Source organism: Clostridium pasteurianum DSM 525 = ATCC 6013, from assembly GCF_000807255.1.
In the GTDB taxonomy this organism is placed as follows: domain Bacteria; phylum Bacillota; class Clostridia; order Clostridiales; family Clostridiaceae; genus Clostridium_I; species Clostridium_I pasteurianum.
Genome location: NZ_CP009268.1, coordinates 4,152,180 through 4,209,850, shown reverse-complemented (window position 1 = coordinate 4,209,850; position 57,671 = coordinate 4,152,180). Strand labels below are relative to the sequence as shown.

Here is a 57,671-nt window from a genome sequence, read left to right as displayed (position 1 = left end):
TATTATAATAAATAGATTTCTTTTAATTATTATAAGTTAAAATAAATTATATTTATTTAAAGAAAGGAAGATGAATATGGATGAACAGGTAGCCAATTTTTTTACAAATATATTTTTAATTGTAACAATCTTTATAGGGGCAGTGTTAATAACTCAAGGAATACGTATAAATTATATTTATCTTGTAGGTTTATTACCGCTAATATTTATAGTTTTTATGGTATTCTATATAAGAAAAAAATTAATACTGGAAGGATTATATAAAACATTTATTAAAGAATGGGGAAAAGATGTAGAAAGAAAAAGAGATTTTAAAAGTATAAGAAGTATATTCGACTATATAAGATATGAAAATGATAATGAATTTTACCTGGATGATCAAACTTGGTCAGATTTAACTATGGATGAGGTTTATAAGCTAATTGATAGAACCTTGACATCACCAGGGGAAGAAGCTCTATATAAAATACTTAGAACTCCACTATTCAAGGAACAGGATTTAAAAGATAGAAATGAAATTATAAATCTAATGCAAAATGACAAAAAATTCAGAGAAGAATTGGGAATGTACCTTTTAAAACTTAATAGAAAAAAGATAAATGATATACCAGATTTATTATGGAATGATATAAATGCAGATATAAGATTAAGACCTATTTGTATAGTAATGGCTATTGTTCCAGTAGCATCTATAGTATTTTTCTTGATCACGAAGAATTTAAATGCAATTTTTATTACTTTTATTGCTCTTTGTGTAAATTATATTATACATAATAAGATTAAAAAAAGAATAACTAAGTATGTTTCATGCATAGGATATCTAAATAACATAATAGTTGCTGGCAATGATATTTCAAAGATTTCCTGTGAAAAATTTAAAAGTTATAAAGATCTACTGGGTGAATTGAGTAGAAGAGTTTTTAGTATAACTAAAAGATCTGCAGGAGTTGGAAGAATAGAGGGAATTGATCAAACAGGTATAGCAGAAATTTTGTACGTAATTTTATTATTTGAGGAAAATCAATTTTTTTCTTGTATAAATTTAATAAAAAAGTATCAGGAAGATTTAAAAAGATTATATGTCATTATTGGAGAAATAGATGCAATGCTTTCAATAGCAGCTTATAGAGATGGTCTTAAATTTTATTCTCATCCTAATTTTACTGATGATACTAAATATCTAGAAGCTGAGGAATTAATTCACCCTCTTATAGATAATGCTGTTTCTAATTCAATTAATATAAGTGATAAAGGTATTATACTAACGGGGTCTAATATGTCAGGAAAATCTACATTTTTAAGAACTATAGGTGTAAATGCAGTTTTAGCACAAACTATATATATAACTACCTCGTCCTATTATAAAGCAAGTTTTTTTAAGATAATGACGTCTATAAGTCCTGAAGACAATATAATGGGTGGCAAAAGTTATTATTTTAGAGAGGCAGAGGCTCTGCTTAGAATAATTGAGGAAAGTGGAAAGGATTATCCCCTTCTTTGCATAATAGATGAAATATTTAGAGGAACTAATCCTGTGGAGAGAGTTAACGCATCTATAGAAATATTAAAGTATCTTGAAAGACATAATGCACTTGCTGTTGTTGCTACACATGATATAGAACTTACAGATATGCTAATGGATAAGTACAACCTTTTCTATTTTACAGAGGATATAGACAAAGATGGTATGGTCTTTGATTATAAATTAAAGCCTGGGGTATGTAGGACTAGAAATGCAGTAAAACTGCTTAAGTTCCTCAATTATCCAGATGAAATTATTGAAAATACCAATAGACGTATTGAGGGAATTCTAAAATGTGACAAAGAATAGATGGGAAAGTGGCTGTGGCACTAAAAATTAGTGCCACAGCCATTTTAATTTATTTTGTACTTATTAAAAAAGAATTGCCTAGATAAATAAATATGTTATTAAATTTAATAAATATTTATTATTTTGATATATAGTATTTAATATTTGTTGATATTTTTTCTAGTATAATTGGCATAAATATCTATACAATATTAAATAATTAGTAAAAAAATATAATGATTTTTAATAAAATAAAAAAAATAAATGTAGGTTTATATAGTTTTACATAGTTGCAGATGTAAAATGATATTATACAAATTGATAAAAATAATAGCTTGATTTTTATACTATATCTATTATTGATAAATAGTTATGAGGTGATAAATTTGATTAAATTAGAAGGTGTTCATAAAAGATACGGTAAAGCACATGTATTAAAAGGTGTTGATTTAACAGTTTCAAATGGTGAAAAATTAGTCATAATTGGACCTAGTGGTTCTGGGAAAAGTACATTAATCAGAAGTATGAATCTATTAGAAAAACCATCTGAAGGCAAGGTAATAATAGATGACGTTGATATTACTGGGCCTAAGGCTCCTATTAATAAAATAAGACAATCAGTGGCTATGGTTTTTCAACAATTTAACTTATATCCACATAAAACAGTACTTGAAAATTTAACTTTGGCACCGGTATTACTTAAAGGGGTTTCTAAAAAAGAAGCAACTGAGTCAGCCATGATGTACTTAGAAAAAGTTGGTTTGAAAGATAAGGCTAATTCATATCCTTCCCAACTTTCAGGTGGTCAGCAACAGCGTGTGGCAATTGCGAGAGCTTTAAATATGAAACCAAAGACTATACTTTTTGATGAACCAACATCTGCCTTAGATCCGGAAATGATTCAGGAAGTTTTAGATGTTATTGCTAGTCTTGCAGAAGAAGGCATTACTATGGTAATTGTTACCCACGAGATGGGATTTGCTCGTAAAGTAGCAGACAGAGTGATATTTGTTGATGGTGGACAGATTTTAGAGGAGGGAGAACCGGAACATTTTTTCACTAATCCAACTCATGATAGAACTAAACAATTTTTAAGTCGTATAATGCATTAAAAATTATATATAAATAAAATTGGAGGAATATAATATGAAAAAACTAAAGGTTATTATAGGTTTATTATTGACAGTAACTATTATTGCTTTAACAGGTTGTAGTTCATCTTCACAAAAATCAGATTCAGGTGCAGCTGGTTCAGATATAAAAGCTATAAAAGATAGAGGAACTTTAAAGGTTGGAGTTAAAGTAGATGTACCTAAATTTGGATACAAAGATCCTAAAACTTCAAAAATTGAAGGATTTGAAATAGATTTATCTAAAGCAGTTGCTAAAAAGATTTTAGGCGATGAAAATAAAATTGAATTTGAAGCTGTAACTGCAAAGACAAGAGGTCCTCTTTTAGATAGTGGAGACGTAGATATGATTGCAGCTACTTTTACAATAACTGATGAACGTAAGAAAAGTTATAATTTTTCTGAACCATATTTTAAGGATAGTGTAGGACTAATGGTTAAAAAGAGTTCAGGAATTAAAGATTTAAAGGGATTAAATGGTAAGACTATAGGTGTAGCTCAAAGTGCTACAAGTAAGCAGGCAATACAAGAATCAGCTAAAAAGGTTGGAAGTGATGTTAAATTCCTAGAGTTTTCAAGTTATCCAGAAATTAAAGCAGCTTTGGATTCTGGACGTGTAGATTGTTTCTCAGTTGATGGATCTATTTTATATGGATACTTAGATAATTCTACTACAATTTTAAATGAACGTTTTACTCCACAAGAATATGGTATAGCATCTAAAAAAGGAAATGATGAATTAGCTAAAACTATAAATGAGACTATAGATGAAATGAAAAAATCAGGAGAGCTTGATAAACTTATCAAGAAATGGGGTATACAATAGTGTCTAATCCTTTTGCAATATTTAAATGGGAAGCTCTTTTTAGAGAGTGGTCTGTTTTTGGTCATGGATTTTTAAACACGATTATATTATCTATATTAGCATTAGTTTTAGCATTAGTACTTGGAGTAATCTTTGGTATATTTGGTGCACTGCACTACAGAATACCTAAAAGAATAAACAAAATTTACATTTCCGTAATACAAAATACACCGTTAGTAATACAAATATTTTTCTTGTATAATATGCTTCCTCATTTAGGCATAAAGTTATCAGTTTTTGTAGTTGGTATTTTAGGAATTGGGATATATCATGGAGCTTATATAGCAGAGGTAGTAAGGGCTGGTATACAGGCTGTAGCAAAGGGACAAACGGAAGCGGCTATTTCTCAGGGATTTAATTATATGCAGACTATGAGATACATAGTTCTGCCACAGGCAATAAAACTTATATTTCCACCACTTACTAATCAAGTTGTAAGTCTTGTAAAAAATACTTCTGTAATGGCTATGGTAGCTGGAGGAGATTTAATGTATACTGCTGATTCTTGGTCAAGTAATAATCTTTATTATGGGCCAGCTTATGTAGTAACAGCTTTATTATATTTATTATTATGCTTACCTATAGCTAGATTTGCAGCAAGATTAGAACGTAAAATGGGGGTGGCAATATGATAACAGAACTTTTTAAACCAGAAATATTTACATTTTTACTTAAAGGTTTAGGTACTACTTTATATATAGCAATAATGACTATAATATTTAGTAGTATTGTTGGGATAATCTTGGGAATTGCAAGATTTGTAAACCATAAAGTTGTAAGTCCTATAGCCACTTTTTATATTGAGATTGTTCGTAACACACCACTATTGCTGTTTATACTTTCTATACGGTTTATGACAAAATTACAGCCAATAAATTCAGGAATTTTAGCTATGACTATATTCACCAGTGCAATTGTTGCGGAAATTATTCGTGCTGGCTTAAACTCAATTGCTAAAGGACAATGGGAAGCAGCACAATCTCAAGGCTTTGGATATGTTAGAATATTAATTCATATTGTTTTACCACAAGCGCTTCGTAACATGGTTCCACCATTAGTTTCTACCTTTGTGACTGTAATTAAAGATACATCTTTTGTATGGGTAGTAGGAATTGAAGAGTTAACAGGTAAAGGAATGATAATAATGGGTCAATATAGTACTACGGCGCAAGTATTTGGTATATTTGGTATGCTAGCATTAATATACTTTGTGATAAATTATACATTATCCTTTATAGCACACAGACAACAATTAAAGACAGCTTATTAAAATGTATTTTTAAATCCTATTAAGTAAAAAATCATATTAACCATAAATTAATTTGTGGCTAATATGATTTTTTATTTGATTAGTTGAAATTATAAATACCCATATAATAATTAAAGTTTTATAATTATTATTGTACTCACCATAAACTACACTTCACTTATAGAAGTGAGTACCGCCCTTAATTCTGCTCAACCATTAGAAAACTGGAGAATCCTGCATATTTATATTTGGAGTTTGATGTCTATAATAATAGATAAATTTTATGCATCACCTCACCATTCACATGGAACAGTTCGTGTGATTAAAGCAGATGCAGAAGTTGCTGAATAAACTATCATTAATAAATAGTATCTGACTGAAAGATTTATAAATGGTTAGGTACTATTTTATTATTAAAAAAAAATAAGATTTAATTAAGATTTAATTAAGGTTTTAAAATTATAATTAGATTATATACATGATTATAGTAATAAATATAGAATTTTTTATTTATAGTTTTTATAAATTCTGAATTTTATAAAGATGACAAAACTTAGAATAACTCATTAAAATTACGTTATGTAAAAATAATAGTTATAAAAGAAACAGGCATATATTTATATATTATATACATTGACAGACGATGTATATTCATTTATTATATAAATGTAAAGATTAGAATATTGTAGACGATAATAAAATATATGGATTTAGGGGGGAGTGTATGAATATAATATTAAAATTTGTTCTTAGAAATATAAAAGAAAAAAAGCTTAGAACATTTCTTGTAGTAATTTCCATTATGGCTTCAACAGCTTTATTCTTTGCAGCCAATGGAATAGCATCTACACTAAAGGAAGCACAAATTAACATTGCAAAAAGTGCTTTTGGAAGTGCCGAAATAATGATTACAGCAGGTCAAGAATCACCTTCACCTTATTTTTTATCAAATAAGGCACAGATATATAAAGATAAATTAGATTATATAGTTGAAGAAATGAATGTGAATGGTCAATATAGTTATAATATAGATGAAGTTATACCGGTTCAGCTTACTGGTATAGATTATAATGATTTGGAAAGTATGAATCCTCTTAAATTTATAGATAGTTTATCTATAAATCTATTTCAAGGTAATAAAATCATTATAAGTAAAAAGTCATCAGATAAATATAATATTAAGCTTGGTGATAAATTAAAGTTAAATTTCAGTAATAATAATCAAATCTTTACTGTAGCAGGTATTGTAGAATCAGATGGAATATTTAAAACAGAAGATAAAACTATTTTAGCAATCATTCCAAAGTCCACTGCACAGCAATTAAATGATGCTAGAGGAATGGCATCCACAATTTATTTAAAAACTAAAAACCCATCGGATACAGATAATCTTATAAAACAACTTACAGATTCATACAAAAACTATAATGTGAAACCAACTATAGATATGGATGAAATAAATGAAAATACCAAATCTACAAGTACCGCTTTTATGGCTATGCTCATAATTGTTTTAACCATGAGTGTGTTTATAATATACACAGTTTTTAAAGTTATTATAATAGAAAGGCTCCCCATAATAGGAACTTTTAGGAGCATTGGAGCTACTAAATTTATGACAGATTCAGTGCTCATATGTGAAAGCATAATTTATGGAATAATAGGGGGTATAATAGGAATAGTAGTGGGAATAGGAATAGTAAAACTGGCAGCTATAGGACTAAGCAGTCAGGCAGGTGGAATTGATATAAATATAAATTATAGTACGAATCAAATAGCTATAGCATTTATTTTTGCAGTATCAGTTTCCACTTTTAGTGCCATAATACCCATAATAAAGGTATCAAAACTTTCAGTGAAAGATGTGGTTTTAAATACTATTGATACTGTTCAAAGAAAAAAGATATGGAAATTTATCTTAGCTTTAGTATTAATTTTAATTGCTTTAATTTTACCTAGATTATCGATTAAAGGAGGTATAGCTATTCTCTTAGATTTGATAGGTATGGTAATAGGGACTATTGGGGTTGTAATTATTGTTCCATATTTTACTAGACTATTTGTCATAATACTTGAAAAATTATATGCACTGATATTCAGAAATGAAGGAATACTGGCCGCAAAAAATCTTAGGAATAATAAAAATATATTGAATAATATATCACTTTTAACTATAGGTATATCTGCATTATTTATGCTAAATATAGTAAGTTTCAGTTTAGGAAAAGAACTGGTAAAGGCTTATGAAATATCCAAGTGTGATGTATTTATTAGCAGTAATGGAGGTGTTTTAAATAATGATATTTTAAGTAGGGTAAGAAATACTGATGGTATTTCTGAGGCTGCTGGTATGTATTCTGCTAATTCTACAAAGATTGAAGATACCAATAGTAATATTATGGGCATATATGGTTATAATCCTAAGTATTTTAATGATTTTATGAATGTAAATTTTCTTCAAAATAGAGATAATGTTTTAAAAAATTTATATGATAATAGAGAAATTGTGATAACAGAAAGTGTAAGACAAAGTCTAAATCTAAATATTGGGGATGTAATAACTTTGAAAACGGCTAATGGTGATAGAGATTATAAAATTTCAGGAACTTTTAGTACTCTTATGTATAATGGAAGTATGGCTATAGTTTCAGAGAAATATTTAAAGCAGGATTTTAAATTAAATCAATATGGTAGTATATTTGCTGCTACCAATAAAGATCCAGATGAAGTAGCAGATAATTTAAGTAAGCAATTTAAGGGAAACCAAATAAATGCAATTTCATGGAGAAGTATGGAGGAACAAAATGCTAAACAAATTAATCAGATGCTTATGATAATTAAAATATTTCCTGTAGTATCTCTTGTTATTGGAGCATTTGGTGTACTTAATAATTTTATAATAAGCTTTATGGAAAGAAAAAGGCAATTGGCGGTATTGGCTTCTGTAGGTATGAGTAAAATTCAGACTATAAAAATGTTGTTTATAGAGGCATTTTCAGTAGGAATTATAGGTGCTGTTATGGGTATATTTGGAGGTCTTATATCTACGTATATTATGCCTTTCGTATTAAAGTCTGCAAACTTTCCAATGCCTGTACATTATGAAGCACAGATATTTATAACTTGTTTAATACTAGGTATGATTATAACTTTAATTTCTTCAATAATACCTGCTTTGAAGTCTTCAAAGCTAAATATCATTGAAGCTATAAAATATGAATAAATATTTGTATGAAATAAAATGTTATAAAAAGGAGTTGATTTAATATGGAAGCTTTACAGAGACAGCCTGATTTAAATGAAGTGATAATTGAAGCTAAAGAGCTTAATAAAACTTATAAACTAGGAACAGAAAGTGTAGATATATTAAAAAATATTAATCTTAAAATAAAAAGAGGAGAATTTGTTTCTATAATGGGACCTTCTGGCTCAGGAAAGAGTACTCTTTTATATTTACTAGGTGGATTAGATAAACCTACAAGCGGCAGTGTTAAAATATCGGGAAAAGAACTTTCTGTAATGAATGATAAAGCACAAAGTATTATGAGAAGAAGAGATGTAGGATTTGTATTTCAATTTTATAATCTTATACCAAACTTAAATGTAGAAGAAAATATAATGCTGCCGATACTATTAGATGGTAAAAAACTTAAAGATTATAAAGAAAAATTAGAAAATATATTGGAAATAGTAAGTCTTAAGGATAGGAGAAAGCATACACCAAGAGAATTATCAGGAGGACAACAGCAAAGGGTTGCAATCGCAAGGGCACTTATTAATGAACCTGATGTAATACTTGCAGATGAACCTATAGGAAATTTAGATAGTAAGACAGGAAGAGAAGTTATGGAATTACTTAGAAAAATAAATTTGGAAAATGGAAAAACTATTGTGCAAGTTACTCATTCTCCTGATTCAGCAAAATATGGTCAAAAAATTATATATGTAAGAGATGGAAGGGTGGTAGAAGAATAATGAGAAGACAAAAAATATGCTTATTAATTATTTCTATAGGATTAACATTAGTATTGACTGCTTGTGGAGGTTCAAGTACAGCAAATACAGACAAAAAAACTGCAGCGTCAGCAAAGCAAAATAAGAATACTATAGAAGCTTCAGGAACAGTTCAAGCAGCTAATGTTGAAAATATTGTCATAGATTTTCCTGCAACGGCTATTCCAAAGGTAACAAAAGTAAATGTGCAGGAAGGACAGTTAGTAAAAAAAGGTGATAAACTTATAGATCTGGATATGAGTGATTATAATGCAACAATTAAAGGAAAGCAAAAAGCTTTAGATGCAGATATAAGTGCTAAGAATGCAGATGTGGAAAGTAAGAAAGATATAACAGGGGATAATGCTAAAAAGGCATATCAAGCCAAAATAGATGCGGGACAGGCTAAGATAGATGCTGATAAGATAGAAATAGATGCACTAAAGGCTAAACTAAATAGACCGTACTTAAATGACAGTGGTATAATATCCAATATGGATAATGCTGTAGCTACTGATATTACATATAAAGCAGGAGATTTAGTTAGCCCAGAAAAAGCAGCATTAACTTTAAAGGATCTAAATAGCCTCTACGTGGAAGCAAATGTAAGTGAAGAATTCATAAAAGATGTATCAGTAGGAAAATCCGTTGAAATAATACCAACTTCTGATCCCAATACAAAAATGACAGGTAAAGTTACTAATATAGCTAATGCTGCTTCACTTAGCAAAAATGGAGATACCTACATTCCTGTGAATATATCCATAGAAGGAAATAATGGAAAACTTCTTCCAAATTATAATGTAGATGTAGAAATAGATAAGAGTAAATAGATAAAAATTTTATAGATGAAATTATAAAGTCAACATTTATAATAGATGATTTTAAAATAAAATATAAATCTTATGCAAATAATAAAAGAAATTATAGAATTCTGTAAACCAGATTTTATAATTTCTTTTTGTATAAAATTTAAAGTATTGTTATAATTAATTATAAATTTATTTAATAACTTTAAAATACATTATTTTTAAAATGTTTAAATTTTGAAATGGAGTTGTAAATTATGTCATCAAATGAAATTAAATTAATTATATTAGAAACCAGTGATGTGCATGGGAATATGATTCCTATAGACTATTCTAATAATGAAAAAACTGAAAATGGAATGTCAAAAATTGCTGCTATAATTGAAGAAGAAAGAAATTCAAATGAGAATATAATTTTAATAGATAATGGTGATATGCTTCAAGGTACTCCACTTACTTATTATTATGCAAAAATAGATAAAAGAGATAAAAATTCCATTATAGATGTATTAAATTTTTTAAAATATGATGCAGCTGTTATAGGAAATCATGAATTCAATTATGGCATGGAGATACTTAATAATTCAATAAAGCAATCAAATTTTCCATGGCTTTCAGCAAATATACTAAATAAAAATTCTTTAAAACCGGCCTTTGGTAATCCATACATAATAAAAAGTTTTCAAAATGGATTAAAAGTAGGCATCCTTGGACTTACTACAAAATATATTCCCAATTGGGAGAATCCTGATATAATTGATGAATTAAAATTTGAAGATGTAATTAAAACTGCTGAAAAATGGATTAAAGTTTTAAAAGAAAAAGAGAAGGTAGATTTAGTAGTAGTTTCTTATCATGGTGGTTTCGAAAGAGATTTAGATACTGGTAAGCCTACAGAAAGCATCACTGGAGAAAATCAAGCTTATGACCTTTGTATGAAAGTAAAGGATATAGATGTGTTATTGACTGGTCATCAGCATAGAAGTATTTACAATAAATATATAAATGGTGTGATTGTAGTTCAACCGGGAAATGCTGCCAAAGCCATAGGAAAAGTAGAAATTAATCTTAAAAGAAATTTTAATGGATGGAAAGTAATAGATAAGAATTCTAAGTTGATTTATTGTAAAAATAGAGTATCGCAGTCAAGTGTTGAAGATATAGTAGAGAATATTGAAAAAGATACTCAAATTTGGCTTGATAAAGTCATAGGCAACATAAATGGAGATATGACAGTTAAAAACTATATGGATATAAGAACTAAAGATAATGCTTTAATAGAATTTATTAATAGAGTCCAAATGGACAGTGCAGGAGTAGATATTTCTAATACAGCTTTATTTGATAATAAGTCTAGAGGATTTTCAAGTAAAGTTACCATGAGGGATATAGTTTCAAATTATGTCTATCCTAATACACTTAAAGTTATTAGGATTAAAGGAATAGATATCAAGGAAGCATTGGAGAAGTCAGCATCCTATTTTGCACCTTATGACGGAGAAAGTATTAAAGTAAATTCAAAGTTTTCTAATCCTAAGCCTCAGCACTATAATTACGATATGTGGGAAGGTATAGAATATGAAATAAATATATCAAGGCCAATGGGTAATAGAATAGTAAAATTAAATTATCAAGGAAATCCTTTAGAAATGGAGAAAGAATATGATGTAGTGATGAATAATTATAGAGCTGGTGGCGGCGGAAACTATAATATGTTTAAAGGTAAACCTGTAATAAGAGATATTCCTATCGACATGTCTGAATTGATAGCTAATTACATACTATCAAGGGGTACAATAGAGGCCTCTGTTGATGGAAATTGGAAAGTTATTCATGATTAATTATTATATTTTAGCTGTATGCAGAATTCTCTATTATTAAATTGGTTTATCCTGTACTAGAAGCTGTTACATTCAACTTTGAAGTTGGAAATAACAGCCTCTAGTTATTGGATAGTTACATAAAATTCATTTAAACATAAACTGTTAATATAATTTATTTATTAAGCAGTAGTTGTTGGAGGTGTAAATACCCTTTGACTTAATTCAGCATCTAACATGTATAATGCTGCTTTATCATCACCAATTCTTTCTAATCTTTTTAATATGGTAGAAACAGTTTTTTCCTCTTCAGTTTGTTCATCTATAAACCATTTTAAGAAACTTATAGTTGCATGTTCCTTTTCATCTGTAGCTATATCCATAAGATTGTAGATTCTCTCTGTTACAAATTTTTCATGAGATAAAGTTGCTTTAAATACATCAAGCACTGAGCCAAATTCATTGTTAGGGTTATCCATACCTTTAATAGTTACATCGCCATCCATATCAACTATGTAATTAAAGAATTTACTTGCATGGAATCTTTCTTCCTCAATTTGTACTTTGAAAAAATTCTCAAATCCAGGTAAATCTTGAGAAGCACAGTATGCCTGCATTGCTAAATAAATATGTGCTGAATAATACTCGTAGTTTACTTGATCATTTAATGCAGAAAATAATTTTTCGCTTATCATTAAAATCATCCTTTCAAAATAAATATATTAAAATTATTATAAATGGTAATAATATTTGCTGATTAGTAGTATACATATATTTTAAAACAATATTTAATAAAATACAAATTACTTTTTATAAAGCTTAAAGATTGAATGTATAATTTTATAACTGTTAGTATTTATTGATAATAATTATAATTTTACTTATAATATTAAATAATTTATTATTTAGAAAAGTTGAAATTTTACAAGTATTTTTGAATACAAAGAAGGGATAAATTTGATTGATATATATCTATTAGGCTGTGGAGGAAGTATGCCAGTTCCAAATAGATCACTTACTTCTCTTTTAGTAAGTGTTAATGGAAGTAAATTATTAATTGATTGTGGTGAAGGAACACAAGTATCCATGAAAATACTGGGTAGTGGATTTAAGGCTATAGACGCCATTTGTTTTACTCATTATCACGCAGATCATGTAGCAGGTTTACCAGGACTTCTGTTGACTATTGCTAATTCCGGAAGAGTGGATCCACTTACTTTAATAGGACCCACAGGATTGAAAAATGTGGTAAATGGGATGACAGTTATAGCACCAATGCTTCCCTATGAACTAAATTTAGTAGAAGTGCAGCAGGAATTTTATGAATTTAGATTAAATCACATGATAATTCACACTATAAATTGTGATCATACACTTCCTTGTTTAGGTTATAGTATAGAAATAAAAAGAATGAATAAATTCAATAAAGAAAAAGCAGAGTCCAATAAAATACCTACTAAATTTTGGAGCATTCTTCAAAGGGGGAACAGAGTTCAATTTAATAGTGAAATATTTACTCCTGAAATGGTATTAGGTGATGAGAGAAAAGGAATAAAAATTTGTTATATTACAGATACAAGGCCTATAGATTCAATTGTAAATTTTATAAAAGAATCAGATCTTTTTATATGTGAAGGTATGTATGGAGATGAAAAGAATATTGAAAAAGCCATTAAAAATAAACATATGACTTTTAAAGAAGCGGCGATTTTAGCTAAACTTAGTAGGGTACAAGAACTTTGGCTGACACATTTTAGCCCGGCACTTAATGATCCAGAAATGTATTTGGAACAAACAAGGAGTATATTCTATAATACAGTAATAGGAAAAGATAGAATTTATAAGAATATAAATTATAAAAACCTCTGAGAATTTAAACTCAGAGGCTAATATTTTGACAAACATCTAAAGTATAGAAAACTAAAGATGTTTGAGAGCAAAGTTAGATTTTAGCATTATTTAATATCTTATGATTATAGTTATGTGTAAAAAATTATAAATTATTCATTGCTAAATAAATTATTTAGATTTATTATGCCTTCACCTTGTTGCCATTTGGGAAAATCCAATAGTTCACAGGAAGCTTTTAAAAGGGAAATTATATCCTTATAATTTAAATTTTTATTATTTTCCAACATCAATGCACAAATTCCACTTACATAAGCAGCGGCACAAGAAGTACCAGTAAAACTGGTATAATATTCCTGAAGTTTATGTGGATAAAGTTTTACACCATTTCTCTCTGAAATAAAGTTTTTATCGGATTTTAGTGACCAGATATCGACACAGGCAGCAGAAAGATCAGGTTTCATAAGTTTACCACAGGGACCACTGGCAGAATAACTATAGGATTTCATGGTAGAAGTAGTGTCTAATCCGCCAACAGTTAAACAGTTGTCTAATCCAGCTATACCTCTTATAGAGCTTTTTATGTTTTCATTATTACCACTTGGAACTATTACTACAATATTGTTTTCTTTTGCTTTTTCAAAGGATTTATAAAAAAGTGATAATATAAAGTTATCCTCTGTGCATATTTCAAAAGGTAAGCATAGTATTCTTATGTTAAATTTTTTACAATCAAGAATAACTTTATCTATTGCTAAAAGTATATTGGATATATAGGCTTTTCCTAAAGCATTAAAAGCTTTTATACAATATATACTACTATTGGGAGCTATGCCTTTGTATACACCTTTGGAATTAATACCACTGCTTGATATTAGTCCACTTATAAAAGTACCATGACCATTATCATCATAAGGATAATTAAGGCCATTGATAATGTCTATAAAATTTTTGATCTTTTTAAAAGGACTTAATAAATCCGGATGAGGATATACTCCGCTATCTATTATTGCTATACAGGTATTTTTACCTGTCAGCTTTAGATTTTTAGATAAATTTACTTTATTAGACGAAGATACGCTATTTGCACAGAGATAAGCAAAATTATCAAAGGTGATAAAATCCACCTCAGGATATTCTATTAAACGATTAATAGCTCTGGAGGATATATTTGCACATACACAATTAACGGAAGGAATTATGCAGACTAATTCACCTTTAAAAGATTTTATTTTTGATTGAAGTTTATCTAATAATGCATTACAGTGTATAATAACTCTGTAAATTTTTAGTCTATCATTTTTTATAGCTAGTCTAAGATTATTATCAAGTTTTTTCTTTATTGAAAACATCAGGTTTCCTCCATAAGATGACTTCCATTATCATTATATTTGAAAACCTGATATTTGTTATTAAGTTTTATGGGAAAATTCAACATTTCCATTTAAAAATTACTAGTCCTGCTATCATAGCAATTATTCCAATTATTTCTTTTATTCCAAAAGCTACTTTTTGAGTATCAAAAAGTCCAAAGGCATCAATAATTCCAGCAGATAAAAGTTGAGCAATTAATATTGTTGAAATTGCGCAAGTAGTACCAACAGAAGATATTCCCTTCATAACTGTGTATATAATTATAACTCCCAATACTCCACCAAGGAGATATAATTTATTTGCGTCTTTTATATTTCTAAAATTTCCTTTACCTGCAAATATCAATATTATTAAAGTAAAGATTAATGCACTTCCCTGAACAATTACATTTGTCTCCCAAAGACCTATTTTTTCACTTAATCTTGTATTGAAAACTCCTTGAACACTCATACAAATTCCTGATAAAATTGATAAAAGTATACCAAGCATAAAATCACCACCTTAACAATAGTATGACCAAAGTTAGGTAGATATATGAAATAAAAAAACACTATCAAAGAGACTAAATAGTTCTTTGATAGTGTTTTTTTATAAATAGGTAATTTTTTAATAACCATTATCCTGTCTTTCATGATTTATAAGGTTTTTCTTTAAATAAGCTTCTTCTATTTTTGATTCTGTAAATCCCAAACTTAAACCTAGGCTTAGAAAATCTTCAAGGAGAGTTATGTAGTGATCTATTGAAGAGCAGATTAGAAAATCATTAATATCAATGAAAATGTCTAGAAATTGATCTGTTATTTCATCACCATAATTTCCAACAGTAATTTCAATATGTTGAAATTTCTTATCTATACCTATGCTTAGTATAAAGTGTAAGCAATCTACAAATTCTTCTAGAATATTTTCTTCTGGAGAAGGACTCTTTTTACTCCAATACTTAAAACATCTAGTTTCATTAGCTAGTTCACCCAACTCTACTTGGAGTGCAAGAGCTTTTTGAGAGAATAAGATTTCACCATTTAAGTTATGTTCTTTTAATATCCTATTGTCTAACTCTTTCTGTAAAGTGAATAATTTCTCCAAATTCATTATAAAGCCGCCTTTCCATAACTTTCGTATAATATATATTTTATATGAAAGTCATAAATAATGAAAGATTGCATAAACGATTACATAAAATTTTTAAATAAATTCTATAATTTAATTGAAAGTTTATAGAAATAATAATATTTATACATCCAAAAGGTTATAACATATATTGTAAACTTACATTGATTATCAATATAAGTTTACAATATAATTTATTAGATTTTTATTGTTGTTAAGTACCTTTTTAGTATTAACTAATTTTAATCTTGTAAAATGGGAAGTGTGTTAGCACCCTTTGGCATTAATATAGTTTTTAAATTTTCCCCTCTTTTTTTGTAAACTATATTTAGAGCTTCATCAATAGTACTAACCACTTTTATATTGGCATTTTTAACTAATGACTGATCTATATCAGATACCATTATAAAATCATATTTTTCTGCCATTTCACAGACATAATAACCTATAAATTTTGATATGCTATATCTTTCTCTAAGGGATTTTTCTCTATCTAATATATTATCGTAATTTAATATTATATCTTTAATATCTGAGTCTCCGCCAAGACCTTCTCTACATTGAGAGATAAGGATTAAAGTAGCACCTTCCTTAGCAGCTTCATTCATATTGATCATTGTTTTACTGGATTGATATAAATTTATATCTTTAGGGTATCCACCAGCACTGGCAATAACTAAATCAGCCTTTTCGTGGATTTTAACACCATCAATTTTATTTACTAGTTCTCTGCCTTCTTTGTGAGCTTCTATGTAATTACCTGAAACTGCAGCTGCAATATTTCCATCAGATCCCATAATCACATTGAACATAAAACTAGGTTTAACAAAAGACGCAGCTTCTAACATATCTTTATGAACAGGATTATTTTCTATATACCCGGATCTTACTAGTGGATTGCTGCCGTCACCTATATTTTCACCAAGAGAAAGAGCGTGATTGGCCATAATACTTTCATAGCCGGATATACCAGGTAAAATAGATTTTTTACCACCTGCCCATCCAGCAAGCAAGTGATATACTATTGCACCTGTTATTATTATATGATCACATTCCATAGCTATTTTATTTATCCATACAGGGGTTCCATAACTTGTATCTCCTAAATAAACGAGGTTATTTTTATCAAGACAATCATGATCTATGACCTTGAATCTTTTAGATAATTCAGGACCTAATAAAAGTCCATGTTCTTTTTCTGTTTGATTTCTATGGGTACCTGCAGCACATAAAAATGTGATATCTTTATCAGATATTCCAGATTTATTTAGCTCTTCTACAATTAAAGGTAAAAATTTATAAGGTCTTTGCCAAGCTCTAGTTATATCTGATATTACAATACATATCTTTTCACCTTTAGCAACTATATCTTTAAGCCTTGGAGTTCCTATAGGGTTAGCTAGGGAATCTAAGATTACTTCATTTTCATTTTTACCTAGATTAAAGGGATTGCTTTCAATTATTTGTATAAGATTATCCTCATCAACAGAGACTTCAATCTTTTCATTTCCATATTTCATATGAATACTTTTCATATAGAATATTCCTCCCGATTCTATATTTATTGTATTAGACTAGTATACAGGAGTACAGTATTTAGAGTATTTAGGATTTTTGCCTGAAGTTATTTCAAAAAACAGCTCTTTTATTTTTTTAGAAATGTCCCCAGCTTTTCCATCACCTATTACTCTTCTGTCAATTTCAATTACAGGAGTAACTTCCATAGCTGTTCCACTAAAGAAAACTTCTTCAGAAGCATATAATTCAGTTCTTGTTATACTTCTTTCTACTACTTCAAGATTCAGTTCATTTTTTGCAAGTTCCATAACAGTGTCTCTTGTTATACCTTCAAGAATATTATCACTTGGAGGAGGAGTTATAAGTTTTCCTTTTTTGAAAATGAATAAATTTTCTCCAGGACCTTCACAGATATTGCCATTGCTAGTTAAAAAAATAGCTTCATCAAATCCATTTTGTTTTACTTCAAGAGATGCTAGTGCAGAGTTAAGATATGCCGCTGTAGCCTTAGTTCTTGGAGGAAGCATATTATCTTCAAGTCTTTGCCAAGAAGTTATAGCAACTTTAAGTTCTTCTTTACCTGTGTAACTGCCTAAAGGTTGACAGTATATTACAAATCTGTCGTCTTCATCCATTAAAGTTGGTCCTATATCTTCTCCACCTTTGTATGCTATAGGTCTTATGTAAGTTGTAGATTTAAAATTATTTTTTTTCAAAAGATCTACAGTTAGAGAACATAATTCATCTACGGAATAAGGTAATTTGATATTAAGAGTTTTACAGGATTGTAAAAATCTTTGATAATGTTCTTTTAATCTAAAGGCATAAAGTTGTCTATCCTCTTCGATCCAATAGGCTCTAATACCTTCAAAGCAGCCTAATCCGTAATTGAAGGCTTTACACCTAATGCTTATATTTACCTCATTTTCAGGAACTATTTTACCGTTGTAAACTACATAAGAATTATTCACAAAAAAACCCCCTTATAAAATTTGTTTTTTTAAATATAACTTTACTTTTAAAATGTTATTTATTTAGATGCTGTATCAAAAAAAGAACAGACTATGTCCCTTATGGGGCGAAGTCTGTTCGCGGTACCACCCAAATACTAAGGCAGATTTAAATAAATAACCAGTCAGTATGCTAGCCTATTTTGAATCCTACTACGTCAACAGAACCCTCAGATAGCCTTACTATCATCTGAACTTGTTTCCTTGTAAGATTCAAAATATCCGTCGCATCTTTGATTTTCTATTTATTTTCATATGCCTAACTTGAAAATTATAACGGCATGCCGGCTCAGCTTACTAAAATTCAGCTTGCAACTCAAGGGCGATTTTCAGCAATACTTAGTTTGTGGGCTTTCACCTAACCCCACTCTCTTTAAAACATCTATATTACTTACTTTTCCCAATCACAGTATTTATTATGTAATAAAATTATTTGTTAATTAAATTTATATTCACTTTACGCTTAAATATACTATCTATAAAAAGCTATGTCAATACTTAAAAACAAACTATATTTAATTGTTAATTTATCAAACAAAAATTGATATGATTCATAATTTTAATATTGTTTTAATGAAAAACTTTTAATAGTCATAGTCTTTTTATTGTTTACTGGCTTCCAAAGTTCAATTCTATCTATTCTTGCTACTTTCTGCGGATCAGAATTTTTAGTATTCTCACAGGCCATCATATATTCATCTGTAGACCAATTCCTAATAGCATAGTTTGTGTTAGCTAAAGAGACATGTAGATCCCAATCATCTATATTTTCTCTTACTTTAAAGTGATAAAATTTTAGTTTTTCATTAATTTGACGTATTAGTCTTGTTATGTATCCTTTATTTTCCACTTTTAAATTTACTGATTTATATGGAGGATCGAAGCAAATAACCCCATTTAGTTTTACTCGAAATTTTTTATAGGGATTTATTATTTCTGTTACTATTTTATCAAGTTTTTCGATATCAGGATCATCTATTACTTCAAGAGTTATATGAAGAACAGGAAGTTTTTTGTATAATTTATATTTTTTACATATCCTTTTTTGTATCTTTTCGATGAATAGATAAGAGTCCTTATCAAATAATGCGACTAAATAATATTTCATATTTATTCCTCCATATGTGATGTATACAAAATAATTAAGCTAGGTAAAAGCAAAAATTAAAGATGTTTTAATAATTATATCATATAAGGAATTGGAATAAAAATAACAAGTATAATTTGTTTGTGTCAAGTTTACGTTGGCACTTTTCTTATCTAAATTTTACCATTATAATTTAATCAAATTTTTTATATTAAAAGGGTTTTGTTTTTTAGCCCGAAAGGGCGTATTTTCCCCTTGTATTTTATTACCATTTCTTTCTTACCTATAAACTAATTCACTAAAACATCTATCTTCAAAAATTCTTCTTATTGCTTTTCTTCCGTTAGTTATGGCGGAGCCTGTAAATGGGACCTTACCCTTGTGTACAGCATATGTTTTAGATTTAGAAATATTTTTATTTACTTCAGCAGCTGATAAAACTATTATTTCTTCAATTTTATCAAATTTTTCTTTGGTCAAAACACTATTGCATAGTTCATCTAAGCTCTTATAAAGTCTATTACTAAATCTCTCTGCTTGTATTTTAGCCATATTTTCTGCACCACTAATTGACCAGCTCATTTTTCTGCCTTTCATTCGTTGAGCCAATACATCACATATATTATGTTCCATAGTACCCAAATGTCTATATTCAAGCCCTTCGGGCGGTTCTGGCAGCTTTATGTCTTCCCTAAGATGATATGGTATTAATCCTTCTTTATTATTTACAAAGTAATTGTACAAATTAGATAATTTCTTCATTTCTTTTTCATCAGCATTATTTTTTATCATTAATTGTTCTATACTATTCAAGCTTTCAGATACTTTCCCTTTGTGTAATAAATCTATAAGTTTTTTTGCTTCTTGTTTATCATTTACTGCTCTCAAAACGGCTTGACTCTTGTGAAAAGGATCAAGTTGATAATATATACCTTCGTCTTCAATACTTGCCTTTATCCAGGCTGCGCCATCACCATTTATTATACGAGTATCTATTTCATCCACGTTATACACTTCTTCAACTGTAGCTTTTGATAACTCTTTAAAAGTCTTAGCATCTCCAAAACTTGCACAGACTAATTTATTTTCTACAACATATTCATTTTTACTAGAATGACGCTTTTTCCAGCCTTCATAACTTATACCTAACTTCAATTCTTTTTTCTTGTTTTTACCCTTTACAGGCTTATTTTTACCTTGAATATTCAGCCATATTCCATCCTGTTCTTGAAAAAGCACCTTGACTTCTTTTGCTCCAGAAAGTTTTCCTTGTTTGCTAAGCTCAACCTTTCTTGCATCTCTTTCTTTAAGCTTTTCTCCAAAACCTTGCACAACATTCCACACTGCCGTGTGACTGACATCTTGATTACACATGAGCTTTATATTATTAGCTGTCTTTCTATATGAAATTTCAGTAACATTACTCAAAATATTTTCAACAAGGTTCATAGACATATGTCCTATAGTATCCATTTCTAAATACTCATCTAAGAGGTATTTATACGCTTTTTTACCGCCATCAACTCTATATTCATAAATTCGTCTGTCAATTTCTACATTGCCCATAATAGTCTTTATGCAAGTATGCCTTTTTCCTTTATCCCGTAGGGAACTGGTATCTCTTTCATCCATCAATCTTTTATCAATCTGATCTAAAGTTTCTCTCATGATACTACAAGCTAAATTACACACATATTCATATATTTTCTTCTCTAGTCCCTTGAAAGTTATGTTCTCATCATTTAAACTTATATTATACATAATTTATCCCACCTAATGTTTTTCTTGTCAATTAACATTATAATGGATAATTTATGTATTGGGGATGCTTTCGCATCTCCTTTTATATTTTTCGTAGTATTTAATAACTCTTTTGCCTACAAAAATTATACACTAAGGTATAATTTGTTTGAAATACAATGATAAAAACATCTGGTAAAATCCGGTGTAATTATAGATATTTACAATACTTTTAGACCATATGTAATAATAGAGTTATTATTTTAAAATTAATTACAAAAAAAGCTGCAATTATGCTATAATATAATTTGTGTTATGTTAAATAAAGAATTTATGTAAAATTTATATATATATTTAGTATAGTGAGGATGGATAAGGGAATGGACAAATTGATTATAAAAGGCGGTAAAGAGCTTTTTGGAAGTGTGGAAATAGGTGGGGCCAAAAATGCGGCAGTAGCAGTTCTTCCAGCGGCTATTATGGCTAGTAAAAGTATATGTGTTATAGATAATATTCCTGAAATAGAAGATATTCAATGTGAAGAGAGAATCATTGAAAGTCTTGGTTGTAAAATTACTAGAGTTAAAAACTCAGTTACTATAGATAGTACTATGTTAAAGAGTGTAAAAGCAGATACTGATGATGTTAGAAAAATGAGAGCCTCTTATTACTTAATAGGAGCATTACTTGGAAGATTTAAAAAGGCATCAGTAGAATTACCAGGAGGATGTCCTATAGGTGTTAGGCCTATTGATCAGCATATAAAGGGATTCGAAGCCTTGGGTGCAAGAGTTAATATTGAACACGGAACAATAATTGTAGAAGCAGATAGGCTTATAGGAACAAATATATACTTTGACGTTGTGAGTGTAGGAGCTACCATAAATGTTATGTTAGCAGCAACTTTGGCTGAGGGTACTACAGTACTTGAAAATGCAGCTAAAGAGCCTCACGTAGTAGACGTTGCCAATTTTTTAAACACTATGGGAGCTAACATAAAAGGAGCAGGTACAGATGTTATAAGAATAGTGGGTGTTAAGGAATTAATTGGTTGTAATTATAGTGTTATTCCAGATCAAATCGAAGCAGGTACATATATGGTAGCAGCAGCAGCTTGTGGTGGATCTGTGACTATAAATAATGTTATACCTAAACATCTTGAGTCAATATCAGCAAAATTAGTGGAGATGGGTGCTGAAGTCATTGAACTTGATGATTCTGTTACTGTTAAATCAAAGAAAAATTTAAAAGGTGTAAATATAAAAACTCTTCCTTATCCTGGATTTCCAACGGATGTTCAGCAACCAATGAGTACACTTTTGTGTGTTTCACAGGGAAGAAGTATAATAAATGAAAGTATATTTGAATGCAGATTTAAACATATAGACGAACTTAAAAAGATGGGTGCACACATAAAGGTGGAAGGCAGAATTGCTATAATTGATGGCGTTAAAAAATTAACGGGAGCAGTTGTTAAAGCAAGTGATCTGAGGGCTGGTGCAGCTATGGTTATTGCTGGACTTATTGCTGAAGGATCTACAGAAGTTACTTCCATAGAGCATATTGATAGAGGTTATCCTCATATTGAAAACAAATTCAAGGCTTTAGGAGCGGATATAGTAAGAGCATCACAAGATTAAGTCTGTTAAAACTAAAGTATAGGAGAAAATTATGAGATTTTGTTCGCTTTACAGTGGAAGTAGTGGAAATAGTATGTTTGTTGCGTCGCAAAAGGCAAAAATATTAATAGATGCGGGACTTTCTGGGAAATATATAGAGAAGGCTTTAGATCAAATAAGGGAAAATCCTAAAGATATAAATGCTATATTTGTTACTCACGAGCATACAGACCATATAAAGGGAGTAGGAGTACTTTCCAGAAAGTATGACATACCTATATATGCTAATGAATCTACCTGGAAGGCAATGCTTAAAAATGTGGGTAAAATAAAAGAGAATAATATTAAAATTATGGATAAAAATAGTGTATGTATTAAAGATTTAGAGGTAGTAGGGTATGATATACCTCATGATGCGGCAAAACCTACAGGATATTCTGTAATTTGTAAAGATAAAAAAGCATGTGTTGCTACGGATATAGGATATTTTTCTGATCAGATTAAAGAACAGCTTGCAGATGCTGATGTGATACTTCTAGAGAGCAATCATGATGTGGAGATGTTGAAATTTGGACCCTATCCATATAGTTTAAAAAGAAGAATACTTAGTAATGTTGGGCATTTATCTAATGAAGATTGCGGTAAAGCTATTATGGATATAATAGGTGGCTATAAGAAGAAGAAAATTATTCTAGGACATTTAAGTAAAACAAATAACTATCCAGAATTGGCATTTAAGACAGTAGTAAATGTTTTAAGTGATGAAGGAATAAGAATAGAAAAGGATATAGCGATAACCATGGCAAAAAGAGATATGCCAAGTGGGTATACTGAATTTTAATACTTTTGTTTTATAATTAATTGTTGTTATAATGTTACATAAAAACTCACAACAGCATATTGAAAGTAATTTAAATAAGGTATATAGGCTTATTTAAGTACAGGTTATTGATGAGAGGAGATTTTTATGAAAAAAAAAGTATTAGCTTCCAGTATGGGTATTATATTTATATGTTCTAATTTAATATTTAGTGCATGTTCATTTAGAGATAACAATCAAAATTTAAACAATAAAGTAGAAAATGTGAAGTTATATAAAGAGAAAGGTCAGGCACTTGACTTGAATTTATATTTTGATGCATCAAAAAATGAAAACAAGGCAGAAGTAGGTATGGAAGAGAGATTAATAAAAAAAGAAGAATTCATAGGAGAGCTTATTATTAATGAACTCATAAAAGGACCGGGAATAGAAAGCAAACTAAAACCTATCTTGCCTAAGACTACTAAACTTTTAAGTTTTTCTATAAATAATGATATTGCCTTTATAAACTTTAGTGAGGATGCAAAAGTTCCTATGACTCCAGTTAAAGAAGAAGCTATACTAAAGAGTTTAACTATGTCTTTGGAACAACTATCTTCTGTAAAAAAAATAAAAATACAAATCAATAATAAAGATACAGATGTACTTGGTGGTAACTATGATATATCAAAACCTTTTGGGAAGGATGATATAAGTGCAAGAAGAAAATAAGTACTTTTGTAAAGAGCATTTAGACAAGGCCTTTGATGATTATCTTTTGGAAAATGAAAGGTTCCCGAATGTAGTAGAAGATACGGAGCACAAATGTAATTATTGTCAAAAACAATCGGAATATAAATTGTGTAGAGATGAATAAAAGGAGAAATACGTATGAGTTTATATAAAAGTTGGACAGATATGGTAGTGGAGTATGTAAAAACAAGAGGAGAAGCGGCTTTTTGGAAAGAATATGGGACAATAGAAACAAAAATATATACTAAGCTATTAGCAGATCGTAAAAAAGATTTAGAAGGTAAATTTGAAGATTTGGCAAAAGAGTTTGAAGTGGATGATATCTTTTTTATGGGATTTTTAGATGGAATAAACGATAGTTTAAATGAACAATTAGATCTAGAAAATATAAATAAAGAAGATACTATAAATGCAAATGTAGACTTTGAAAAATTATACTTTAATATGCTTGAAGCAAAAGCAGATTATCTTTATGGCCTTTCTCAATGGGATGGGATCTTTTCAAAAGAAAAAAGAAAGGAAATACATAATAACTGGAAGAATTCCAAGACTGTAGTTAATAAAAACAAAATTGGGAGAAATGAACCTTGCCCTTGTGGTAGTGGTAAAAAATATAAGCAGTGCTGTGGTAAAAACTAGAGGTTATATAAATCTGTTAAGTTAAATTGTTACAAATAGATGGCAGTCAGATTAGAATATATTGAAAAGAGATAAATAAAAGATTAAGTTTTATAGTTATTTTATACCATTTGCCTGATTGAATGTGTAAATAGTTAATTATTAATGATGCTTTAAATAATAATTACACATAACAATTGTATTAGTATAATGAGAGGATGGATTAAATATGCCTAAAATGAGTGAAAGACTAAATGGATTTACGGAATCTATTATAAGAAAAATGACAAGAATAGCAAATAAATATGGAGCTGTAAATTTGTCACAGGGATTTCCTGATTTTGATCCTCCAAAAGAAATTAAAGAAGAACTTATAAAAGTAGCAGACGAAGGACCTCATCAATATGAAATTACTTGGGGATCCCAAAAGTTAAGAGAAGCACTATCAAAAAAACAAAGGAAGTTTATGGGTATTGCCATAGATCCTAATAAAGAAATTGTTATCACCTGTGGAAGTACTGAGGCAATGATGGTTTCCATGATGACTGTGTGCAATCCAGGGGATAAAGTTGTTGTATTCTCACCCTTTTATGAGAATTATGGAGCAGATGCAATACTTTGTGGAGCAGAACCTATATACGTACCACTTAATCCACCAGAATTCAATTTTGATAAAGAAGAATTAATAAAAGCATTTGAGCAAAGACCTAAAGCAATTATACTATGTAATCCATCTAATCCCACAGGTAAAGTATTTACAATGGAAGAACTTCAGTTTATAGCAGATTTAGCAAAGAAATACGATACTTTTGTAATCACAGATGAAGTCTATGAACATATAGTTATGAAGCCTAACAAACATCATTACATGGCTTCGCTGCCAGGAATGTTTGAACGTACTATTTCCTGTAGTTCTCTATCTAAAACTTATGCAATAACTGGTTGGAGAATAGGATATGTCATTGCCCCCGAGAATATAATTGAAAATGCTAAAAAGGTTCATGACTTTTTAACTGTTGGAGCAGCAGCACCGCTTCAAGCAGCTATATTAGCTGGAATTAATCTTCCCGATAAGTACTATGAGGATTTAACAGAACTGTATACAAAGAAAAGAGAATTATTTTTAAAAGGATTAGACGAAGCAGGACTTAAATACACAAAACCAGAAGGGGCTTATTATGTCATGATAGATATATCAGAGTTCACTGATGGTAGTGATGTAGAATTCTGTGAGTGGTTAGCTAAGGAAGTAGGAGTTGCTGCAGTACCGGGATCAAGTTTTTTTAAAGAAGATGTAAACAACTATATAAGATTTCATTTTGCTAAAAATGAAGATACGTTGCTTGAGGCAATTAAGAGGTTGAAGACTTTAAGGGAAAAGGCAAAACTTACGAGAATTTAATTTTTTTGTTAGGAGAAACAACTTTGAATATAACTCTAATCACTGTAGGCAAAATAAAGGAAAAATATCTTAGAGAGGCTATAGCGGAATATAAAAAGAGACTTTCTAGATACTGCAAATTGGATATAATAGAGCTTCAAGATGAGAAGACCCCAGATAATGCTTCAGCTAAAGATGAGGAAATTATAAAGAATAAAGAAGGTCAGCTTATATTAAAATATATTAAAGATAATATGCACGTGGTGGCTTTAGATTTAAAGGGCAAAATGTTATCTTCTGAAGAATTGTCAGGTTTTATTAAGGACTTAGGAGTAAAAGGAGAAAGCAATATAGCTTTTCTCATTGGAGGTTCTTTGGGATTATCGGAATCAGTTTTAAATAGAGCTAATTATAGACTTTGTTTTTCAAAGATGACTTTTCCTCATCAGTTATTTAGAGTTATGCTGCTGGAGCAAATTTATAGAGGTTTTAGGATAATGAAGGGTGAACCGTATCATAAATGACTTAGGTTATTCTCAAAATTATTTATATTTGATGTCTTTAAGAGCCGTATTACTACTCTAAATTTGACTATAAGCGAATGGATTTGATTAAGAAAAAAGCACACTAATTAAGAAAATGAGTGCTTTTTTCTTTTTTTCCAATTTGTGTATGAATTTTGATGAATTATAATAATATTTACATATAGTGATTTAACCAATAAAAGGGTATACTTATTATATATGACATATAAAATTTTCTACATGACAAATTATAAGTCTTTCTATATAATAATAAAGTGCTAAAAATTTTGAAGAGAGGTAAAGAATTCTATGAAAAGAATAAATGAAATTTTTAGTGATTATACAGTAAAGGGTAATATAAATACTGCCCTTGTAGAATCGGTAGTATTAAGCAAGAAAAGTAAACGTCTGGAGATGAAAATTAGTTCAGATAAATATATTGAAATAAGGGAATTTCAAGATCTTAACAGATTTATAAGAAAAAGATTTTCATTAAGAGATTCTATAATTTCTGTAAAGTATGCTGATGGAACGGATAAAAAGCCTATAGAAGAGGAACTTAAAAATATTGTATTTTTACTGGCGGATAAACATCCTGTTTTAAAGACAATTTTAAATAATAGTGAATTTCAGGTAGATGAAAATACTATAAATTTTAATTTTAAAATTGCTGTATCAAATTTTTTAAAATCTATGAATTATGACAAGCAACTTTATAAGGCTATAAAAACATTTTATGGTACTACATATAAAATAAATTTTGTTGATAAGGTAAATAGTGGAGAATTAAACTTACAAGAGGAAATAAATAATAAGAAAATGTTTGAGGTTATAAATAAGATTAAGAAGGATTTAAACAGTAATAGTCCTAAATTGTCTAAGGAAGTTGGAAATAAAAAACAGGAAGTAAAAGCAGAAATAGAGACCAATGGTAAAAAGATTGATTCATCCTTGATAGTAGGAAGAAATGCTAAAATTAAGGAAACTGTAATAAAGATTACTGACATTACACCCGATGAGGGTAGGATAGCCTTAGAGGGTGAAATATCCAATATGGAAGCAAAGGAATTGAAGAGCGGAAAGACATTAGTTTCCTTTGATCTGTACGATGGTTCAAGTTCTATGACTTGTAAGACTTTCTTGAAGCCAGGTGAAGATGATAAAGTATTACCTAAGCTTAAAAAAGCTAAGGGCGTTAAGCTTGTAGGAAATGCAGGTTATAGTAAATTTTCTGGGGAAGTTGAGATGATTGCTAATACCATAATAGAAACTCAAGGTGTAAAGAGAGCTAAGAGACAGGATAATACAGAGGTGAAGAGAGTTGAGCTGCATATGCATACACAGATGAGTCAAATGGATGCCATGACCAGTGCTACTGACTTGATTAAAAGAGCTATGAGCTGGGGCATGAGGTCAATTGCCATAACAGATCATGGAGTAGTTCAGGCCTTTCCAGAGGCACATAAGCTTTTAGGTAGAGATAATCCTGATATGAAGGTGCTGTATGGAGTAGAGGCCTATTTGGCTCCGGATAAAAAGCCATCAGTAACAAATACTAAGGGCCAAAGTATTGACACCACGTATTGTGTGCTGGATTTAGAAACCACCGGATTTTCACCAGTAACTGAAAAAATTACTGAAATAGGAATCATGAAATATAAAGAGGGTAAGGTAATAGACCAGTTCAGCTGTTTTGTAAATCCTGAAAAGCCTATTCCTGCAAGGGTTGTAGAGGTTACTAATATAACTGATGATATGGTGAGAAATGCTGAAACTATAGAACAGGTTTTTCCTAAAATGTTGGAGTTTATTAAGGGGAGTGTTTTAGTTGCTCACAATGCTGGATTTGATGTGGGATTTTTAAAGCATAATGCTAGAGTTTTAGGCTATGACTTTGACTTTACATATTTAGATACTTTGTCTCTGGCACAGGAGGTTTTCCCTGATTTTAAAACCTATAAATTAGGAAGAATTGCAAAACACCTTGGTATAAAGGTGGAAGTTGCTCACAGAGCTTTAGATGATGTTGATACTACTGTTAAGGTTTTTGAAGTAATGCTTGGAAAACTAAGGGAAAGAGGATGCCAAACCATTGAGGATATAGATTTATATGCTTCAGATGAAGAGTCTAAAAAGCAGGAATATAAAAAGCTTAGGACTTATCATGCAATAATATTTGCAAAAAATTATGTGGGCTTAAAGAATTTATACAGACTTGTATCTTATTCCAATTTAGATTATTTCTATAAAAAGCCTCGTATATTAAAGAGTATGTATAAAAAATATTCAGAGGGTTTAATTCTTGGTAGTGCTTGTAGTGAAGGAGAATTATATCAGGCAATACTTCTTGGAAAATCAGATGAGGAAATTGAAGCTATTGCAGAAGAATATGATTATCTGGAAATTCAGCCTCTAGGCAATAATGATTATTTAGTAAGGCAGGAACAGGTACCTAACAGAGAATATCTAAAGGAAATTAATAAAAAAATTATACATCTTGGAGAAAAACTGAATAAACTTGTAGTAGCTACAGGTGATGTTCATTTCATGGATCCTGAGGATGAGATATATAGGCGTATACTTGAAGCCGGTCAGGGCTTTAAAGATGCAGATAATCAGGCTCCATTATATTTAAGGACTACCGAGGAAATGCTTCAGGAGTTTTCCTATTTAGGTAAAGAAAAGGCTTATGAGGTTGTAGTTACAAATACTAATAAAATATCGGATATGTGCGAGAGAATAAGTCCAATATCACCAGTAAAAGCTACACCACATATAGATGGCTGTGAACAGACCATTAAGGATATTACCTATGAAAAAGCTCATGAACTGTATGGAGATCCACTTCCTGAACTAGTTAAGCAAAGACTGGATAAGGAGCTGGAATCCATTATAAAAAATGGTTTCTCCGTAATGTATATAATTGCTCAAAAACTAGTATGGAAATCAAATGAAGATGGATATCTAGTCGGTTCCAGAGGTTCCGTTGGTTCCTCTGTAGTAGCATATATGACTGGTATAACAGAGGTAAATGCACTGCCGCCTCATTACAGGTGTCCAAAATGCAAGCATTCTGATTTTAAAGATTATGGTTTTAAAAATGGTTTCGACTTGCCGGATAAATGTTGTCCTGTATGTGGAGAGCAAATGGCTAAGGATGGAATAGATATTCCCTTTGAAACTTTCTTAGGGTTCAATGGAGACAAAGAACCAGATATAGACTTAAACTTTTCAGGAGAATACCAGGCAAAGGCACATAAATATACAGAGGTTATCTTTGGAAAGGGCACAACTTTTAAGGCCGGAACTATAGGTACTGTAGCGGAAAAAACAGCCTTTGGATATGTAAAAAAGTATTTGGATGAAAAGAATCTTACAGTAAATAAGGCAGAGATTACTAGAATCTCAAAAGGCTGTACAGGAATAAAAAGAACTTCAGGTCAGCATCCTGGTGGAATAATTGTTGTGCCTAAGGGAAGAGAAATTTTCGAATTTTGTCCCGTTCAGCATCCTGCTGATGATCCAAATTCGGATATTATAACAACCCATTTTGATTATCACTCTATTGATCAGAATCTATTGAAGCTGGATATATTGGGGCATGACGATCCAACAGTTATAAGAATGCTGCAGGATATAACTGGAGTAGATCCAAAAACTATACCTATGGATGAAAAGAAAACTATGTCTATATTTTCATCTACAGAAGCTCTAGGAGTAACACCTGAGCAGGTAAATTCAAAGGTGGGAACTTTCGGTATACCTGAGTTTGGTACCAAGTTTGTAAGAGGAATGCTTTTAGATATTATGCCAAAGACCTTTACAGATTTAATATGTATATCAGGACTTTCCCATGGTACTGATGTGTGGCTTGGAAATGCCAAGGACTTAATTGATGAGGGAATAGTCACCAGTATAAGTGAAGCAGTATGTACAAGAGATGATATCATGGTTTATCTTATCAAAAAAGGTCTGCCTCCAAACTCTGCCTTTAAGATAATGGAGACAGTACGTAAGGGAAAGGCATTAAAGGAGCCTAAATTTGTGGAATATGAGGCCTTAATGAGGGAGCATGAAGTACCGGAATGGTATATAGAATCCTGTAAAAAGATAAAGTATATGTTTCCTAAGGCTCATGCTGCAGCTTATGTAATGATGGCCTTTAGAATAGCCTGGTTTAAGGTTCACATACCTAAGGCTTATTATGCAGCATACTTCACCATCAGAGCAAAAGCTTTCGATGCAGAATTTATGATTTTTGGAAAAGAAAAGGTTAAAGCAAAGATGAAGGAAATTGAAAGTATGGGTATGCAGGCTCCTCCTAAGGATAAGGATATGTATGATGATTTGGAATTGGTTTTGGAAATGTATGAAAGAGGCATTAAAATTCTTCCTATTGATTTGTATAAATCTCATGCCACACAATTTTTGGTGGAGGAAGAGGGATTGAGGCCTCCTATAAATAGTATATCAGGTATGGGAAATGTGGCAGCAGAGGGGATATATAATGCAGCCCAAGAGGAAATACCTATAAACTCTGTAGAAGATTTGAAAAAACGTGCTAAAATAGGTAATTCAGCTATAGATTCACTAAGAAAGTTTGGATGTTTAAAAGGTCTTCCTGAAAAAGATCAATTAAGTTTTTTTGATGCAATTTAGTTATTTTTATGATAATGGCAAATATTATTAAACTATAAAGTATGAATTAATAACCAAAGTAGCCTTGGGAAACTTCCCAGGGCTTTTTCAGCTGCAAAAGAGGGAATTAATCATTTTAGTGAAAGCTTGTTTAAAGAAACTAGAAAGGCTGAAGTTAAAGTTGTTACTATACATTTAAACATGTATAAGCTAACTTTTATTAAGATGCCTTAAAGAAGGAAATTTTCCTAAGTCATATATTATTGGGGATGAATAGCAAATATTATAGAAATTGTATTAAATATTTATTAGTATTCATATAATAATTTTAAGTATGTAAAAGGTGGTAAGTTAGTTGATTATACATGTTGTGAATAATGGTGAATCTGTTTATTCTATATCGCGGTTATATAAAGTTTCTGCTGATAAAATAATATCAGATAATGAACTTACAAATCCTGATAGGCTAGTAGTAGGTCAAACTTTGGTGATTCTTGAAGGCATAAGAAAACATATTGTAACTCCTAATGAGAGTTTATATTCAATTGCCGCAGCTTATGGAATGACTGTTAATGAATTAATTGCTGCAAATCCTCAAATAACTAATCCAGATTTAATATATCCAGGGCAGGTTTTAAGAATACCTTCTAGGACAAGAAAATTTGGAACCATTGAAGTAAATGGATATGCCTTCCCCAATATAAATATGGAAGTGTTGAGAAAGACTTTACCTAATTTGACATATTTGAGTATATTTAGCCATGAAGTAAAGGAAGATGGTTCGCTAAGAGAGATTAATGATACGCCGTTAATAGAAGCAGCAAGAGCAGCAGGAGTTGCTCCCCTTTTAGTCATCAGTAATCTCCTGCCAGGAGGAGGTTTTAGCAGTGACTTAGCCAGAACAATTTTGTCCAGTGAACAGCTGCAGAATAAACTTTTAAATAATGTGATTGAAACTTTAAAAGCAAAAAACTATTATGGATTAGATGTTGATTTTGAGTATATCTATGCTGAGGATAGAGAATTATACAATAATTTTCTTAGAAAAGCTGTGGAAAAATTAAAACCATTAGGTTATCCTGTTACAACTGCATTGGCACCTAAAATATCAGGTAATCAGACAGGAATTTTATATGAAGGGCATGATTATCCTGTTCACGGTGAAGTCGTATCTCATGTTATATTGATGACCTATGAATGGGGATATACCTATGGACCACCAATGGCAGTAGCACCCATCAATTCTGTAAGGAGAGTTTTAGATTATGCTGTTACTGTTATACCTAGGAATAAAATATTTATGGGTATACCAAACTATGGATATGATTGGCCTCTGCCTTTTAAAAGAGGTAATAGAGCAAATACTGTTTCAAATGTAGGAGCAGTTAATCTTGCAGCTAGAGTAGGGGCAGAAATACAATATGATAGATTGTCTCAAGCTCCCTATTTTAATTATTATGAAAGTAATGGAAGAGAGCATGAAGTTTGGTTTGAGGATGCTAGAAGTATCAGAGCAAAGCTGGAATTGGCTAATGAATTTAAACTTGCAGGTATAAGTTATTGGACTATAGGGAGATATTTTCCACAGAATTGGTTAGTTTTAAATTCTCTGTATGATGTTAAAAAGGTTATTTAATATGAATACAATAATATATTGATGTAAAAGTGAAAATAAATTAATTATGAAGTTTTATAAAGATGCTAATATAAATTTAGTGTCTTTATTTATATCACATTATATAGAGAAATCTACATAATGATAGATTGATTGGATTATTGAAAATAATATGATATTATGAGTTTGTTAATAAAAGACAAAAAAACATAAATAAAATTTCACTATTATTGTGAGAATATTTTGTGGTAAATAGTTACTGCTAAAAACATTGAAAATGTAACTGTAAAGTATAAAAAGGATTTATATATAGAAGAAATTGCAGGGTAAAAGAGGAAGGTTATTATGTACAAAGTAGATTTAAATTGCGATTTAGGAGAGAGCTTTGGAGTTTATAAATTAGGTAATGACGAATTGGTATTGCCATATATTACATCTGCTAATATTGCCTGTGGATTTCATGCTGGTGATCCAAGCGTAATGAGAAAAACTGTAAAATTAGCTCTTTTAAATAATGTAGCCATTGGAGCACATCCTGGAATTCAGGATTTAGTTGGCTTTGGAAGACGTAATATAAACATATCTCCAGAGGATGCCTATAATATAGTTGTGTATCAAATAGGGGCACTCTATGGATTTGTAAAATCGGAAGGAAGTAAATTGCAGCATGTAAAACCTCATGGAGCACTTTATAATATAGCGGCAAGGGACAGCAAAATTGCAAGAGCTGTTGCAGAAGCAGTATATAAGGTGGATCCTGAACTGATTTTATTTGGATTAGCTGGCAGTGAACTTATTATTCAGGGAGAAAAAGTTGGGGTTAAAATTGCCAGTGAAGTATTTGCAGATAGAACTTATCAACGGGATGGATCTCTTACTTCTAGAAGCAATCCAGAGGCGATGATTACTAATACCAATGAGGCAGTAACCAGAGTAGTGCGCATGATAAAAGAAGGACTGGTTAAATGTCAGCAAGGTAAAGATATAGAAATAAAAGCAGATACAGTTTGCGTTCACGGGGATGGTAAACATGCACTGGAATTTACAAGTCAAATTAAAGAATCTCTTGAAAAATGTAATATAGAAATAAATAATTTTAGTATATAATTTATTTGAAAAGTATAGAATTAATATTAATTTTTTGGAGTACTGATATGGATATTATTGAAGTAAATGAAACATCAATTCTAATTGAATTTGGGGAAACTATTAATGAAGATATACAGGAAATAGTAAAAGCATTTTGTGAGTATTTGGATAAACATCCTTTTAAGGGAATGGTTGAATACATACCAGCTTTTTCAAGTGTAGCTGTAATCTATAATCCAATGGAATCAAATTATGAAGAAGTGTACTTAATTCTTAAAAATATACTTTGCAATTTAAAATTACCTTATGAAAAGAATAGAAGAATTGTTAAAATTCCAGTATGCTATGGAGATAAATTTGGACCAGATATTCAATATGTAGCAGATTATAATAAGATCTCAATAGATGAAGTAGTAAAAATTCACTCTAAGGGCAAATATATTGTCTACATGATTGGGTTTGCACCAGGATTTCCTTACTTGGGAGGAATGAGTAAAAGTATAGCTACTCCAAGGCGTAAATCACCTCGTACTGCTATTCCGAAAGGAGCTGTAGGTATTGCAGGAGAGCAAACTGGAGTATATCCTATAAGTACTCCTGGCGGCTGGCAGATTATTGGCAGTACGCCATTAAAATTGTTTAGACCTGAAGAAGAGCCGCCAACTTTGCTTAGGGCAGGAGATATAGTGAAATTTTATCCAATTTCCTTTGAGGAATATGAAGAGATGGGGAATAAAAAGTGAATATAAAAGTTTTAAATCCAGGACTATTTACAACTATTCAGGATTTAGGAAGGCCGGGATTTCAAAAATATGGTGTTGTAGTTGGTGGGGCAATGGATTTGGAAGCACTGCGAATTGCAAATATTTTAGTTGGAAATAAGGAAGGAGAGGCAGCTTTTGAGATTACATTGATTGGCCCAGAATTAATGCTTGAAAAAGGAACTCTTCTTGCCATAACGGGAGCTGATATTTCACCTACAATAGATGGACGGGATGCGCCCATGTGGAGACCCATCTATTTAAAGGAAGATAGTTTATTAAAATTTGGCCCTTGTAAATCTGGATGCAGATCTTATTTAGCTTTTGCTGGAGGATTTAAATTGAAAAATATTATGGAAAGTAAGAGTACCTACATTAAAGCTGGAATTGGAGGGTATAAAGGAAGAACTTTGAAAAAAGATGATATAATAGAACTTGAAAATTCTAAAGAAGCATCAATTGATATTATAAAAAGAATTTCTTCAATATCTTCTATGAACAAGTACATATTTCCTAAATGGTATGTAAATCATATAAAACGTACTAAAGGTAAAGTTAATAGTATAAGAGTTTTTAGAGAAAGACAATTTGAAAACTTTACCCAGGAGAGTATAAATGAATTTTTTAAGTCACAATTTAATATATCAGTAAAGTCTGATAGAATGGGTTATCGATTGAATGGAGTTAAATTAAATTTAAGAGAACCACTGGAGATGATTTCTGAACCAGTATATCTTGGAACTATTCAAGTACCTCCAGATGGAAATCCCATTATACTTTTGGCAGATAGGCAGACTATAGGGGGATATCCTAAAATTGCTCAAATAGCTTCTGTAGATATTTCTAAAATTGTACAATTAAAACCTAATGAAAAAGTTATATTTAAGAAAATTTCTTTGGAGGAAGCTAAAATTTTATATTTTAAAAGAGAAAAGTCCATTAATGATATAAGAAATGCCCTGAAATTTAAAGTTTACAGGTAAATTTATGAATTGTAAATTGTCATATATCTAATATAATATAGCTGGCAATTACGAGTATAAGTATGGTATATTTAATATGTGCTAAACTGTTATTGTCCATTTTGGACATACCTTCAATATATTTTAGTTGTAGTGAGTAAATTACTAACACTGCTTCTATTCTATATTGGAGGTTTTTTATATTATAGAGCTTTAAAATTATTGTTTAAGGGATGATTTTCGTAATGCAATAAAATAGATAGATAATTTATAAGATTATATTTATATATTGTTAATATTTGTATACTAACAACCTATATATGCAAATTTTTACATAAGAATAACTATATATATCCCATAAAAATCATTTATAATCATATATGAAAATAATTTTTATATAAAGTATATTGACAAAATTAATCTATCATAATATATTAGATATATAAACAAAAGAAAAAAATATTATAGGAGGTAAGAAAAAAGATTCATATATTTACTAATAAAAAAACATAAATGAATATAGGAATGCAATATAAATATAATTTTTATGTAAAAGTAAGTCTGACTCTAAAGTTAATATTATTTTATATAGTTAGTTGTATTGAATTATTTTATATGAGAATTTATGAAGTTTTATTTATTTAAAATAGTTTAGTCATCATATTTTTTAGTTTTAAATTTAAGAATTAGAAATTTAGATAAAAATTATTATACTATTAAGGAGGATTTTTATATGCGTATTAAGGATCTATTAAAAGAACAATGTATTGAACTCAATGCTGACAAAAATATTAACACAAAAGAAAACGTTATCGGTAGATTGTTAGAGTTAATGAATAATTCAGGCAATATTGAAGATATTGAAGAATATAAAAAAGGTGTGTTGCAAAGAGAAGAACATTGTTCAACGGGTATTGGAGGAGGAATAGCTATTCCTCATGCTAAAAATAAAGCTGTAAAAACAGCAACACTTTCAGCTATGGTAATTCCAGAAGGAGTAGATTATGATGCACTTGATGGTGAGCCTTCTAAATTATTTTTTATGATTGCTGCACCAGAAGGTGGCGGAGATATACATCTTCAAGTTTTAGCTAGATTATCTACCATACTTATGGATGAAGATTTTAAAGACAAGTTAATTTCAGCAAAAAGTAAAAAAGAATTTTTGAGTATTATTGATGAAAAGGAAACTGAGAAATTTCCAGAGGAGGCTAAAGAAGAAAAGAATTCTTCAAAGGGTGGATATAGAGTTTTAGCTGTTACAGCGTGTCCTACTGGTATAGCACATACTTTTATGGCAGCAGAAAACTTAGAACAGAAGGGTAAAAAACTTGGAATTTCGATAAAAGTAGAAACTAATGGTGCAGATGGAGCAAAAAATGTTTTAACGAAAGAAGAAATTGAAGCAGCAGAAGGTATTATAGTTGCAGCAGATAAAAATGTTGAAATGGATCGTTTTGATGGTAAAAAAGTCATTATTACTAAAGTATCTGATGGTATTCATAAGGGAGAAGAATTAATAAATCGTGCCATAAGTGGAGATGTTCCTATTTATCATAGTTCTAATAAATCAAAAGAATCTGAAAATGCCGAAGAAAAAGAGGGAATTGGTCGTTCTATTTATAAGCATCTTATGAATGGTGTATCACATATGCTTCCTTTTGTTATAGGTGGAGGAATACTCATTGCATTGGCTTTTCTACTTGATGATTATTCTATAAATCCTGCAAATTTTGGTAAAAATACACCTGTTGCGGCTTATCTTCTTACAATTGGTCAGCAGGCATTTGGACTTATGTTACCTGTGTTAGCAGGATATATAGGAATGAGTATTGCTGATAGACCAGGACTTGCCGTTGGATTTATTGGTGGAATGGTTGCAAAGATGGGAATTACCTTTGCCAATCCAGCAGGAGGAGATATTAATGCAGGTTTTCTAGGAGCGCTATTAGCAGGATTTATTGGTGGATATGTTGTACTGGGATTAAAAAAATTATTTAGCAAGCTGCCTAATGCCATAGCAGGAATTAAACCAATTTTAATTTATCCGGTTCTTGGAATATTGATAGTTGCTATAGTTACAACTTTTATCAATCCATTTATGGGAATGATTAATACAGGATTAACTGGCTTTTTAAATAATATGAATGGTTCAAGTAAAATACTTCTAGGAATAATTGTTGCTGGTATGCAGTCAACAGATATGGGTGGCCCTATTAATAAAACATCCTATGTGTTTGCTACATCACAACTAGCATCAGGTAATTATGAAATTATGGCGGCTGTTATGGCAGGTGGAATGATTCCACCACTGGCAATTGCTTTATGTACCACATTTTTTAAAAATAGATTTACTGAGAAGGAAAGAAAATCTGGAGTTGTAAACTATGTTTTAGGATTATCTTTTATATCAGAGGGGGCTATACCTTTTGCAGCACAGGATCCTTTAAGAGTTATTCCTGCCTGTGTAGCGGGTTCAGCTGTAGCTGGTGGACTATCTATGTTCTTTGGATGTACACTCAGAGCTCCTCATGGTGGAATATTTGTTCTTCCTCTAATAGGGAATCCCTTTGGATATCTTATATCATTAGTAATTGGAGCTATAGTTGGCTGTATTGTGCTGGCATTTTTAAAGAAGCCTCTAGCAGTTACTGAATAATTAATGTTAGTAACTTCTGTATAATAATAAGTTAAGATTTATATATTTGTATTTCATTATTTTAGATAAAATTAATTTTATAGTTTAGAAAGAAGGAGAATTTATATGAAAAAGTACAATTGGGCTATTTTAGGAACAGGTAATATTGGTGGGGAAATGGCAACTGCATTGAATGAAGTAAATGGTGAAATCTATGCAGTATGTGATATTAATTTAGAAAAAGCACAGGATTTTGCAAATAAATTTCATGTGTCAAATGTCTATAATGATGCTGATAAGATGATTGCAAATCCAGAGATTGATATTGTATATATATCAACTCCACATAATCTTCACTATGAATTTTTATTAAAGGCAGTTAAAAATGGTAAACATGTTTTCTGTGAAAAGGCAATTACAGTAAATGCAAAGCAATTAGATAAGGTAGTTGCAATTGCAAAAGAGAAAAACTTGGTTGTAACAGAGGGAATGACATTATATCATATGCCTTTATACAAAAAATTAAAGGAAATTGTTGATTCAGGCGCTATAGGTAAAGTAAAAATGGTCCAGGTTAATTTTGGAAGCTGTAAAGAGTATGATGTTAAAAATCGTTTCTTTAGCAAAGAACTAGCTGGTGGAGCATTACTTGATATAGGAGTCTATGCAACTTCTTTTGCAAGATATTTCTTGGAGAGTAAGCCAAATGTAATTCTCACTACTGCAAAGTATTTTGAAACTGGAGTAGATGAACAATCTGGTATTATTATGAAAAATGACCGTGATCAAATGGCAGTAATGGCTTTAACTATGAGGGCAAAGCAGCCAAAACGTGGTGTTGTAGCAGGAGAACTTGGATATATTGAAGTAAACAATTATCCAAGAGCTGATAAGGCAACTATAACTTATACAGAAGATGGAAGAACAGAGGAAATTAAACTAGGAGAAACAGCAAAAGCCCTTAATTATGAAGTAGAAGATATGCAGGAATATATTACTAATAAAACAGGTCATGAACAGCTTCAATTATCGATTGATGTTACTCACTTATTAAGTGAAGTAAGAAATCAATGGGGATTTGTATATCCTTTTGAATAAACCTTTAAATATATAAATAGTAATAGATAGGCTGCTTCGCAATGAATATATATTTATTGTGAAACAAGCCTATCTATTATTATATTGAAGCAGTTTTAAATTAAGTTTTAATATATGGTTTTATCAGCAGTACATACATATTTAGATTATGAAGCATTACAGAAAGTAATTGACAAATAGAAAATAAATTAGTAATATGTTGTTAAAAATGCAGAAAAAATAAAAAAATTATTACAAAAAGACTGAATTTTATGATATTATTATAATAATACAAAATTTATTTAACAGGAGGAATTTTAATGGAACCAGAACCCGAACCTGAGCCTAATCATATGACATCTCAATTTATATTAATTGCTATTTTGACTTTAATAAATGCATTTTTTGCATCTGCAGAAATGGCAATAGTATCCTTAAATAAAAATAAAATTAAGTTTCTTTCAGAAGATGGAAACAAAAAAGCAAAATTGTTAGAAAAACTCATGGAAGATCCAACTAAATTTTTATCAACCATTCAAGTGGGAATTACTTTCGCAGGATTTTTTTCCAGTGCTTCTGCTGCTACAGGTATATCTAATAAATTTTCAGCAGTTTTGATTAATTTGAATATACCCTACAGCAAAGAAATAGCTTTAGTACTTATAACAATTGCTCTATCTTATATAACACTTGTGTTTGGAGAATTATTTCCTAAACGTATAGCCTTGCAGAAACCAGAAACAATTGCATTATTTTCTGTAGTCCCTATTTTCTATATATCTAAAGTAATGATACCTTTTGTAAAATTGCTTTCTGTATCTACCAATAGTTTAGTAAGTATCACTGGATTAGATAAGGAAGATTCAGATGAAAAACTATCAAAAGAAGATATAAAATATCTTATAGAAACAGGAAAGGAACAGGGTGTTATAGATGAAGCAGAAAAGGATATGATAAATGGAATATTTGAATTTGAAGATAAATTAGCTAAAGAAGTTATGACACCAAGGCCTGAAGTGTTTTTAATTGATGTAAATCGACCTATCACACTTTTGTTAGATAGCTTATTGGAAGAAAAATATTCAAGAATACCAGTATATGAAGATGATATTGATAATATTATAGGTATACTTAATATTAAAGATGTTGTAATTGAGGCCCATAAAAAAGGTTTTGAAAGTATAGACATTAGAAGTATACTGCATACACCTTATTTTGTTTATGAAAATAAAAATATAAATAAGTTATTTAAGGAACTAAAAAATTTTAGGAATCATATGGCTGTATTAATAGATGAATATGGCGGTTTTTCAGGAATAGTTACCATTGAAGATCTTATAGAGGAAGTTATGGGAGATATTGAAGACGAATATGATGACTATGAACCTAATATAAGGAAAGTCGATAATAATACTTATATAGTAAATGGATTACTTTCATTAAATGATTTAAATGATCGTCTTAACTTGAATTTGGTATCAAAAAGTTATGACACCATAGGGGGTTTTTTAGTTAGTATGCTGGGAAGAATCCCTAAAAAGGATGAAGAAAAAGTTATAGAATATGAAAATATAATATTTCAAATAGAGGAAGTCAATAAAAAGAGAATAGAAAAAGTTAAAATATGTATATAGGTTGCTATATACATATTTTTCCTAAATTTATTTACAGCTTATTTTAATTAAAACATTTTATATGGTGAATTGAGTAAGAAACTCTTTTAGATGTATATCAATATAGTCATTGAATAAATCATGCAGCCACATTTCTTTAATTATTATATATCTGCAGTTGTTAGATTTATTTTTTAAGTAGCTATAGATTATTTGAGCTTCATCTATTTCCTCATGAGTAATTTCTAAACTTTTTCTAAGATTTGTATCTTTAAAATAAAATAAAATTTTAGATTTTAATAAAATCTCCAAGTTTTTATATTTGATATTTTTTAAATTGTATTTACTGCTAAAAAGTAATTTGTTATCACTAATAAGAAAAAATTTGAAACTATCTTCATTTAGAATTTCCAGTAAGGCAATATTTTTGTTTTCTTTTGCAAAATTTATTACTTTTATATTGTTAAGCATATAGCTAATCGCATTTATATAATCTCTATATTTGGCAGCTTTTTCAAAGTGAAAATTGTCTGATAGGGTATTCATTTTCTGTTCCATCTCTATAAGTATAGTTTTGTCTTCACCTTTTAAAAGCTGTATTATTCTATTTAAGATAGTTTTGTGCTGCTTTTTTCCATTATCATTTAAGCAAACACCTATACATAAATCCATAGAATAATTCATGCAGGAATCAGATGCTTTAAAGTTAGTATTGCACAATATTTTATAAAATTCTTTAATTCCGTTAATGGCTCTTTCTACGGTATTTTTACTGGTGTAAGGTCCAAAATAAATACTTTTGTCAAATTTATCTAAAGTATTACATATTTCAATGTCTGGATATTTTTCATCTAATGCTATTTTTATATAACAATAGGATTTTGGATTTTTCATTTGTCTATTATATATGGGTTTAATAATTCTTATTAACTTGCACTCTAATATAAAAGCTTCAAATTCGGTGTCTGTAGTTATATAGTCAAAATTTTTTAGATTTTTAACTAATTTTAAAACTTTTGGAGAATGTGATTTTGAGTTTTGAAAATATGAGCTTACTCTGCTCTTTAAGTTCTTTGATTTACCTACATAAATTGTACTATTTAATGAATCTTTCATAAAGTACACTCCAGGAGAATAAGGTAATTTTTTGATTTTTTCTTTTATATCCATAATAGCTCCTTGCTAACAGCGTATAATAGTTAATGCTTATAAATTTACCTAATAAACAAACTATGATTAAGCAGATCTATGGCATTATATATATCCTCTAAATTATTTTCACAAAGTTTATTAATTATATTGAGAAATCTACTCTCAATATGGCTGAAAGCTGTATTCATTATGATTTCTCCATTTCTTGAAAGTCTGATGAATTGCTTTCGTTTATCTTCTATATCATCAATCTTTTCTATTAAATCCATATTTTCTAATTTCTTTATTTCCCGGCTGGCATTTGACATGGATATATCTTCACAATGACTAATTTGGCTGAGAGTAACTAGTTTGTTAATAGTTATATATTGAAGAATGCTAAATTGGACTGGGGTAACCATGTCTGGTTTTGCATCCTTTGACAATTCTTGTACAGTACGCTCCACTGAGGCTGTAAATGTTATTAATTTATTAAAAAGAATTTTTTTATCCAATAATAATCACCTCTTGCTATAACATATCAAAATACATATCAAAAAACAATTATCATTTGACAAGTAAATTTCAATATGCTATGATTTTATTATCATTTGATAAGTAAATGAGGTGAAATAATGAAATTGTTAATTATTTATACACATCCTAATCACGAAAGCTTGTGCTATTCATTTCTACAGAAGATATTACAGGGAAGTAATGAAAATTCAAATGTTAAAGATATAAAAGTATTAGATTTATATGAAGAAAAATTTAATCCACTGTTGGTATTTAATAGGGACAAACCAAGGAGAAATTTATATTGTGATGCTGAATTAGAAAAATATAGACAACAGATTATATGGGCAGATAAACTGGTTTTTATATATCCTATATGGTGGGGGAGACCTCCTGCTATGCTTTTAGGATATATAGATCAAATATTTGCATCAAATTTTGCCTATAGGTATAAAGGATTTACATCAGAAGGTCTATTAGAGGGAAGATCAGCAGTATGTATATCAACTATGAGAGGACCAACTAATTATCCATTATTTTTTCTGCACGATGCACACAAAGTTTTGATGAAAAAAGCTTTATTTAATTATGTAGGAATTAAGAAAGTAAAATTTTTTGAATTTGGGAATATGGAAAGTGAAAATGGAAAACAGGTGGAAAAACTGAATAAAATATATAATTATTTCAAAAATATAGGTTTATAATAAAAAACATTATATACAGATGAGTGAGTAGGATTTGCTTTTTATAAGTAAGTCCTTAGTTATATTTAGGCATATTCAAATAAATAACTAGTCAGTATACTAGCCTATTTTCAATCCTACTACGTCAGTAGAACCCTCAGATAGCTCACTATCCTCGGAACCTGCTTCCTTGTTAGATTCAAAATATTCGTCGCATCTTTGACTTACTATTTATTTTCACATGCCTTAAGGAAATACTACAAATAAGGCTTTGAAAAATTTAGTATGTACATATATGATATACTTATAAAAATAAATTTTATGTTTTACTATAATAGAAAATAGGTGGAGTGGAAGTATGGATTATAATATATTGGTGGTAGAGGATGAGTTTTCAATAAATGACATATTAACAGTTGCCCTCACCAGTGAAGGCTATAAAGTTAAAAGTGTTTTTTCATCTAAAGAGGCAAGAAGATTAATGGAGGTATACAAGCCTGATTTAATATTGCTTGATATTAATCTGCCAGATGAAAGTGGTTTTGAACTATGCAGATATGTTAATGCTGAGTATAAGCTGCCAGTTATTATGCTCACGGCTAGAAATGATGTAATTGACAGGGTACTAGGGCTGGAACTTGGAGCAGATGATTATATTACAAAGCCCTTCAATATAAAAGAAGTAATGACAAGAGTAAAGGTGGCATTAAGAAGAGTTGAAAAATATAGTGATTTGGGATATAGTGAAAGTTTTGTTAAATTAAGCAAAGAAATAAGTATCAATTTGCACAGTAGAAAAGTTTTTAAGAATGATGAAGAAATTAAGTTAAAGCCTAAAGAATATGAACTTTTGGTATTTTTATTGAGAAATAAAAATAGAGTTTTTTCAAGGGAAGAGATTTGGGACAAGGTTTGGGGAATGGATTATGAAGGGGAACTTAGAACTATTGATGTTCATGTTAGGAGACTTCGTGCAAGGCTTCAGCTTGACAGTGGACAAACTTTTATTGAAACTATATTTGGTGTGGGATATGCCCTGAGGTGAAGTTATGAGGAGCAGTATAAGGATAAAGTTTACAGTTGGATTGACTGTAATACTATTGATTATGGGAATAGCATTGAATTTACTAATACGTCAGGTGTTTGAAAATAATCTTGAAAATGCTATAAGAGTTTCCATGAAGGATATTATGAATAACTCAAGAGAATATATAAACTACAGAATGATTTATAAGAGATTGCCTTTTAATAGGCAGGGACTTACAATTGAGGCGGGAGAAATATCCGATTACTTTATGGCTACTTACAGTAGTCAGAGTCAGGTATTGGATATGGATGGATCCGTATTAGAATATGACAGCAGTCTGAAAACCAGTAATAGTGTAGATAAAGCCGTTGAGACTGCTAAAGAAGGCAAGGCGGTTATTAATATTTCTTATAGCAAAAAAGATGTGAATGGTATGTTGTCTTTTCCATTATTTTACAATGATCAATATATAGGTATAATCATAATAAATAAAAGCTATAGTGATTTATACAATTATAATACTATGGCAATAAATTTCATTACCATTATAGAACTCTCCGTTTTTTTTCTTATTTTTATTATTTCCTTTGTATACTTATCTTATATTATCAAACCTTTAAAGAATTTGACTGATGCCTTAAAAAGTTTTGGAGAAGGAAATTATGATGTCAAGCTTATAGTGAAGAGTAAAGATGAAATAGGCAGGCTTTCCAGTGAATTTATGAATATGAAGTTAAGTATAAAAAACCAGATTGGTATAATAAATTCGGAAAAGGAGAAGACATTAAGGCTGGAAAGAGAGAGAAAGGAGTTCTTCAATAATGTAACTCATGAACTTAAAACTCCGCTGACAGCAATTTCAGGATATGCACAAATGCTTTTAGATAAAAAGCTGGAAGATCCACAGTTTAAGGAAAGAGCCATACAGCGTATTTATATGGAAAGTGAAAGAATGCATGAATTGGTTCTGGATTTAATCAACGTATCTAAAGGCGTATCTTTTGAAGATGAGGAAAAAAAGATAATAGATATGTCAAAGCTGATAAATGAAATATGTGATGACATGGAGATAAAGGCTGAAAAATACTTTTTGAGCTTTAATAGACATATAAGTACAGGCTTTATCTTAGGTCAAAATAATAAAATAAGGCAGCTTGTTATAAATATTTTGGATAATGCCATAAAATACTCCCTAAGGGATGAACAGATACTCATAGAGACCTTCAGTGAGGATAAGTTTTTTGTTCTCCAGGTTACAAACAAAGGTGAAATGATCCCTCAGGAGGTTTATAACAATATTTTCGAACCCTTTATAAGAGGAATAAAGACAGAGGAAAGTTCTAGTAGGGGGTTAGGCCTTTATATATGCAGCGAAATTGTGAAGGAGCATAATGGATATATTCATATAGAAAATGGTGAAGTAATTAGAGTAATAGTAAAAATTCCTTCCTCCGGAAACACTTTGGAAACAACTTAATGAAGGATGGAAACTATCATTAAGTTAAATTAAGACATGTTAAGATAAATAGTTTATGAAAAATATAAGAAGCATTTTAGCTGTTTATTTGTGAATGTTTAAACTGGAGGGAGTATTTTATGAAGTTGTATTGGAAGAAAAAAGTTTTGCTATTTTTACTAATTTTTGTATTTATATTTGGAATGACTGCTTGTTATGATCATAAAAAAGTTATTTTAAGTAATGATGTGAAAAAGGATGTCACAGTTCAGGAAAAGAGCACAATAAAATTGGACAAAATCAAAGAATTGCCCATGGATAACTCAGAATATGATCCTCTTTACTGGAAAGATGATGAGAATTTCATTGCCATTAATTCTGCAGGTAATTTTAGTAATAATTATAATATATATAATGTTAATATAAAGACTTCACAAGTAACAAAAATTGATGAATTAAATGACGCTTACATTATAGGTAAATATTTTTTGGGTAAGAATCCCAATAAAAAACTATTATTTATAAGAGATTTTAAATTATGGATTTATGATACTAGCAGTGGTACTTCAAAGATTATATATGGTTTATCAGAAGTAAAAAGTGAAATTGAAGAAAAGTATTCTCATTATAGTATAGAGAGAACCACTGACAAAGCTGGCAGGTCAACAGGTATTTCAAGTAGTTATCCAAAAAAAGAAGGAGATACAACCCTTTTTAAGGTGGAGTATTCTTCTGATTTTAATATGGGATTTGCGGCAGATTTTGTAGCAGGTAGTAATAAATATGTATACTTAAATTCACTTAGTGGTTTAAAAGTATTAGATATTGATAGTGGAAAAGTAATTAAATTATCTACAAGTAATCTTGTTAATCACATGACAGATGAGGGAGACTATTTTCTCGGTAACTTTGAAACTGTAATTTATGACAAAATAAAAAATACCTTCTACACTAGTATATATGAGGGGATAAAAGCAAATACTGAAGAGAAAACTGATGTCTATGAATTTTCATTAGGAGAACCAGATAAATTTAATAAAGTCATTGAATTAATGGGACTTGGTTTTCAGGATGCTGAAATATCAGAGGACGGGAAATATATTTATTTTAATAACAGCAGGAGTACCGGAACAGGAAGTTCAATTAATAGCATAATAAGACTTGATACAACTAAAAATACTTATTACAAGCTATTTCAGGAGAAACAGGACTCTGGATATTTTGCTGTTAGATATAATTATAAATTGGGGCTGATTTACTATGAGTATCCTAATGAGAATACAAAAACAGGTAATGGGCGTATGTATTTTTTAGGTACTATAAAGGATGGGAAGCTAAAAGCTATTGAAAATATTTCTCCAGGGGAAACGACGGATATGACACCAGGCTTAGCAGATATAATATACAATGGAAAAGGTGATAAATTTATTTTTAGAGTGTATTTTTTTCAAAAAGGTAATAGTGTTAAGGGCAAAACTTATATTTATGCTGTGACAAAATAAATCTTATGAAGCGACTCAGATGAAGGAATATTTATTTTTAAAGGAATTGATAAGGTTGTTCATACTTTCTTTGAGGAGTTCCTCATGTAACTAATGAAGTGTATAGAGACTATTTAAAGGCTGTTGAAAATAATAGTCGAAGGTTGTAATATAAATGAGGTTTCATCTATATTACAACCTTCAATTTTTAAATAACAATCATTTATTTTTTAGTAAAGTAATATTACTTAGTATAAATAACCTTCTCTATATAAAAGTTCAGCAGTTAGAAGTGCTCCACCTGCTGCACCACGTAGTGCGTTGTGAGATAGACATACAAATTTATAGTCGAATACAGTATCTTCTCTAAGCCTTCCTATAGTTACTCCCATTCCCTTTTCTAATTCTCTGTCAAGCTTTGGTTGTGGTCTGAAATCATCTTCAAAATAAGTTAAGAAGTTTTCAGGAGCAGTTGGAAGCTCTAAAGTTTGAGGTTTTCCTTTAAAGTTCTTAAAGTGTTCAAGCATAACCTCTTTTGAAGGTTTCTTTTCAAAGGAAACAAATACAGCAGCCATATGACCATCAGCTACAGGTACTCTTAAACACTGAGAAGTTATTGTTGGATTGTTAGCACAAACTATTTTATTGTCTTCAATATGACCCCATACTTTTAGAGGTTCTTTTTCGCTCTTATCTTCTTCGCCAGGAATATAAGGGATAACATTATCAAGTATTTCAGGAAATTCTTTAAAAGTTTTTCCGCTTCCTGATATGGCCTGATAAGTACATACAAGTATTTTTGTTGGTTTATATTCTAAAAGTGCACTTAGTGCAGGTACATAACTTTGTATTGAACAATTTGGCTTAGCAGTGATAAAACCTTTTTTTGTTCCAAGTCTTTCTTTTTGTTTATCGATTATTTTAAGATGATCTGGGTTTACTTCAGGGATAACAACAGGAACATCTTCAGTAAATCTATGAGCAGAATTGTTTGATACTACAGGTATTTCGTGTTTTGCATAAGTTTCTTCTATTTTTCTTATTTCATCTTTAGGCATATCTACTGCACAGAACACAAAGTCTACTTCTTTAGCAATTTCATCTATTTCATAAATATCTTTTACAACTATATCTTTAATATAATCGGGCATAGGTATACTAAGCTTCCATCTGTCTTTTACAGTGTCATAATATTTTTTGCCAGCAGAACGTTTGCTTGCTGCAACAGCTGCAACTTCAAAGTAAGGATGATTATTAAGAAGAGTTACAAACCTTTGTCCAACAAGACCAGTACCTCCAAGTAAACCTACTTTTAATTTTTTGTTCATTATAAAATCCCTCCAGAATGAATGTTATTAAAAAATAAAAGCCAAGGCTAACCCCAAGGCTTTTCTATTCACACAAATTACATAAGAATAAAAGTTGCTCAGGATAGCTCTCCACAAAATTGTGACAGTTATACATATATTATATGCACAACCAGCAATATAGTCTCAAAGCATTAACTATATAACTTCGGCGATGATTCCTTTCACATTGTTTCATAGTGCTTATCTCCACAAAGGTACTCTTAAGCATCGCGCCTCTATCTCTAACATTCGTATATTATTATTACAAGTAACATTGTACACTAAAAAGTAGTAATAAGCAAATATTTATTAATAATTTATCCATGTAAAATGTTGGATGAAATCTAAATATTTATGTTAAATATCTATTTACATAACGTATAAATTTCATATAATTAAAAATAAAGAAATAAATTTTAATTATATGAAATTTATTGATTAGACTTAAGGAAGAGAGGTGAAGTTTTATCAAAAATATCCAGTGGCTAATATAGTTGGTGTACCCTTTGGAACTTTTATTGGACAGCAATGGGGGTAGTTTACAAGTTTAAGCATATAAAAATTTGTATTTTTAAATTTTTAGCAAATGCATTTATTTGAAAATAAAATTATTGAATTACAAGATTGTCATCCCATATATCCAAAATATAAAAAGCCATTTGGTATGGAAAACGTTCTTCCAAGGTAGATAAATCACTATGAAGTAATTCCTTTATTTTTCGAATGCGATAATTGATAGTATTTCTATGTGAAAAGGTCTCATCAGCAACTTTTTGAACGCTGGCATTATACTTAATATATAAGCGTAAAGTGGTCAAATAGTCAGATTTATGTGCCTGATCATAGACAATAATTGGTGATAGAATATCTTTATAGTACTCTTCTAAAATGTTCATATCTTTTATAGAAAGCAGAATTTTATATATGCCAATATTATCGAATAGTCGAATGGGATGCTCTCCTTTCATAGAAACCATTAGGGCAGCATAAGCTTGCTGATAGCTCTTGGTAAGGTTCCTAACCCCTTTCACAATACTGCCAATGCCAATATAGGGCTGGCAGTTGCTAGACTGCTTAATCAGTTTAATATGCAGGGATTTCATAAGTTCTACAATATCATTTTTAGGTGAATCCTGGAGGATTAGCATCATTCTTTTCTTGTAATAAAACAAAGTATAATTATAGGTTAAATGATTGATGTTGTTACGACAGAGAATCTCAATGTGTTGTAAAAATGCATAGTTGTTTTGTAATTGTTTAGCAACATTTATTAATATGCAGCAATAGTTGCTATCTAATTGAAAATTATGAGCTTTTAAAGTATGCTCGTAAGTATAAGTGTCCTCAGGTTTAGTTAATATATACGTAAAGGCATCTTTCAAACTTTGTTTAATAGTTTCATTATGAAAGATACGTGTACAATAGTCTCTGGTTAACTCAGCAATATGTACATCCCAGGGCATAGTAAATAGAGGAAAAGATTCTTTGTTACAAAGGTCAATTACTGAATTAGGAATTGAATGTATATACTTGCCGTTATTAATTATTAATCCGCAAGAATGATGACCTATCAAAGATTTTATAAATTGGATTAGCCATTGTTCACCACTATATCCTAATCCAGTGGTTATAATTAACTCGCTTTCCTTTAAAAAAGAAAAATTATTAATATCCTCAAGTAGATAAACCCAATTCATAATGTTGGAAAGACCTTTGTTACCTGCAAGTAATTTCAAATGAAAGGCATACTTAGTATCTTCATAAACAGTTTGTAGATTAATCATAGCTTATTTCCTCCTGATGCTTGTATTCTATCATAATAAAATTAGTTTATCCAGCACAAAAAATCACTATAATAGTAGGCTGTATGACCGTTGATATTGTATTTTACTGTGTTAGAATATATTTAATCAAGTGATAATTATACAGAATAATGAAGTTTATACTTTTTTTGTTATAAGAGTGAGGGGGAATTTTTATGCTAAGAACAGAGTTACCAAGAATTATTACAGAAACAGTACCAGGACCAAAAGCACACGTAGTGATAAGAGAAAGAAAAGAAAACATTCCGAATGCTATTAAATGCTTATATCCTGTCGTTATTAAACGGGGAGAAGACGCCATGATAGAAGATGTAGATGGAAACCATTTTCTAGATTGGATTGGCGGTGTAGGTGTGCTGAATATTGGTTTTAGTCATCCAGAAATTATTGAAGCAGTAAAGGTTCAATCTGAGAAATATTTTCATGGAATGGCCAATGTGGTAACCCACGAAGGATATGTGGAATTGGCAAAGAAAATGAACGAAATTGTTCCTGTAAAAGGAGAAAAGAAGAAAACCTATTTTGCAAACAGTGGTGCAGAAGCTGATGAGAATGCAGTTAAAGTTGCAAAATCTTACACAAAAAGAAATAATATTATAGTTTTTTCAGGAGCTTTTCATGGAAGAACTATGTTGACTATGGCTATGACGTCTAAAAAAGCTTATGTAATTGGCATGGGGCCTTTCCCAGATGGTGTATATCGTGCTGAATTCCCTTATCTTTATAGAAAACCAAAGGGCATGAATGATGAAGATGCTATTGCGTATTATGTGGAACGTTTAGAGAAAATATTTGAAGAGTGTTCTCCAGCGGATAATGTAGCAGCCATTGTAGTAGAGCCACTGCAAGGAGAAGGCGGATTTATTCCAGCTCCTATTGAATGGGTGAAAGCAGTGCGTCAAATCTGTGATAAATATGGGATTTTATTAATTGCAGATGAGGTACAAACAGGTTTTTGTCGTACTGGTAAGATGTTTGCATCTGAATATTGGGCAGAGGCGGGTGCAGCACCAGATATTCTAGCCACTGCTAAATCAATAGCTGCAGGACTTCCTCTAAGTGCAATTACTGCAAGAGCAGAGATAATGGATGGGGTTACATCAGGAGTAATTGGTGGAACGTTTTGTGGTAATGCATGGCCTGTGCCTCTGCACTAAAAACTATTGAAATTATGGAAAGAGATCACTTGGAAAATAGATCCATGCAAATTGGAAAAAAAGTAATGGATACATACCACAAATGGATGGAAAAATATCAGGTGATTGGAGATATAAGAGGTCTGGGTGGAATGGTTGGACTTGAATTTGTAACAGATCAAGAAAGCAAAACTCCAAATGCGCCACTGGTAAGTGCGGTAGTTGCAGAATGTGTTCAAAATGGATTAATGGTAGAAAGTGCAGGTATCTATGGAAATGTCATTCGATTTTTAGCACCACTAGTAATTACTGATGAGCAGTTAGAAGCAGGACTAGCAATATTAGAAGACGCTATTGTAAAATGTATGTAACTCATAAGGAGGATGCCGTGAAAGAATTTAAAGTAGTTCCTATTATAAGACAATATGAAGAAAGTAAAAGCTTTTGTGAGGATTTTGCAATAGGAAGAGGAGATCTGGTTATTACCAGTGAGTCTACCTATTATAATTATTTTGAAAACCAAATGGAAGGTGCCTTGGTTATCTTTAGAGGAAATTACCAAAAGGGAGAGCCCTCTGATGAGATGGTGGAGAAGATATATGAAGATGTGAAAGATTATACCTATAGAAGAGTATTTGCAATTGGAGGCGGTTCAGTTCTCGATGTAGCTAAACTATTTGCATTGAGAACAATTACGCCAGTAGTGGATTTGTTTGAGAAAAAGATAGATATAAAAAAGACTAAAAAGTTAATTTTGGTGCCTACCACTTGTGGAACTGGAAGTGAAGTGACTAATATTTCAATTTTAGAGTTAAAGTCCAGACATACCAAGATGGGATTGGCAGTAGATGAATTATATGCAGATTATGCCGTACTGATTCCGGAGTTACTAAATAATCTTCCATTTTCCTTTTTTGCAACCAGTTCTATCGATGCTCTTATCCACGCAGTAGAGTCCTATATGTCTCCAAAAGCTTCTTTGATGACTGAGATTTACTCTATAAAAGCAATAAATATTATATTAAAAGGATATCAAATTATTGCCAAGAATGGTCCAGAGGCCAGAAAGGATATTCTTACCGATTTTTTAATAGCCAGTACCTATGCTGGAATTGCCTTTGGTAATGCAGGGTGTGCTGCTGTACATGCCATGAGTTATCCTTTGGGTTCAACTTACCATGTACCCCATGGAGAGGCAAACTATGCTATTTTTACTGGTGTATACTATATGTATCAAAAGCTACAACCAGTAGGCAAAATAGAAGAACTAAATAAAATATTAAGTAATCTTTTAGAATGCTCTACAGATACGGTATATGAGAAGTTAGAAGAATTGCTTAATCATATTATACAGAAAAAGTCACTTCGTGAATATGGAATGAAGAAGTGCGAAATAGCAGATTTTACAAACATAGTTATGACAGAACAGGGAAGATTAATGGCTAATAACTATACAGAATTATCAGAGAGATGTGTAACTGATATATATGAAAAGCTCTATTAAAGAATCATAAAAAATATTCAATATTAAAAATGGCATAATAAATAATGAAGAAAATAGTATATTGTGGCAAAAGAGTCTGTCTCATTTTAAAATTTCAGTAATAAATAAACTATCCACATTGTGAATAACAGTTTATTCTCAATGTGGATAATTTACAAGTTTAAACATATAAAAACTTGTACTTTTAAATTTTTAGCAATATAATCAATTATGTATTGTATATGTAAAATAAGGTGATTGTAAATATGATATACAGTATAATTATCTGTTTAAAAATGTAAAGAAGGGGAGAAAAAATATGATTAAAGTTATAGCAAAAGGTTATATTAAACTAGGAGAAGTAGATAAGTTTAAAGAAATCGCTTCCGTATTAGTAAAAGAAAGTAGAAAAGAGGAAGAAAATATATCTTATGGTTTGTATCAAGATGCTAATAATGAACAAATACTGACTTTCATAGAAGAATGGAAGGATCAGTCTGCTTTAGACAAACACATGAAAACTTCTCATTTTGTAGATTCTATGGCAAAGCTTTCTAAATTCCAAGAAAAAGATATGGATATAAATATTTATAATAGCTGTATTTAAAATTTGTAATATAAATTTTAGGTTTACAAATTTAAACATATGTAGTAGAATTGGTAATAGATAAATAATGTTAATTAATATTAAATATTAATATAAAGTGAGGTGAAAGGGCTTATTTAAAATCTTTATTATGTAATGGATACATAATAGATTGTAACTATAAATAAGCTAAGTATATGAAAGTTACTTTTCAAGGAAATGAAGTTACATTACAGGGAAAAGAAGTTAAGGTAGGAGATACATTTCCTGACTTTACAACAGCCAATAATTCACTAGAATCAATTTCATTAAAGGATACTAAAGGAGTTAGGATATTTTTAACTGTACCTTCTGTAGATACTCCAGTATGCGATCTTGAAGTAAGAACTTTTAATGAAAAAGCAGCTGAAATAGAAAATGTTACTGTATACACTGTATCTATGGATTTACCTTTTGCTCTATCTAGATGGTGTGGAGCAGAAGGTATTGAAAAAGTAGTTACTCTTTCAGATTATAAAGATAGAGTTTTTGGTGAAAATACAGGCACTTATGTTAAAGAGTTGGGCCTTCTTGCAAGAACAGCTTTTGTTGTAGGCAGTGATAATAAAGTAACTTATGCAAAATATTTAAGCGAAATTACAGATTATCCTAATTATGATGAAATATTAAGTGCAGCTAAGGCTGCTAAATAAAAATTTATAATATAATTCTATAAAAAGTTGTAATCTTAATTATAGGAAATGGATAAATTTTACTTTACAGGAGCTTTCGTTTTCAATAAGTTTGAATGAATTGTACAAGGAATATATGAATGTTATATCTGCTCACTATAAGGTAAGTTTTATAGAGGATATTTATCCGATGAATATCAACCGTAATACTGCAATCTTCTACAAAGTTGGAGATAACGGTTGATACGTCCTTGGATAACGACTTCTAAGCATCAAGTGGAATAAAAACTTCACCTGATGCAAAGAATTTTGTTTATACAGCAAAGATAAGAGGAACCTTTTATAGTAAGGTTCTTCTTGTTTTTTTATGAATAATATTAATATTTAGATGTAATATCAGTATAAAAAAGTATTTTTAACAGGGTGATACAATGAATAGAGATATGACTTTATTTCATAATCTATGTAAATATATTATAAATAACTATCAAATTATGAATAGTGGGAAAATTATATCAAGTTTAATTTATCAATATTCTAAAGAACTTGGATTAGATGTACCGGCTGTAGAAGGATTGATATTTGTAGAAGTAAATGGATATAGAAGGCAATATGCTCATTGCTTTAATACGAGAGGAATGGATATTATAGATGCTTCAATATATGAATTTGCACTTATAAATAAAAGAATAGAAAAATTATTTCCTTTATATATTACAGGTAATGTACCATCACATATAGAATATTCCGTTATTAAAGAGGTCAAATATGAGAATCAAATAAAATTCAATAAGTGCATTATAGATAAGATTATTATAGAAGCTAAAAACTATGATAAAGTGATGATTAATAGATTTTCAGAAAATGAGGATAGTAAAAAAGAGAATTTGTTTTATTTGAAATCTGGTTAATGCTAATAAAAAAATAATGATAGGAGATGATTTTATGGCTATAGCTCAGGCAACAATAGTACCCTTAGGTACAGGTTCTACCAGTGTAAGTAAATATGTGGCAGGTTGTCATCAAATTTTAAAAGATGAAAAACGCATTAAATATGAACTTACACCTATGGCAACAGTTTTTGAAGGTGATTTGGATGTGGTTTTAGAAGTTATAAGGAAAATGCATGAAATACCTTTTAAAAATGGTGCTGAAAGGGTATTAACAACTATAAATATAGATGATAGAAGAGATAAGGAAGCATCTATGAGTCAGAAGTTAAATTCAGTAAAAGAAAAATTAGATTAAATTTTGTTGACAAACATAGCAAATTGGTATATATTAATTGTAACCAATTAAACAAATAGGAATAATGTAAATATACATTTGTTAATATATCTGACTGGAAAAACCAGAGGGTATACTTCTTAGGAGAAGTATACCCTTTTTTATGGCTCTTTTTATAGAATTTTGATGGCAGATATATTGAAATTTAAAATTGACCATCAGAAAGATTTTTATTTGAAAATTTATGATTATGAAATAGGAGGAATCAGATATGGGAAAAATAAATTTAAAAGTTCCAGAAGTTGAGATTCGTGAAAAACGTCTTGGCTCTATTACGGGTTTTAATGGTACGGCCGGTGAACTTGTTAAATGTTCTCAATCAGGAAAGCTTAAGGATTCTTCAAGAAGCTTTAGTCAATGTATGGGTTGTAGTTCAGGGCAGGCTTTTTGTCAGCTTTCTATGATAAAGGATGCAGCAATGGTGAATCATGCACCAGTAGGTTGTGCAGGAGATTTCTTTGGCTTTAACTTTGTATACAGAGTTGGTCAGACAGAAAGAAATTTACCTTCAACAAATGGTAGATATTTTAATACTAATATAGAAGAAAAGGATACGGTTTTTGGAGCAGGAGAAAAGCTGAAAGCTACGGTAAGAACAGCATATAAAAGGGCAAATCCTAAGGCTATTTTTGTTACAACTTCCTGTGCTACTGGAATAATAGGAGAAGATGTGGAGACTGAAACTGAAGAATTATCTAAAGAACTTGGTATACCAGTAGTCGCATGTTTTTGTGAAGGTTTTAGATCAAAGATATGGACTTCAGGTTTTGATGCCGCTTATCATACAATAGTGAGAAAGATAGTTAAGCCACCAAGAAAAAAGACCAACAAAGTAAATATTATAAATTTTTGGGGTAGTCATATTTTTGACGATATTCTAAGTAGAATAGGTTATGAGGCTCAATATGTTGTTCCCTTTTCAACAGTTGCAGACTTAGAATATATATCTGAAGCAGCAGCAACTATTCAGGTATGTTCAACGCTTGGAACCTATATGGGGGCAGCTCTGGAACAGGTATACGGTGTTCCAGAAATAAAATCACCTCCTGCCTATGGAATAGCTGGTACAGATCAATGGTTAAGAGATCTTGGAAAAGTTCTTAATAGGGAAAAAGAGATAGAAGAAATTATAAAAGAGGAACATGAAAGAGTAATACCTAAACTCAATGAATACAGAGAACAGCTTAAAGGTAAAACTGCTTATCTTACAGCAGGAGCAGCTCATGGGCATGCTATAATTGCACTGCTTAGGGAATTAGGACTAGAGGTACAGGGAGCAGCTATTTTCCATCATGATCCAATATATGATAATGGGGATAAAGCTTCTGATGCACTAGCTCAGGATGTTAAGAATTATGGTGATATTAAAAATTATAATGTATGTAATAAACAGTCTTATGAATTGGTTAACATACTCAATAGGGTAAGACCTGATATTATGATTGCAAGACATGGTGGTATGACTCTGTGGGGAGCTAAGCTGGGAATACCTACACTTCTTATTGGAGATGAGCAATTTGGTTTTGGATATCAAGGTGTGCTTAACTATGCAGGAAGAATTGCAGAAACTATAGATAATAAAGAATTTGTAA

At 30.2% G+C, this 57,671-nt stretch carries 47 protein-coding genes, 1 pseudogene, 1 riboswitch and 1 other annotated feature (1 of these 50 only partly in view); of the genes and pseudogenes, 36 read left to right on the top strand and 12 right to left on the bottom strand.

From position 1 onward, the window contains the following. The first annotated feature begins 76 nt into the window (after window positions 1–76). The 9 genes from CLPA_RS19195 (at window position 77) to CLPA_RS19155 (ending at window position 11,697) form a co-directional block, all read left to right on the top strand. Window positions 77–1,831, top strand: coding sequence for a MutS-related protein (locus CLPA_RS19195; RefSeq protein ID WP_003445100.1), 1,755 nt, complete (start codon window positions 77–79; stop codon window positions 1,829–1,831). A 365-nt stretch (window positions 1,832–2,196) separates the two neighbouring features. Continuing rightward, complete coding sequence (locus CLPA_RS19190; protein WP_003445101.1) at window positions 2,197–2,922, top strand: amino acid ABC transporter ATP-binding protein; 726 nt, start codon at window positions 2,197–2,199, stop codon at window positions 2,920–2,922. Window positions 2,923–2,956: 34 nt separating this feature from the next. Further along, the gene (locus CLPA_RS19185; RefSeq protein WP_003445102.1) at window positions 2,957–3,766 is read left to right on the top strand and encodes a transporter substrate-binding domain-containing protein; all 810 of its coding nucleotides are present in this window, start codon (window positions 2,957–2,959) and stop codon (window positions 3,764–3,766) included. Further along, complete coding sequence (locus CLPA_RS19180; protein ID WP_003445103.1) at window positions 3,751–4,437, top strand: amino acid ABC transporter permease; 687 nt, start codon at window positions 3,751–3,753, stop codon at window positions 4,435–4,437. The genes CLPA_RS19185 and CLPA_RS19180 overlap by 16 nt, the downstream gene beginning before the upstream one ends. Continuing rightward, complete coding sequence (locus CLPA_RS19175) at window positions 4,434–5,075, top strand: amino acid ABC transporter permease (RefSeq protein ID WP_003445105.1); 642 nt, start codon at window positions 4,434–4,436, stop codon at window positions 5,073–5,075. Before CLPA_RS19180 ends, CLPA_RS19175 begins: the two co-directional genes overlap by 4 nt. A 703-nt stretch (window positions 5,076–5,778) precedes the next feature. Then, window positions 5,779–8,277: an ABC transporter permease gene (locus CLPA_RS19170; protein ID WP_003445110.1), complete on the top strand. Its 2,499-nt coding sequence runs from the start codon at window positions 5,779–5,781 to the stop codon at window positions 8,275–8,277. Between the two features lie 44 nt (window positions 8,278–8,321). Next, window positions 8,322–9,029: an ABC transporter ATP-binding protein gene (locus CLPA_RS19165; protein ID WP_003445113.1), complete on the top strand. Its 708-nt coding sequence runs from the start codon at window positions 8,322–8,324 to the stop codon at window positions 9,027–9,029. After that, window positions 9,029–9,880 (top strand): efflux RND transporter periplasmic adaptor subunit, encoded by an 852-nt coding sequence (locus CLPA_RS19160; protein ID WP_003445130.1) that lies wholly within the window; start codon window positions 9,029–9,031, stop codon window positions 9,878–9,880. Before CLPA_RS19165 ends, CLPA_RS19160 begins: the two co-directional genes overlap by 1 nt. Before the next feature lie 233 nt (window positions 9,881–10,113). Continuing rightward, a complete protein-coding gene (locus CLPA_RS19155; RefSeq protein WP_003445139.1) occupies window positions 10,114–11,697 on the top strand; it encodes a bifunctional metallophosphatase/5'-nucleotidase in 1,584 nt (527 codons plus the stop codon). A 161-nt stretch (window positions 11,698–11,858) separates the two neighbouring features. Here CLPA_RS19155 and CLPA_RS19150 read toward each other — a convergent pair whose 3' ends face one another. Next, entirely contained in the window at window positions 11,859–12,371 is a 513-nt protein-coding gene (locus CLPA_RS19150; protein WP_003445141.1) for a ferritin, read from the bottom strand. A 262-nt stretch (window positions 12,372–12,633) separates the two neighbouring features. Between CLPA_RS19150 and CLPA_RS19145 the strand changes: the two genes are divergently transcribed. Beyond that, entirely contained in the window at window positions 12,634–13,545 is a 912-nt protein-coding gene (locus tag CLPA_RS19145; RefSeq protein ID WP_003445143.1) for a ribonuclease Z, read from the top strand. Between the two features lie 131 nt (window positions 13,546–13,676). Here the strand turns inward: CLPA_RS19145 and CLPA_RS19140 are convergent, their stop codons facing one another. From CLPA_RS19140 to CLPA_RS19110, 7 genes are all read right to left on the bottom strand, one after another. Further along, window positions 13,677–14,876: a S8 family serine peptidase gene (locus CLPA_RS19140; RefSeq protein WP_003445146.1), complete on the bottom strand. Its 1,200-nt coding sequence runs from the start codon at window positions 14,874–14,876 to the stop codon at window positions 13,677–13,679. Between the two features lie 79 nt (window positions 14,877–14,955). After that, window positions 14,956–15,387: a DMT family transporter gene (locus CLPA_RS19135; protein ID WP_003445149.1), complete on the bottom strand. Its 432-nt coding sequence runs from the start codon at window positions 15,385–15,387 to the stop codon at window positions 14,956–14,958. Window positions 15,388–15,504: 117 nt separating this feature from the next. Continuing rightward, on the bottom strand, window positions 15,505–15,990 hold the full coding sequence (locus tag CLPA_RS19130) for a dUTP diphosphatase (RefSeq protein WP_003445151.1): 486 nt from the start codon (window positions 15,988–15,990) through the stop codon (window positions 15,505–15,507). 260 nt (window positions 15,991–16,250) lie between these two features. Then, window positions 16,251–17,543 (bottom strand): lactate racemase domain-containing protein, encoded by a 1,293-nt coding sequence (locus CLPA_RS19125; RefSeq protein WP_003445153.1) that lies wholly within the window; start codon window positions 17,541–17,543, stop codon window positions 16,251–16,253. A gap of 39 nt (window positions 17,544–17,582) precedes the next feature. Continuing rightward, the gene (locus tag CLPA_RS19120; RefSeq protein WP_003445155.1) at window positions 17,583–18,497 is read right to left on the bottom strand and encodes a branched-chain amino acid transaminase; all 915 of its coding nucleotides are present in this window, start codon (window positions 18,495–18,497) and stop codon (window positions 17,583–17,585) included. A gap of 100 nt (window positions 18,498–18,597) precedes the next feature. Next, window positions 18,598–18,953 (bottom strand) — a binding site (T-box leader). Between the two features lie 142 nt (window positions 18,954–19,095). Continuing rightward, entirely contained in the window at window positions 19,096–19,644 is a 549-nt protein-coding gene (locus tag CLPA_RS19115; RefSeq protein WP_003445157.1) for a 2'-5' RNA ligase family protein, read from the bottom strand. Between the two features lie 258 nt (window positions 19,645–19,902). Next, a complete protein-coding gene (locus CLPA_RS19110; RefSeq protein WP_003445159.1) occupies window positions 19,903–21,384 on the bottom strand; it encodes an ISLre2 family transposase in 1,482 nt (493 codons plus the stop codon). Between the two features lie 359 nt (window positions 21,385–21,743). Between CLPA_RS19110 and CLPA_RS19105 the strand changes: the two genes are divergently transcribed. From CLPA_RS19105 to CLPA_RS19040, 15 genes are all read left to right on the top strand, one after another. Beyond that, window positions 21,744–23,003, top strand: a complete 1,260-nt coding sequence (locus tag CLPA_RS19105; RefSeq protein ID WP_003445161.1) for a UDP-N-acetylglucosamine 1-carboxyvinyltransferase — start codon at window positions 21,744–21,746, stop codon at window positions 23,001–23,003. Between the two features lie 31 nt (window positions 23,004–23,034). Continuing rightward, entirely contained in the window at window positions 23,035–23,823 is a 789-nt protein-coding gene (locus CLPA_RS19100) for an MBL fold metallo-hydrolase (protein WP_003445162.1), read from the top strand. 126 nt (window positions 23,824–23,949) lie between these two features. Next, window positions 23,950–24,513, top strand: a complete 564-nt coding sequence (locus tag CLPA_RS19095; protein ID WP_003445164.1) for a GerMN domain-containing protein — start codon at window positions 23,950–23,952, stop codon at window positions 24,511–24,513. Continuing rightward, entirely contained in the window at window positions 24,497–24,658 is a 162-nt protein-coding gene (locus CLPA_RS20610) for a CxxH/CxxC protein (protein WP_003445166.1), read from the top strand. The genes CLPA_RS19095 and CLPA_RS20610 overlap by 17 nt, the downstream gene beginning before the upstream one ends. A 14-nt stretch (window positions 24,659–24,672) precedes the next feature. Next, window positions 24,673–25,173, top strand: coding sequence for an SEC-C metal-binding domain-containing protein (locus CLPA_RS19090; protein ID WP_003445168.1), 501 nt, complete (start codon window positions 24,673–24,675; stop codon window positions 25,171–25,173). A gap of 208 nt (window positions 25,174–25,381) precedes the next feature. Then, the gene (locus CLPA_RS19085; RefSeq protein ID WP_003445170.1) at window positions 25,382–26,554 is read left to right on the top strand and encodes a pyridoxal phosphate-dependent aminotransferase; all 1,173 of its coding nucleotides are present in this window, start codon (window positions 25,382–25,384) and stop codon (window positions 26,552–26,554) included. A 23-nt stretch (window positions 26,555–26,577) separates the two neighbouring features. Next, window positions 26,578–27,057 (top strand): 23S rRNA (pseudouridine(1915)-N(3))-methyltransferase RlmH, encoded by a 480-nt coding sequence (rlmH, locus tag CLPA_RS19080; RefSeq protein WP_003445172.1) that lies wholly within the window; start codon window positions 26,578–26,580, stop codon window positions 27,055–27,057. Between the two features lie 309 nt (window positions 27,058–27,366). Continuing rightward, entirely contained in the window at window positions 27,367–31,716 is a 4,350-nt protein-coding gene (gene polC / locus CLPA_RS19075; RefSeq protein ID WP_003445173.1) for a DNA polymerase III subunit alpha, read from the top strand. A gap of 334 nt (window positions 31,717–32,050) precedes the next feature. Further along, on the top strand, window positions 32,051–33,331 hold the full coding sequence (locus CLPA_RS19070) for a LysM peptidoglycan-binding domain-containing protein (protein ID WP_003445175.1): 1,281 nt from the start codon (window positions 32,051–32,053) through the stop codon (window positions 33,329–33,331). A 324-nt stretch (window positions 33,332–33,655) separates the two neighbouring features. Next, the gene (locus CLPA_RS19065) at window positions 33,656–34,417 is read left to right on the top strand and encodes a LamB/YcsF family protein (RefSeq protein ID WP_003445177.1); all 762 of its coding nucleotides are present in this window, start codon (window positions 33,656–33,658) and stop codon (window positions 34,415–34,417) included. Window positions 34,418–34,464: 47 nt separating this feature from the next. After that, window positions 34,465–35,142, top strand: coding sequence for a 5-oxoprolinase subunit PxpB (pxpB, locus tag CLPA_RS19060; RefSeq protein WP_003445193.1), 678 nt, complete (start codon window positions 34,465–34,467; stop codon window positions 35,140–35,142). Beyond that, window positions 35,139–36,143: a 5-oxoprolinase subunit C family protein gene (locus CLPA_RS19055; protein WP_003445195.1), complete on the top strand. Its 1,005-nt coding sequence runs from the start codon at window positions 35,139–35,141 to the stop codon at window positions 36,141–36,143. Before pxpB ends, CLPA_RS19055 begins: the two co-directional genes overlap by 4 nt. Window positions 36,144–36,855: 712 nt before the next feature. Continuing rightward, window positions 36,856–38,781 (top strand): PTS fructose transporter subunit IIABC, encoded by a 1,926-nt coding sequence (locus tag CLPA_RS19050; protein ID WP_003445198.1) that lies wholly within the window; start codon window positions 36,856–36,858, stop codon window positions 38,779–38,781. A 105-nt stretch (window positions 38,782–38,886) separates the two neighbouring features. After that, entirely contained in the window at window positions 38,887–39,858 is a 972-nt protein-coding gene (locus CLPA_RS19045) for a Gfo/Idh/MocA family protein (RefSeq protein WP_003445201.1), read from the top strand. A 299-nt stretch (window positions 39,859–40,157) separates the two neighbouring features. After that, window positions 40,158–41,471, top strand: a complete 1,314-nt coding sequence (locus tag CLPA_RS19040; protein ID WP_003445204.1) for a hemolysin family protein — start codon at window positions 40,158–40,160, stop codon at window positions 41,469–41,471. 57 nt (window positions 41,472–41,528) lie between these two features. Here the strand turns inward: CLPA_RS19040 and CLPA_RS19035 are convergent, their stop codons facing one another. Further along, window positions 41,529–42,620, bottom strand: a complete 1,092-nt coding sequence (locus CLPA_RS19035) for a UvrB/UvrC motif-containing protein (protein ID WP_003445207.1) — start codon at window positions 42,618–42,620, stop codon at window positions 41,529–41,531. A gap of 44 nt (window positions 42,621–42,664) precedes the next feature. After that, entirely contained in the window at window positions 42,665–43,096 is a 432-nt protein-coding gene (locus CLPA_RS19030) for a MarR family winged helix-turn-helix transcriptional regulator (protein WP_003445210.1), read from the bottom strand. 120 nt (window positions 43,097–43,216) lie between these two features. Here CLPA_RS19030 and CLPA_RS19025 point away from each other — a divergent pair, with 120 nt between their 5' ends. The 4 genes from CLPA_RS19025 (at window position 43,217) to CLPA_RS19010 (ending at window position 47,765) form a co-directional block, all read left to right on the top strand. After that, complete coding sequence (locus CLPA_RS19025; RefSeq protein WP_003445212.1) at window positions 43,217–43,801, top strand: NAD(P)H-dependent oxidoreductase; 585 nt, start codon at window positions 43,217–43,219, stop codon at window positions 43,799–43,801. Between the two features lie 337 nt (window positions 43,802–44,138). Further along, window positions 44,139–44,825 carry a response regulator transcription factor gene (locus CLPA_RS19020; RefSeq protein WP_003445214.1) on the top strand — a complete coding sequence of 229 codons (687 nt, stop codon included), beginning with the start codon at window positions 44,139–44,141 and terminating at the stop codon, window positions 44,823–44,825. Window positions 44,826–44,829: 4 nt separating this feature from the next. Continuing rightward, window positions 44,830–46,284, top strand: a complete 1,455-nt coding sequence (locus tag CLPA_RS19015; RefSeq protein ID WP_003445216.1) for a sensor histidine kinase — start codon at window positions 44,830–44,832, stop codon at window positions 46,282–46,284. Window positions 46,285–46,403: 119 nt separating this feature from the next. Continuing rightward, window positions 46,404–47,765 (top strand): hypothetical protein, encoded by a 1,362-nt coding sequence (locus tag CLPA_RS19010; RefSeq protein WP_003445217.1) that lies wholly within the window; start codon window positions 46,404–46,406, stop codon window positions 47,763–47,765. A 227-nt stretch (window positions 47,766–47,992) separates the two neighbouring features. Here the strand turns inward: CLPA_RS19010 and asd are convergent, their stop codons facing one another. Further along, complete coding sequence (gene asd, locus CLPA_RS19005) at window positions 47,993–49,072, bottom strand: aspartate-semialdehyde dehydrogenase (RefSeq protein ID WP_003445218.1); 1,080 nt, start codon at window positions 49,070–49,072, stop codon at window positions 47,993–47,995. 96 nt (window positions 49,073–49,168) lie between these two features. Next, window positions 49,169–49,340, bottom strand: a riboswitch (Lysine riboswitch). Between the two features lie 361 nt (window positions 49,341–49,701). Then, a complete protein-coding gene (locus CLPA_RS19000) occupies window positions 49,702–50,877 on the bottom strand; it encodes a PucR family transcriptional regulator (RefSeq protein ID WP_003445219.1) in 1,176 nt (391 codons plus the stop codon). A gap of 194 nt (window positions 50,878–51,071) precedes the next feature. On the opposite strand from CLPA_RS19000, the pseudogene CLPA_RS18995 reads away from it, so the two are divergent. The 7 genes and pseudogenes from CLPA_RS18995 to CLPA_RS18965 all read left to right on the top strand — a co-directional run. After that, window positions 51,072–52,423: pseudogene (locus CLPA_RS18995) on the top strand (aspartate aminotransferase family protein). A 17-nt stretch (window positions 52,424–52,440) separates the two neighbouring features. Continuing rightward, window positions 52,441–53,556: a 4-hydroxybutyrate dehydrogenase gene (locus tag CLPA_RS18990; RefSeq protein WP_236900363.1), complete on the top strand. Its 1,116-nt coding sequence runs from the start codon at window positions 52,441–52,443 to the stop codon at window positions 53,554–53,556. 298 nt (window positions 53,557–53,854) lie between these two features. Beyond that, window positions 53,855–54,142 (top strand): putative quinol monooxygenase, encoded by a 288-nt coding sequence (locus CLPA_RS18985; RefSeq protein WP_003445221.1) that lies wholly within the window; start codon window positions 53,855–53,857, stop codon window positions 54,140–54,142. Window positions 54,143–54,318: 176 nt separating this feature from the next. Continuing rightward, complete coding sequence (gene tpx / locus CLPA_RS18980; RefSeq protein ID WP_003445222.1) at window positions 54,319–54,813, top strand: thiol peroxidase; 495 nt, start codon at window positions 54,319–54,321, stop codon at window positions 54,811–54,813. 410 nt (window positions 54,814–55,223) lie between these two features. Continuing rightward, window positions 55,224–55,703, top strand: a complete 480-nt coding sequence (locus CLPA_RS18975; protein WP_003445224.1) for a hypothetical protein — start codon at window positions 55,224–55,226, stop codon at window positions 55,701–55,703. A 34-nt stretch (window positions 55,704–55,737) separates the two neighbouring features. Beyond that, window positions 55,738–56,040, top strand: a complete 303-nt coding sequence (locus tag CLPA_RS18970) for an MTH1187 family thiamine-binding protein (protein WP_003445226.1) — start codon at window positions 55,738–55,740, stop codon at window positions 56,038–56,040. A gap of 250 nt (window positions 56,041–56,290) precedes the next feature. Then, window positions 56,291–57,671, top strand: partial view of a nitrogenase component 1 gene (locus CLPA_RS18965; RefSeq protein WP_003445227.1) — the 5' portion only. Its footprint extends 101 nt past the window's final position; 1,381 of the gene's 1,482 nt are visible here — the first part of the coding sequence; its start codon is at window positions 56,291–56,293; the stop codon falls past the right edge of the window.

Coding starts and splice junctions, on each gene's coding strand:
- CLPA_RS19195 (WP_003445100.1), top strand. CDS start 77: ATGGATGAACAGGTAGCCAATTTTTTTACAAATATATTTTTAATTGTA.
- CLPA_RS19185 (WP_003445102.1), top strand. CDS start 2,957: ATGAAAAAACTAAAGGTTATTATAGGTTTATTATTGACAGTAACTATT.
- CLPA_RS19180 (WP_003445103.1), top strand. CDS start 3,751: ATGGGGTATACAATAGTGTCTAATCCTTTTGCAATATTTAAATGGGAA.
- CLPA_RS19175 (WP_003445105.1), top strand. CDS start 4,434: ATGATAACAGAACTTTTTAAACCAGAAATATTTACATTTTTACTTAAA.
- CLPA_RS19170 (WP_003445110.1), top strand. CDS start 5,779: ATGAATATAATATTAAAATTTGTTCTTAGAAATATAAAAGAAAAAAAG.
- CLPA_RS19165 (WP_003445113.1), top strand. CDS start 8,322: ATGGAAGCTTTACAGAGACAGCCTGATTTAAATGAAGTGATAATTGAA.
- CLPA_RS19160 (WP_003445130.1), top strand. CDS start 9,029: ATGAGAAGACAAAAAATATGCTTATTAATTATTTCTATAGGATTAACA.
- CLPA_RS19155 (WP_003445139.1), top strand. CDS start 10,114: ATGTCATCAAATGAAATTAAATTAATTATATTAGAAACCAGTGATGTG.
- CLPA_RS19150 (WP_003445141.1), bottom strand. CDS start 12,371: ATGATAAGCGAAAAATTATTTTCTGCATTAAATGATCAAGTAAACTAC.
- CLPA_RS19140 (WP_003445146.1), bottom strand. CDS start 14,876: ATGTTTTCAATAAAGAAAAAACTTGATAATAATCTTAGACTAGCTATA.
- CLPA_RS19135 (WP_003445149.1), bottom strand. CDS start 15,387: ATGCTTGGTATACTTTTATCAATTTTATCAGGAATTTGTATGAGTGTT.
- CLPA_RS19130 (WP_003445151.1), bottom strand. CDS start 15,990: ATGAATTTGGAGAAATTATTCACTTTACAGAAAGAGTTAGACAATAGG.
- CLPA_RS19125 (WP_003445153.1), bottom strand. CDS start 17,543: ATGAAAAGTATTCATATGAAATATGGAAATGAAAAGATTGAAGTCTCT.
- CLPA_RS19115 (WP_003445157.1), bottom strand. CDS start 19,644: ATGAAATATTATTTAGTCGCATTATTTGATAAGGACTCTTATCTATTC.
- CLPA_RS19110 (WP_003445159.1), bottom strand. CDS start 21,384: ATGTATAATATAAGTTTAAATGATGAGAACATAACTTTCAAGGGACTA.
- CLPA_RS19105 (WP_003445161.1), top strand. CDS start 21,744: ATGGACAAATTGATTATAAAAGGCGGTAAAGAGCTTTTTGGAAGTGTG.
- CLPA_RS19100 (WP_003445162.1), top strand. CDS start 23,035: ATGAGATTTTGTTCGCTTTACAGTGGAAGTAGTGGAAATAGTATGTTT.
- CLPA_RS19095 (WP_003445164.1), top strand. CDS start 23,950: ATGAAAAAAAAAGTATTAGCTTCCAGTATGGGTATTATATTTATATGT.
- CLPA_RS19090 (WP_003445168.1), top strand. CDS start 24,673: ATGAGTTTATATAAAAGTTGGACAGATATGGTAGTGGAGTATGTAAAA.
- CLPA_RS19085 (WP_003445170.1), top strand. CDS start 25,382: ATGCCTAAAATGAGTGAAAGACTAAATGGATTTACGGAATCTATTATA.
- polC (WP_003445173.1), top strand. CDS start 27,367: ATGAAAAGAATAAATGAAATTTTTAGTGATTATACAGTAAAGGGTAAT.
- CLPA_RS19065 (WP_003445177.1), top strand. CDS start 33,656: ATGTACAAAGTAGATTTAAATTGCGATTTAGGAGAGAGCTTTGGAGTT.
- pxpB (WP_003445193.1), top strand. CDS start 34,465: ATGGATATTATTGAAGTAAATGAAACATCAATTCTAATTGAATTTGGG.
- CLPA_RS19050 (WP_003445198.1), top strand. CDS start 36,856: ATGCGTATTAAGGATCTATTAAAAGAACAATGTATTGAACTCAATGCT.
- CLPA_RS19045 (WP_003445201.1), top strand. CDS start 38,887: ATGAAAAAGTACAATTGGGCTATTTTAGGAACAGGTAATATTGGTGGG.
- CLPA_RS19040 (WP_003445204.1), top strand. CDS start 40,158: ATGGAACCAGAACCCGAACCTGAGCCTAATCATATGACATCTCAATTT.
- CLPA_RS19035 (WP_003445207.1), bottom strand. CDS start 42,620: ATGGATATAAAAGAAAAAATCAAAAAATTACCTTATTCTCCTGGAGTG.
- CLPA_RS19025 (WP_003445212.1), top strand. CDS start 43,217: ATGAAATTGTTAATTATTTATACACATCCTAATCACGAAAGCTTGTGC.
- CLPA_RS19020 (WP_003445214.1), top strand. CDS start 44,139: ATGGATTATAATATATTGGTGGTAGAGGATGAGTTTTCAATAAATGAC.
- CLPA_RS19015 (WP_003445216.1), top strand. CDS start 44,830: ATGAGGAGCAGTATAAGGATAAAGTTTACAGTTGGATTGACTGTAATA.
- CLPA_RS19010 (WP_003445217.1), top strand. CDS start 46,404: ATGAAGTTGTATTGGAAGAAAAAAGTTTTGCTATTTTTACTAATTTTT.
- asd (WP_003445218.1), bottom strand. CDS start 49,072: ATGAACAAAAAATTAAAAGTAGGTTTACTTGGAGGTACTGGTCTTGTT.
- CLPA_RS19000 (WP_003445219.1), bottom strand. CDS start 50,877: ATGATTAATCTACAAACTGTTTATGAAGATACTAAGTATGCCTTTCAT.
- CLPA_RS18985 (WP_003445221.1), top strand. CDS start 53,855: ATGATTAAAGTTATAGCAAAAGGTTATATTAAACTAGGAGAAGTAGAT.
- tpx (WP_003445222.1), top strand. CDS start 54,319: ATGAAAGTTACTTTTCAAGGAAATGAAGTTACATTACAGGGAAAAGAA.
- CLPA_RS18975 (WP_003445224.1), top strand. CDS start 55,224: ATGAATAGAGATATGACTTTATTTCATAATCTATGTAAATATATTATA.
- CLPA_RS18970 (WP_003445226.1), top strand. CDS start 55,738: ATGGCTATAGCTCAGGCAACAATAGTACCCTTAGGTACAGGTTCTACC.